This window comes from Herbiconiux sp. VKM Ac-2851 (assembly GCF_013205105.1).
GTDB classification, from domain to species: domain Bacteria; phylum Actinomycetota; class Actinomycetes; order Actinomycetales; family Microbacteriaceae; genus Herbiconiux; species Herbiconiux flava.
This window is the reverse complement of the sequence record NZ_JABMLJ010000001.1, coordinates 617839-675509: the sequence shown is the minus strand read 5'-3', so window position 1 is coordinate 675509 and position 57671 is coordinate 617839. Positions and strand designations below refer to the sequence as shown.

44 protein-coding genes and 1 tRNA gene (2 of these 45 only partly in view) are annotated in these 57671 nt (G+C 71.0%); 39 read left to right on the top strand and 6 right to left on the bottom strand.

Translation table 11 applies throughout. From position 1 onward, the window contains the following. The 20 genes from metK to HQQ85_RS03020 form a co-directional block, all read left to right on the top strand. Positions 1–1107, top strand: partial view of a methionine adenosyltransferase gene (gene metK / locus HQQ85_RS03115; protein WP_173181033.1) — the 3' portion only. 102 nt of this gene lie to the left of the window's left edge; 1107 of the gene's 1209 nt are visible here — the last part of the coding sequence; its start codon lies off the left edge, out of view; its stop codon occupies positions 1105–1107. Between the two features lie 2 nt (positions 1108–1109). After that, positions 1110–3290 carry a primosomal protein N' gene (locus HQQ85_RS03110; RefSeq protein ID WP_371741740.1) on the top strand — a complete coding sequence of 727 codons (2181 nt, stop codon included), beginning with the start codon at positions 1110–1112 and terminating at the stop codon, positions 3288–3290. After that, entirely contained in the window at positions 3287–4201 is a 915-nt protein-coding gene (fmt, locus tag HQQ85_RS03105) for a methionyl-tRNA formyltransferase (protein WP_173181032.1), read from the top strand. Before HQQ85_RS03110 ends, fmt begins: the two co-directional genes overlap by 4 nt. Next, a complete protein-coding gene (locus HQQ85_RS03100) occupies positions 4198–5988 on the top strand; it encodes an RsmB/NOP family class I SAM-dependent RNA methyltransferase (RefSeq protein WP_173181031.1) in 1791 nt (596 codons plus the stop codon). The genes fmt and HQQ85_RS03100 overlap by 4 nt, the downstream gene beginning before the upstream one ends. Before the next feature lie 37 nt (positions 5989–6025). Then, positions 6026–6607 (top strand): GNAT family N-acetyltransferase, encoded by a 582-nt coding sequence (locus tag HQQ85_RS03095; RefSeq protein WP_173181030.1) that lies wholly within the window; start codon positions 6026–6028, stop codon positions 6605–6607. Positions 6608–6616: 9 nt separating this feature from the next. Further along, a complete protein-coding gene (rpe, locus tag HQQ85_RS03090; protein ID WP_173181029.1) occupies positions 6617–7297 on the top strand; it encodes a ribulose-phosphate 3-epimerase in 681 nt (226 codons plus the stop codon). 9 nt (positions 7298–7306) lie between these two features. Next, on the top strand, positions 7307–7570 hold the full coding sequence (locus tag HQQ85_RS03085) for a phosphoribosyl-ATP diphosphatase (protein WP_173181028.1): 264 nt from the start codon (positions 7307–7309) through the stop codon (positions 7568–7570). A gap of 52 nt (positions 7571–7622) precedes the next feature. Continuing rightward, positions 7623–8462, top strand: coding sequence for an ATP phosphoribosyltransferase (gene hisG / locus HQQ85_RS03080; protein ID WP_173181027.1), 840 nt, complete (start codon positions 7623–7625; stop codon positions 8460–8462). Further along, positions 8462–9232, top strand: a complete 771-nt coding sequence (hisF, locus tag HQQ85_RS03075; RefSeq protein WP_173181026.1) for an imidazole glycerol phosphate synthase subunit HisF — start codon at positions 8462–8464, stop codon at positions 9230–9232. The genes hisG and hisF overlap by 1 nt, the downstream gene beginning before the upstream one ends. After that, complete coding sequence (hisI, locus tag HQQ85_RS03070; protein WP_173181025.1) at positions 9229–9594, top strand: phosphoribosyl-AMP cyclohydrolase; 366 nt, start codon at positions 9229–9231, stop codon at positions 9592–9594. Before hisF ends, hisI begins: the two co-directional genes overlap by 4 nt. Then, a complete protein-coding gene (locus tag HQQ85_RS03065) occupies positions 9591–11117 on the top strand; it encodes an anthranilate synthase component I (RefSeq protein ID WP_173181024.1) in 1527 nt (508 codons plus the stop codon). The genes hisI and HQQ85_RS03065 overlap by 4 nt, the downstream gene beginning before the upstream one ends. Continuing rightward, positions 11117–11872 (top strand): Trp biosynthesis-associated membrane protein, encoded by a 756-nt coding sequence (locus HQQ85_RS03060; RefSeq protein ID WP_173181023.1) that lies wholly within the window; start codon positions 11117–11119, stop codon positions 11870–11872. The genes HQQ85_RS03065 and HQQ85_RS03060 overlap by 1 nt, the downstream gene beginning before the upstream one ends. A 113-nt stretch (positions 11873–11985) precedes the next feature. Then, positions 11986–12216, top strand: coding sequence for a DUF6704 family protein (locus tag HQQ85_RS03055; RefSeq protein WP_173181022.1), 231 nt, complete (start codon positions 11986–11988; stop codon positions 12214–12216). A gap of 4 nt (positions 12217–12220) precedes the next feature. Next, positions 12221–12994 carry an indole-3-glycerol phosphate synthase TrpC gene (trpC, locus tag HQQ85_RS03050; RefSeq protein ID WP_173181021.1) on the top strand — a complete coding sequence of 258 codons (774 nt, stop codon included), beginning with the start codon at positions 12221–12223 and terminating at the stop codon, positions 12992–12994. Further along, positions 12991–14220: a tryptophan synthase subunit beta gene (gene trpB / locus HQQ85_RS03045; protein ID WP_173181020.1), complete on the top strand. Its 1230-nt coding sequence runs from the start codon at positions 12991–12993 to the stop codon at positions 14218–14220. Before trpC ends, trpB begins: the two co-directional genes overlap by 4 nt. After that, positions 14217–15014, top strand: coding sequence for a tryptophan synthase subunit alpha (trpA, locus tag HQQ85_RS03040; protein ID WP_173181019.1), 798 nt, complete (start codon positions 14217–14219; stop codon positions 15012–15014). Before trpB ends, trpA begins: the two co-directional genes overlap by 4 nt. Positions 15015–15303: 289 nt before the next feature. Beyond that, positions 15304–19902, top strand: a complete 4599-nt coding sequence (gene gltB, locus HQQ85_RS03035) for a glutamate synthase large subunit (RefSeq protein WP_173181018.1) — start codon at positions 15304–15306, stop codon at positions 19900–19902. Continuing rightward, positions 19895–21352: a glutamate synthase subunit beta gene (locus HQQ85_RS03030; RefSeq protein ID WP_173181017.1), complete on the top strand. Its 1458-nt coding sequence runs from the start codon at positions 19895–19897 to the stop codon at positions 21350–21352. The genes gltB and HQQ85_RS03030 overlap by 8 nt, the downstream gene beginning before the upstream one ends. A 97-nt stretch (positions 21353–21449) precedes the next feature. Next, a complete protein-coding gene (gene pyk, locus HQQ85_RS03025) occupies positions 21450–22895 on the top strand; it encodes a pyruvate kinase (protein WP_173181016.1) in 1446 nt (481 codons plus the stop codon). Positions 22896–23140: 245 nt separating this feature from the next. Further along, entirely contained in the window at positions 23141–23959 is an 819-nt protein-coding gene (locus tag HQQ85_RS03020; RefSeq protein WP_173181015.1) for a hypothetical protein, read from the top strand. A gap of 48 nt (positions 23960–24007) precedes the next feature. Here HQQ85_RS03020 and HQQ85_RS03015 read toward each other — a convergent pair. Further along, positions 24008–24090 (bottom strand) — tRNA-Leu (locus HQQ85_RS03015). A 39-nt stretch (positions 24091–24129) separates the two neighbouring features. On the opposite strand from HQQ85_RS03015, the gene HQQ85_RS03010 reads away from it, so the two are divergent. Beyond that, positions 24130–24735, top strand: a complete 606-nt coding sequence (locus tag HQQ85_RS03010) for an ANTAR domain-containing response regulator (RefSeq protein WP_092552903.1) — start codon at positions 24130–24132, stop codon at positions 24733–24735. Between the two features lie 48 nt (positions 24736–24783). On the opposite strand, the gene HQQ85_RS03005 is transcribed toward HQQ85_RS03010, so the two are convergent. Then, a complete protein-coding gene (locus HQQ85_RS03005) occupies positions 24784–25200 on the bottom strand; it encodes a PaaI family thioesterase (RefSeq protein WP_173181694.1) in 417 nt (138 codons plus the stop codon). 123 nt (positions 25201–25323) lie between these two features. Here HQQ85_RS03005 and polA point away from each other — a divergent pair, with 123 nt between their 5' ends. Further along, on the top strand, positions 25324–28026 hold the full coding sequence (polA, locus tag HQQ85_RS03000; protein ID WP_173181014.1) for a DNA polymerase I: 2703 nt from the start codon (positions 25324–25326) through the stop codon (positions 28024–28026). A 136-nt stretch (positions 28027–28162) separates the two neighbouring features. Here polA and HQQ85_RS02995 read toward each other — a convergent pair whose 3' ends face one another. From HQQ85_RS02995 to HQQ85_RS02985, 3 genes are all read right to left on the bottom strand, one after another. Then, the gene (locus tag HQQ85_RS02995) at positions 28163–31579 is read right to left on the bottom strand and encodes an error-prone DNA polymerase (RefSeq protein ID WP_173181013.1); all 3417 of its coding nucleotides are present in this window, start codon (positions 31577–31579) and stop codon (positions 28163–28165) included. A gap of 111 nt (positions 31580–31690) precedes the next feature. Next, positions 31691–33475, bottom strand: coding sequence for a DNA polymerase Y family protein (locus HQQ85_RS02990; RefSeq protein WP_173181012.1), 1785 nt, complete (start codon positions 33473–33475; stop codon positions 31691–31693). After that, positions 33472–34293, bottom strand: a complete 822-nt coding sequence (locus HQQ85_RS02985) for a hypothetical protein (protein ID WP_254069095.1) — start codon at positions 34291–34293, stop codon at positions 33472–33474. Before HQQ85_RS02985 ends, HQQ85_RS02990 begins: the two co-directional genes overlap by 4 nt. 121 nt (positions 34294–34414) lie before the next feature. On the opposite strand from HQQ85_RS02985, the gene HQQ85_RS02980 reads away from it, so the two are divergent. The 9 genes from HQQ85_RS02980 (at position 34415) to HQQ85_RS02940 (ending at position 45312) form a co-directional block, all read left to right on the top strand. Further along, positions 34415–36088, top strand: a complete 1674-nt coding sequence (locus tag HQQ85_RS02980) for a DUF885 domain-containing protein (protein WP_173181010.1) — start codon at positions 34415–34417, stop codon at positions 36086–36088. A gap of 2 nt (positions 36089–36090) precedes the next feature. Then, positions 36091–36873: a DUF4166 domain-containing protein gene (locus HQQ85_RS02975; protein WP_173181009.1), complete on the top strand. Its 783-nt coding sequence runs from the start codon at positions 36091–36093 to the stop codon at positions 36871–36873. Further along, positions 36870–37883, top strand: a complete 1014-nt coding sequence (locus tag HQQ85_RS02970) for an epimerase (RefSeq protein WP_173181008.1) — start codon at positions 36870–36872, stop codon at positions 37881–37883. Before HQQ85_RS02975 ends, HQQ85_RS02970 begins: the two co-directional genes overlap by 4 nt. Before the next feature lie 222 nt (positions 37884–38105). After that, entirely contained in the window at positions 38106–40703 is a 2598-nt protein-coding gene (locus HQQ85_RS02965) for a LuxR family transcriptional regulator (RefSeq protein WP_173181007.1), read from the top strand. Positions 40704–40817: 114 nt separating this feature from the next. Further along, positions 40818–42269 carry a 30S ribosomal protein S1 gene (gene rpsA, locus HQQ85_RS02960; protein ID WP_173181006.1) on the top strand — a complete coding sequence of 484 codons (1452 nt, stop codon included), beginning with the start codon at positions 40818–40820 and terminating at the stop codon, positions 42267–42269. Between the two features lie 93 nt (positions 42270–42362). Continuing rightward, complete coding sequence (coaE, locus tag HQQ85_RS02955) at positions 42363–42989, top strand: dephospho-CoA kinase (RefSeq protein WP_173181005.1); 627 nt, start codon at positions 42363–42365, stop codon at positions 42987–42989. A gap of 13 nt (positions 42990–43002) precedes the next feature. After that, a complete protein-coding gene (locus tag HQQ85_RS02950) occupies positions 43003–43767 on the top strand; it encodes a LamB/YcsF family protein (RefSeq protein ID WP_173181004.1) in 765 nt (254 codons plus the stop codon). After that, the gene (locus HQQ85_RS02945) at positions 43764–44423 is read left to right on the top strand and encodes an allophanate hydrolase subunit 1 (RefSeq protein ID WP_173181003.1); all 660 of its coding nucleotides are present in this window, start codon (positions 43764–43766) and stop codon (positions 44421–44423) included. Before HQQ85_RS02950 ends, HQQ85_RS02945 begins: the two co-directional genes overlap by 4 nt. Next, positions 44413–45312, top strand: a complete 900-nt coding sequence (locus HQQ85_RS02940; protein ID WP_173181002.1) for a biotin-dependent carboxyltransferase family protein — start codon at positions 44413–44415, stop codon at positions 45310–45312. Before HQQ85_RS02945 ends, HQQ85_RS02940 begins: the two co-directional genes overlap by 11 nt. Positions 45313–45392: 80 nt before the next feature. Here the strand turns inward: HQQ85_RS02940 and HQQ85_RS02935 are convergent, their stop codons facing one another. Then, positions 45393–46418, bottom strand: a complete 1026-nt coding sequence (locus HQQ85_RS02935) for a 6-phosphofructokinase (RefSeq protein WP_173181001.1) — start codon at positions 46416–46418, stop codon at positions 45393–45395. A 101-nt stretch (positions 46419–46519) separates the two neighbouring features. Here HQQ85_RS02935 and uvrB point away from each other — a divergent pair, with 101 nt between their 5' ends. The 8 genes from uvrB to pgk form a co-directional block, all read left to right on the top strand. Then, on the top strand, positions 46520–48589 hold the full coding sequence (gene uvrB / locus HQQ85_RS02930) for an excinuclease ABC subunit UvrB (protein WP_173181000.1): 2070 nt from the start codon (positions 46520–46522) through the stop codon (positions 48587–48589). 119 nt (positions 48590–48708) lie between these two features. After that, the gene (gene uvrA, locus HQQ85_RS02925; protein WP_173181693.1) at positions 48709–51696 is read left to right on the top strand and encodes an excinuclease ABC subunit UvrA; all 2988 of its coding nucleotides are present in this window, start codon (positions 48709–48711) and stop codon (positions 51694–51696) included. Between the two features lie 63 nt (positions 51697–51759). Beyond that, positions 51760–53682 (top strand): excinuclease ABC subunit UvrC, encoded by a 1923-nt coding sequence (uvrC, locus tag HQQ85_RS02920; protein WP_173180999.1) that lies wholly within the window; start codon positions 51760–51762, stop codon positions 53680–53682. A 43-nt stretch (positions 53683–53725) separates the two neighbouring features. After that, a complete protein-coding gene (gene rapZ / locus HQQ85_RS02915; RefSeq protein ID WP_173180998.1) occupies positions 53726–54601 on the top strand; it encodes an RNase adapter RapZ in 876 nt (291 codons plus the stop codon). A 26-nt stretch (positions 54602–54627) separates the two neighbouring features. Further along, the gene (whiA, locus tag HQQ85_RS02910) at positions 54628–55605 is read left to right on the top strand and encodes a DNA-binding protein WhiA (protein ID WP_173180997.1); all 978 of its coding nucleotides are present in this window, start codon (positions 54628–54630) and stop codon (positions 55603–55605) included. Between the two features lie 170 nt (positions 55606–55775). Then, positions 55776–56399, top strand: a complete 624-nt coding sequence (locus HQQ85_RS02905; RefSeq protein WP_173180996.1) for a superoxide dismutase — start codon at positions 55776–55778, stop codon at positions 56397–56399. Positions 56400–56502: 103 nt separating this feature from the next. Further along, positions 56503–57510, top strand: a complete 1008-nt coding sequence (gene gap / locus HQQ85_RS02900; protein WP_173180995.1) for a type I glyceraldehyde-3-phosphate dehydrogenase — start codon at positions 56503–56505, stop codon at positions 57508–57510. 73 nt (positions 57511–57583) lie between these two features. Next, a protein-coding gene (gene pgk, locus HQQ85_RS02895) for a phosphoglycerate kinase (RefSeq protein ID WP_173180994.1) crosses the window boundary here: on the top strand, positions 57584–57671 show its 5' portion. It continues 1127 nt past the right edge of the window; 88 of the gene's 1215 nt are visible here — the first part of the coding sequence; the start codon lies at positions 57584–57586; its stop codon lies off the right edge, out of view.

Below are 57671 nucleotides of genomic sequence, written 5' to 3'. Positions count from 1 at the left end.
GAGGACCCGCACTCGCGGGTCGCCGTCGAGACGCTCGTCACCACCGGGCTCGTGCACGTCGCGGGCGAGGTCACGACGAGCGGCTACGTCGAGATCCCGGCACTCGTGCGCGAGAAGATCTCCTCGATCGGCTACACCTCGAGCGACGTCTGGTTCGACGGGCGCTCGTGCGGTGTATCGGTCTCGATCGGCGGGCAGTCACCCGACATCGCGCAGGGCGTCGACAACGCCTTCGAGACCCGCGAGGGCTCCTCCACCGACGAGGCCGACCGGCAGGGCGCGGGCGACCAGGGCATCATGTTCGGCTACGCCACCACCGAGACGCCGCAGCTCATGCCGCTGCCGATCTGGCTGGCGCACCGGCTCTCGGCCCGGCTCGCGGCCGTGCGCAAGGAGGGCGTGCTCGACTACCTCCGCCCCGACGGCAAGACGCAGGTCACGGTCGGCTACGACGGGGTCGTGCCGAAGACCGTCGACACGGTCGTGCTGTCCACCCAGCACGCGCCGTCGGTCGGGCTCGACGAGCTGCGCCGCGAGGTCGAGGAGACGGTCATCCGACCCGTGCTGCTGCAGGCCGAGGCCGACGGGGTGTCGCTGTCCTCGCGTGAGGCGCGCATCCTGATCAACCCCACCGGCCGCTTCGAGATCGGCGGGCCGCAGGGCGACGCCGGGCTCACCGGCCGCAAGATCATCGTCGACACCTACGGCGGGGCCGCGCGCCACGGCGGCGGCGCCTTCAGCGGAAAAGACCCGTCGAAGGTCGACCGCTCGGCCGCCTACGCCATGCGCTGGGTCGCGAAGAACGCCGTGGCCGCGGGGCTCGCGTCGCGGCTCGAGGTGCAGATCGCCTATGCGATCGGCAAGTCGGCGCCCGTCGGCTTCTACGTCGAGACCTTCGGCACCGGTGTGGTGAGCGACGAGGTCATCACGGATGCGCTGCGGGAGGTGTTCGACCTGCGGCCGGCCGCGATCATCCGCGACCTCGACCTGCTGCGCCCCATCTACGCCCAGACGGCCGCCTACGGGCACTTCGGCCGCGAGCTCCCCGACTTCACCTGGGAGCGCCTCGACCGGGTCGACGAGATCCGGTCCGCCGCGGGGCTCTGAGGGTGGTGGGTGCCGCTCGGCCCGGCGCCCCGGCGACGGCGCCCGCGGGTGCCGGTGCGGAGGCTGGTGCCGCCGTGCTCCCCGTCTCGGCGCCCGAGGGTGAGGTCGAGACGTCGGGCGTCGTCGCGCGGGTGATGCTCGAGTCGCCGCTGCCGCAGCTCGACCGGCTGTTCGACTACCTCGTGCCGATGGCGCTGGTTCCGGATGCCCGTCCGGGCGTCCGGGTCAAGGTGCCTCTGCGCTCCGCCGGCCGCACGGCGCGGGGCTACATCGTCGAACTCGCGCCCCACGTGCCCGGAGAGCGCGCCCTGAGCGAGCTCGACGAGGTCGTGTCGCCGCTGCCGGTGCTGACCCCGGAGGTCTGGGCGCTCGCGCGGCGACTCGCCGACCGCGCGGCCGGCAGCGCCTGCGACATCGTGCGCCTCGCGATCCCGCCGCGCTTCGTGCGGGTGGAGAAGGCGTTCCTGGCCCGGCAGGCGGCGGCGGAGGCGACCCCCCGAGCAGACGCGGTGGCGCCGACGGCGCTCGCCCTGACGGGGTACTCGGCCTCCGATGGGGTGCATCTCGCCGAGGCCGGAGCGCGCAGCGCCATCGACGCGATCGCCACCGTGACGGCGGTGCGCGCATCCGGAGACCAGCAGGATGCGCAGGGGCAGGATGCGGCAGGGCAGCAGAGCGTCGGGCAGCACACGGTCGGGCAGCACACCGTGGGGCACTGGGCGCTGACCATCGCCGAGCTCGCCACCGCCGTGCACCGCGGCGGCGAGTCGGTGATCGTCGCCGTGCCCGACTACCGCGACCAGCTCGCCGTCGAGCAGGCCCTCGAGAGCCTCGATGCGGGCGACGCGATCGTGCGACTCGACGCACGGCAGGCGCGCAACGAGCGCTACGCGAACTTCCTGACGGCGCTCGACGGTGACCCGCACATCGTGGTCGGCAACCGCTCCAGCATCTACGCGCCGGTGTCGCGCCTCGGCCAGATCATCGTCTGGGACGAGGGCGACTCGCTCCAGTCCGAGCCGCTCACGCCCTACGTGCACCTCCGCGACGCCGCCCTCGTGCGCCAGGAGCAGTCGGGCTGCCGCCTCGCCTTCGTCTCGCACTCCCGCAGCACCGACATCGAGCGGCTCGTCGAGCTCGGCTTCCTGCACCCGGTGTTCCCGACCCCGCGCTACCTGCCCCGCGTGCTGCCGACCGCCGAGCAGGACGACGCGGATGCTCCGCAGAACGCCGCCCGCATCCCCACCGCCGCGTGGCAGGCCGCCCGCCGCGCCCTCGAGCAGGGGCCGGTGCTCGTGCAGGTCGCTCGCCCGGGCTACGCACCCGTGCTCGCCTGTCAGAGCTGCGGACATCCGGCCGCCTGCACCGTCTGCGGCGGACCGCTGCACGTGCACCGGGCGGGGGAGCGGCCATCGTGCACCCTCTGCGGGGCGATCGCGGCGAACTGGTCGTGCTCGCACTGCCACGGCACCACCTTCCGCTTCGCGTCGATCGGCGCGGGCCGCACGGCCGACGAGCTCGGCCGGGCGTTCCCGGGCACCCGGGTGATCGTCAGCGACGGCGAGCGCACGGTGCTGACGGTCGACGACAAGCCGGCCCTCGTGGTCGCCACCCGCGGCGCCGAACCGGTGGCCGAGGGCGGCTACCGCGCCGTGCTGCTGCTCGACGGCCCGCGGATGCTCGCCCGGGAGTCCCTGCGCGTGGCCGAGGACTGCCTGCGGTGGTGGTCGAACGCGATCGCGCTGTCGGCCCCGCGCGCCCCGAACGTGCTCGTGGGGGTGGGTGGCGACCTGGCCAAGGCGCTCGTGACGTGGCAGCAGGAGATGGTCGCCTCGGCCGAGCTGGCCGACCGGCGCGCCCTCCGCTTCCCGCCGGCCGTGCGGCTGGCGACCGTGACGGGGGCTGCCGACACGGTGGCGAACGCCCTCGCCGAGCTCGAGCGGCTCGTCACCGAGGCCGAATGGGCGAAGATGGATACCCTGGGCCCGGTGCCCACGGGTGACGGCATGGTGCGCGCCATCGTGCGCTTCGACTACGCGGTCGGCGCCTCGGTCGCCCGGCACCTGCGGGCGCTCGTGGTGAAGAACGCCACCACCCGGCGCTCGAAGACGGGCAGCGGCCCGGGCTTCCGGCCGCCGCCCACCCTGCGGGTTCGACTCGACGATTCGGAGATCATGGAATGAGACTCGTCTTCGCGGGCACCCCCGCCGTGGCCGTTCCCGCCCTGAAGGTGTTGGCCGCGCGGCACGAGGTGGCCGCCGTCGTCACCCGGATGGACGCACCCCTCGGGCGGAAGCGGGTGCTCACGCCGTCCCCGGTCGCCGCGGCCGCCGAGGAGCTCGGCATCGAGGTCATCAAGGCGAACCGGCTCGACGACGAGGCGACGGCGTGCATCGCCGCGGTCGGCGCCGAGCTCGGCGTCATCGTCGCCTACGGCGGTCTCGTGCGCGAGCCGCTGCTCGGCACGCCCACCCGGGGCTGGATCAACCTGCACTTCTCGCTGCTGCCGCGCTGGCGCGGAGCGGCGCCCGTGCAGTGGAGCATCATCGCGGGCGACACCGTCTCGGGGGCCACGGTCTTCCAGCTGGTGCCCGGGCTCGACGCCGGCCCGGTCTTCACGATGCGCTCGACCCCGATCGCCGCGCACGAGACCGCGGGCGGCCTGCTGGCCCGCCTTGCCGACTCGGGCGCCGCGCAGCTCGCCGACACCGTCGACGGCATCGCCGACGGCAGCCTCACCGCCGCCCCGCAGGCGGGCGAGGTCACCCTGGCCCCCAAACTCGGCCTCGAGGATGCTCGGCTCGACTTCACCCGCGACCTCGAAACGGTCTATGCCCGGCTGCGCGGCGTGACGCCCGAGCCCGGCGCCTGGTTCGACCTCGACGGGATGCGCGTGAAGGTGCTGGAGGCGTCGCCGGCGCGCGACCGCCCGCGCCTGGACCCCGGCGCCCTAGACGGCTCCGGACGCACCCTGCACGTGGGCACCGCGTCGGCGCCCCTGGAACTCCTGACGGTGCAGCCGGCGGGCAAGAAGCCCATGGCGGCCGCCGACTGGTGGCGCGGTGCGGGCGCGGAAGGACTGGTGGCACGATGAGCGACGAGCGACGACAGGGCGGCGGCGGATCGAGCCGTGGCGGCGGCTCCGGCGGTACGGGTCGCGGCGGCTCCGGGCAGGGCGGATCCGGACAGGGCGGGTCCGGCGGCTCGGGCGGATCGGGACGGCGCGGCCACGACGGCCGGCGCACGGGCGGGGGCGGGGGCGGGCCGCAGCGCGGCCCCGAGCGGCGGAAGCCCGCGACGCCGGCGCCGTCGAAGCCCGGCGCGGTGCAGCCCGCGCGGCGGGTGGCGCTCGACGTGATCGCGGCCGTGCGTGCCGACGACGCCTACGCGAACCTCCTCCTCCCCATGCGGATCGCCGACGCCCGTCTCTCGCCCGCCGATGCCGGTCTCGCGACGGAGCTCACCTACGGCACGCTCCGCCGTCGCGGCTACTACGACCGCGTGATCGAGCTGGCGTCCGGTCGTCCGATCGACGAGATCGACGGCGCCGTGCGCGACGTGCTGGAGCTCGGCGCCCATCAGCTGCTGTCGATGCGCGTCGCCCAGCACGCCGCCGTGAACGAGTCGGTGGAGCTGGCCCGCGCGGTCGCCTCCCGCTCGGCGACCGGCTTCGTCAACGGCGTGCTGCGCGCCATCACCCGCACCCCCGCCGAGGAGTGGCTCGGGCGCGTCACCGACTCGGCCGAGTCGGACGACGACCGGCTCGCGCTGACCTCCTCGCACCCGGCCTGGATCGTCCGTGCCTTCCGCCGCGCGCTCGTCGCCGACGGCGTGCCCGAGGCCGAGGTGTCCGCCGAGCTCGACGCGCTGCTCGAGGCCGACAACACCCCGGCCCGGCTCAGCCTCGTCGCCCTCCCGGGTCTGGCCGACCGCGAGGCACTCCAACGCGATGCGACCGCGGCGGCGCCCGGTGACGGGTCCGGTGACGCGCCGGGCGAGCATCCGGATGCCCTGGAAGCGGTTCTGGCCGGCGCGAGCGACCCCGCCGACGACGACGGCACGGGATTCGACCCGGCTCCCTCCGCCTCGGGCACCGCGGTCGGAGACGGGGAGCGCCGGGTGCCCGCCGCGTTCGAGCCGGCCCCGCTGTCGCCCATCGGGCTGGTGGCGCCGACCGGCGACCCGGCGTCGATCCCGGCCGTGCGCGCCGGCACCGTGCGCGTGCAGGACGAGGGTTCGCAGCTCGCAGCCCTCGCCCTCACCCGCGCCCGCCCGATCACGGCGGGGGAGCGCTGGCTCGACCTGTGCGCCGGCCCCGGCGGCAAGACGGCCGTGCTCGCCGCCGAGGCCGGGATCGCCGGTGCGACCGTGACCGCGAACGAGCCGATCGCCGCCCGCGCCGGCCTGGTGCGCCGCGCCGTCGCCGCCCTGCCCGAGCCGCCGGTCGTCTGGGAGCGCGACGGCACCCGGCTCGGCCGCGAGAACGACGAGGGCTTCGACCGCATCCTCGTCGACGCGCCCTGCACCGGCCTCGGAGCGCTCCGGCGCCGGCCCGAGGCGCGCTGGCGCAAGACCCCGGCCGACGTGGCCGAGCTCGTCGCGCTGCAGCAGCAGCTGATCGACGCCGCGGTGGCAGCGCTGAAGCCCGGCGGGCTGCTCGCCTACGTCACCTGCTCACCGCACGTCGCCGAGACGCGCGGACAGGTGCAGGGCGCCCTGCGCCGCTGGCCGGATGCCCTGCGGCAGCTCGACGCCCAGGACGTGCTGCGGCAGCTCACCGACGGCGCCGTCGAGCTCGGTGGCGCCGACCTCGCGGTGCAGCTCTGGCCCCACCGCAACACCACCGACGCGATGTTCATAGCCCTGTTCGAGAAGCGCTGAGCGCGACACCCCCAAGCCCCGACCCGGAGACCCCGCTGTGCCGCACCATCCTTACGCCGACATCCTCCCGCTCGATCTGGGCGACGGGCTGCACCTCGAGCTGCGAACGCGTGCCGGGGCGCCCGAAGCGCACGAGCTCACGATGCGGAATCTCGACCGCCTGCGGGAGTGGGAGCCCTGGGCCCAGCCGGCGCAGAGCCTCACGGCCACCCGCACCTTCACCGACTTCGTGCTGGCGCTGTACGAGCAGGGCAAGACCGTGCCCGCGCTGATCGTGCGGGACGGGCATCCGATCGGAAGCGTCTCGCTGAAGCTCGACCCCGGCACCGCGATCGGGGAGCTCGGCTACTGGATCGACGGAGCCCACGAGGGCCGGGGGATCGTCACGCGAGCGGCCGCTGCCCTGCGCGACGCGGGCTTCGCGCGCGGCCTAGCCCGGATCGAGATCCGCGCCGCGGCCGGCAACACGCGCAGCCGGGCGGTCGCCGAACGGCTCGGCTTCCGGCTCGAGGGCGTGCTGCGGGAGGCGCTGCCTGTCGGCGATCGACGGCACGATCTCGCGGTCTACGGGCAGCTGGCCGCCGAGCGGCCGACGCCGTCCGAACGGGCACCCGGGTAAAGTCGGGACGTGGCCCTTCGCATCAACCCCAGCATCCTCGCCTCCGACTTCGCCAACCTCGAGAGCGAGCTCGGGCGCATCCGGAACGCCGACCTCGCGCACGTCGACGTGATGGACAACCACTTCGTGCCGAACCTCACCCTCGGCCTGCCGGTCGTCGAGCGCCTGCAGCAGGTCTCGCCCATTCCGCTCGACGTGCACCTGATGATCGACGCCCCCGAGCGCTGGGCCCCGCAGTACGCCGAGCTCGGCGCCTACTCGGTCACCTTCCACGCCGAGGCCGTCGGCCGCGACTCCGACCCGGTCGCCGTCGCCCGGAGCCTCCGCGAGCGCGGCGCCCGCGCCGGTCTCGCGCTGAAGCCCGGAACCGACGCCGAACCGTTCCTCGAGCTGCTGCCCGAGTTCGACATGGTGCTCGTCATGACGGTCGAGCCCGGTTTCGGCGGCCAGTCCTTCATGCCCGAGACCATGCCGAAGCTCCGCACGCTGTCGCAGGCGGTGCGCGACTCCGGTCTCGACGTCTGGTTGCAGGTCGACGGCGGCATCAACGACGACACCATCGGCATCGCGGCCGAGGCCGGGGCCACCGTCTTCGTCGCGGGCTCCAGCGTGTTCGGTGCCGAGAACGCCGGCGCCCAGGTCGACCACCTGCGCGAGCTCGCGGCCGGTCACCGCCACGGACACCGGTAGCCTTGATCCGTGAAGACTTTCGACGAGCTGTTCCTCGAGCTCTCCGCCAAGGCCACCGAGCGCCCTGAGGGCTCCGGCACCGTGCGCGAGCTCGACGCCGGCGTGCACCAGATCGGCAAGAAGATCGTCGAGGAGGCCGCCGAGGTGTGGATGGCGGCGGAGTACGAGTCCGACGAGAACACGGCCGAGGAGATCTCGCAGCTGCTCTACCACCTGCAGGTGCTGATGCTGGCCAAGGGCCTGTCCCCGGCCGACGTCTACCGACATCTGTGATCTGAGCACGTCGCACCCGAATCACACCTCCCACCGAAAGCACCCTCACCCCATGCTCAAGATCGCGGTGCCCAACAAGGGCTCCCTCTCCGAAACCGCCGCCCAGATGCTCGCCGAGGCGGGCTACAACGGCCGGCGCGACTCCCGCGAGCTCGTCATCGCCGACCCGCGCAACGATGTCGAGTTCTTCTACCTCCGCCCCCGCGACATCGCGACCTACGTCGGCTCGGGCGCACTCGACGTCGGCATCACCGGCCGTGACCTCCTGCTCGACTCCGAGTCGCCGGCCACCGAGACGGCCTCGCTCGACTTCGGCGAGTCGACCTTCCGCTTCGCCCGCCCCGAGGGCACGTCGATCGAGCTGGCCGACCTGAACGGTGCCCGCGTCGCCACCAGCTACCCGGGCCTCGTCGGTGCGTTCCTCGCGACCCACGGCATCACCGCCCAGCTGATCCGCCTCGACGGGGCGGTCGAGTCGGCCGTGCGCCTCGGTGTGGCGGATGCGGTGGCCGACGTCGTCAGCACCGGCTCCACCCTGCGCAAGGCGGGCCTGGAGATCTTCGGCCCGGTCATCCTCGAATCGAGCGCCGTGCTGATCAGCTCGGGCACCACCCACCGCGGTGCCGAGACGCTGCTGCGCCGCCTGCAGGGCGTGCTCGTGGCACGCCAGTACGTGCTGATGGACTACGACGTGCCGGTCACCCAGCTCGACGACGCCTGCGCGCTCACCCCCGGCATCGAGTCGCCGACGATCTCCCCGCTGCACGACCCCGAGTGGGTGGCCGTCCGCAGCATGGTGCCCCGCCGGGACACCAACCAGGTGATGGACGACCTGTACGCCGTCGGCGCGCGCGCCATCCTGGTCAGTCCGATCCACGCGGCGCGCATCTGATGTCGCTCGCCGTTCGCGTCATCCCCTGCCTGGACGTGGCCGCGGGCCGCGTCGTGAAGGGCGTCAACTTCGAGAACCTGCGCGACGCGGGCGACCCCGTCGAGCTCGCCGCCCTGTACGCCGCGCAGGGCGCCGACGAGCTGACCTTCCTCGACGTCACGGCCACCGTCGACGACCGGGCGACGGTCTACGAGATGGTGCAGAAGACGGCCGAGCAGGTCTTCATCCCGCTCACGGTCGGCGGGGGAGTGCGCTCCGCCGACGACGTGGCCAAGCTGCTCGCCTCCGGAGCCGACAAGGTGGGCGTCAACAGCGCCGCCATCGCCCGCCCGCCGCTGCTGAATGAGATCGCCGACCGCTTCGGCGCCCAGGTGCTCGTGCTCTCGCTCGACGTCAAGCGCACGGCGGTACCCGGCCGCACGCCCTCCGGGTTCGTCGTCACCACGCACGGCGGCCGGCGCGAGACCGAGCTCGACGCCCTCGAGTGGGCCCGCGAGGCCATCGAGCGCGGTGCGGGCGAGCTGCTGGTCAACTCCATCGACGCCGACGGCACGAAGGACGGCTTCGACCTCGAGCTCGTGGGCCTCATGCGCGAGCTCAGCACCGTTCCCGTCATCGCCTCGGGCGGGGCCGGGAAGGTCGAGCACTTCGGCCAGGCCATCGCGGCCGGCGCCGACGCGGTGCTCGCCGCCAGCGTGTTCCACCTCCGCGAGATGACGGTGGGCGACGTGAAGGACGAACTGCGACGAGAAGGGGTGGACGTGCGATGAGCACCGTCACCGAGACCGACGAGATCCTCAGCCGGGTGCACTTCGACGACAAGGGCCTGCTGCCGGCGATCATCCAGCAGCACGACACCCTCGAGGTGCTGATGCTCGGCTACATGGACGCCGAGGCGCTCCGCCGCACCCTCACCGAGGGCCGGGTCACCTTCTGGTCGCGCTCCCGGCAGGAGTACTGGCGGAAGGGCGACACCTCCGGCCACGTGCAGTACGTCAAGACCGCGGCGCTCGACTGCGACGACGACACCCTGCTCGTGCAGGTCGACCAGATCGGCGCGGCCTGCCACACCGGCGCCCGCCGCTGCTTCGACGTCGACCCCCTGAACCCCGAGGTGCTCGAACGATCATGACGACCACAGCCACCACCACCCGGGCCGAGTTCGACGAGCTGAGTGGCTCGCACCGGGTGCTGCCGGTCATCCGCGAGCTCTTCGCCGACGGCGAGACCCCCGTCGGCATCTACCGCAAGCTCGCCGACGGCCGCCCGGGCACCTTCCTCCTCGAATCGGCCGAGCAGGGCGGCATCTGGTCGCGCTTCTCGTTCATCGGCGTCTCCAGCTTCGGCCTGCTCACCGAGGCGGATGACCGTGCCGTCTGGCTCGACCTCGGCCTCCCGGCCGACCGCGTCTTCCCGGCCGGCCTGCCCTCCGGGCCCCTCGAGGCCGTCTCGGCGCTCTACGAGCACTGGAAGACGGCGGCCGTGCCCGAGCATCCGCCCCTCACCGGCGGACTCGTCGGCTTCATCGGCTGGGAGACCGTGCGCCAGCTGGAGCGCCTGCCGAACCGACCGCCGCGGGAGTACCGCATGCCGAGCCAGGGCCTGTCGTTCGTCTCGGAGATGGTGGTCGTCGATCACCTCCAGGGCACCGTGCAGCTGCTCGTGAACGTGTTGACCGACGGCGACACGCCCGTCGACGAGCTCTGGGTCGACGCCCAGGCGCGGCTCGACGAGCTGCAGCGCGGCCTCGGCGGCCCGTCCGAGGCGTGGCTCGCGGAGGCCGACTTCGGCGTCGTGGGGGAGCCCCGGCACCGCACCGAGCGCGCCGACTTCCTGGCCGCGATCGAGGTGGCGAAGGAGCACATCCGCGAGGGCGACATCTTCCAGGTCGTCATCTCGCAGCGGTTCGAGCTGGACTGCCCCGCGCATCCGCTCGACGTGTACCGGGTGCTGCGCACGCTGAACCCGAGCCCGTACATGTACCTGCTGACGCTCGTCGACTCAGGCGGTGAGCCGTACCAGATCGTCGGCTCGAGCCCCGAGGCTCTCGTCAAGGTCGAGAAGGGGCGGGCGCACACGCACCCGATCGCGGGCTCGAAGCCCCGCGGCACCACCCCGCACCACGACCTGGAGCTCGAGCAGGAGCTGCTCGGCGACGACAAGGAGCGTGCGGAGCACCTGATGCTCGTCGACCTCGCCCGGAACGACCTGCTCAAGGTCTGCGAGGCCGCGAGCGTCGAGGTGACCGAGTTCATGCGGGTCGAGCGGTTCAGCCATATCATGCACATCGTCTCCTCGGTCGAGGGGCAGCTGCGCGACGGCGTCGACGCGATCGACGTGTTCCGGGCGACGTTCCCGGCCGGAACGCTCTCGGGGGCGCCGAAGCCGCGCGCGCTCGAGATCATCGACGAGCTGGAGCCCGCCCAGCGCGGCCTCTACGGCGGTGTCGTGGGGTACTTCGGCTTCGGCGGCGACGCCGACCTCGCGATCGCGATCCGCACGGCGACCATCGTCGACGGCGTGGCGCGCGTGCAGGCGGGCGGCGGCCTCGTGGCCGACTCCGACCCGGCGAGCGAGTTCCAGGAGTCGCAGAACAAGGCGGCGGCGCCGCTGCGGGCCGTGGCGATCGCGAACGCCATGACGCGGGTGCGCTGATGAGCGACGCCTCGGCCCCGGCTGCGCCCTCGGAGACACCGGCCCCGGCCGGCACGGGCCGCCGTCTGAAGTCGGGCACCATCCTCCTGGTGCTCGCCCTCAGCGCGCTGACCTTCCTCGCCTGGTCGCAGTCCTGGGGCACGCTCGAACTCGTCGGCGGCACCGTCACCGACGGCACCCTCGAGGTGCCCGGCTCGGTCGCCGCGCCCGCCCTCTCGGCGCTCGGTCTCGCCGGCATCGCCCTCGCCGGCGCGCTCGCCATCGCGGGGCCGATCGTGCGGATCGTGCTCGGCGCCCTCGAGGTGCTGCTCGGTGTGAGCGTCATCTGGTCGGGCGTGCTCGCGCTCACCGACCCGGTCGCGGCCGGGGCGTCCGTCGTCACCACGAGCACGGGGGTCGCCGGCACCTCGTCGATCCGCGAGCTGGTGACGGTCGGGGCGAGCAGCCCGTGGCCGGCGCTCACGGTGGTGCTGGGCGTCCTGATGGTGCTCGCCGGGCTCGCCGTGATCGTCACCGTGCGGCGCTGGCCCGCCTCGAGCCGCAGGTACCAGGCGGTCGCCTTCGAGGCGGCCGACGGCCGGCGGAGCGCGAACCCGGCCGAGCTGTTCGACGACGAGCCGCTCGACGCGCCCGCGACCACGGCGACGGCCGGGGCGACGGATGCACGACCCGTCCGCCGCCCGGCCGAGAACGCCCGCGACGCCGCCGTCGACAGCTGGGACGACCTCAGCCGCGGCACCGACCCGACCCGCTAGCCGCGCATCCGCTCGCCCGCTGGGCACGGCGGACGGCCCCGCCCGACCCGGCGGCCCCGGACCGACCGGGTAGACTCGACACGACCCGATCGATTGAGACAGGAAGAGGATCGATGAGCCACGAAGAAGACGAAATGGGCGAAGGCCACTCGCTCGCCGCCTGGACCGGCGTGATCATCGCGCTCGTCGGCATCGCCATCGGCACGGTCGCCTTCTTCTTCGACGTGCAGTGGCTCGTCTGGGCCGCCGCCGGCGTCACGCTCATCGGCTTCCTGGCCGGCTTCATCCTGTCGCGCCTGGGCTACGGCGTGCGCGGAGCCAAGACGCTCCAGAAGGAGCACTGACCCGGTGCTCGCCGATCTCGTAGCCGGAGCGCTCGAGGACGCCGAGGAGCGCCGCACGACGCGCAGCCTCGCCGACGTCGAGGCCGCGGCCACGGCCCGCCCGGCGGCGCTGGACGCCCTGGCGTTCCTGGCACCCGCCGAGCGAGTGAAGATCATCGCCGAGGTCAAGCGCGCGAGCCCCTCGCGCGGCGCCCTGGCGTCGATCCCCGACCCGGCGCTGCTCGCGGCCTCCTACGCCGAGGGCGGGGCGAGCGCCATCAGCGTGCTCACCGAGGGCCGCAAGTTCAAGGGCTCGCTCGCCGACCTCGAGGCCGTGCGCGCCCGCGTCGACGTGCCGGTGCTCCGCAAGGACTTCATCGCCACCGAGTACCAGGTGCTCGAGGCGCGCGCCGCCGGCGCCGACCTCGTGCTGCTCATCGTGGCGGCGCTCGACCAGCCCACGCTGCAGCGGCTGCACGACTTCGTCACCGAGCTCGGCATGACGCCGCTGGTCGAGACCCACGACGCCGTCGAGGTCTCGCGCGCCGTCGACCTCGGTGCCCGTCTGGTGGGCGTGAACGCGCGCAACCTCAGCACCTTCGAGCTCGACGCCGACCTGTTCGGCCGGCTCGTCGACCGCATCCCGGCCGGCACGATCACGGTGGCCGAATCCGCCGTGCTCGAAGCCGCCGACGTCGCCCACTACCGTTCGGCCGGTGCCGACGCGGTGCTGGTCGGCGAAGCCCTCGTCACGGGGCCCGATCCCGTGGCGACACTGAAGGAGTTCCTCTCCGTATGACCGACACACGCACCTCCCTCCGCGCCGAGACCGGCCCCTTCTTCGGGGAGTTCGGCGGGCGCTTCATGCCCGAGTCGCTGATCGCGGCCCTCGACGAGCTCGACGAGGCCTACCAGCTCGCCAAGCTCGACCCCGAGTTCCACCGCGAGCTCGCCGAGCTCGGCCGCACGTACACCGGCCGGCCGTCGATCCTCACCGAGGTGCCGCGCTTCGCGAAGCACGCCGGCGGGGCGCGCATCATCCTGAAGCGCGAAGACCTCAACCACACGGGCTCGCACAAGATCAACAACGTGCTCGGCCAGGCCCTGCTCGCCAAGCGCATCGGCAAGCACCGCCTGATCGCCGAGACCGGCGCCGGCCAGCACGGCGTCGCCACGGCGACCGCCGCCGCCCTGTTCGGCATGGAGTGCGTCGTCTACATGGGCGAGGTCGACACCGAGCGCCAGGCGCTGAACGTCGCGCGCATGCGCCTGCTCGGCGCCGAGGTCATCCCGGTCACGAGCGGCACCCGCACGCTGAAGGACGCCCTGAACGAGGCCTTCCGCGACTGGGTCGCCAACGTCGAGTCGACGCACTACCTGCTCGGCACGGTAGCCGGACCGCACCCCTTCCCGGCCATGGTGCGCGACTTCGTCAAGGTCATCGGCGAAGAGGCGCGTCAGCAGGTGCTCGATCTCACCGGAGCGCTGCCCGACGCGGTCACCGCCTGCGTCGGCGGCGGCTCCAACGCCATCGGCATCTTCCACGCCTTCCTCGACGACACCTCGGTCGGTCTCTACGGCTACGAGGCCGCGGGCGACGGCGTCGACACCCTGCGCCACGCGGCGACGATCACCAAGGGCCGCCCCGGTGTGCTGCACGGCTCGCGCAGCTTCATGCTGCAGGACGAGGACGGCCAGACGCTCGACTCGCACTCCATCTCGGCCGGGCTCGACTACCCGGGCGTCGGCCCCGAGCACGCCTGGCTGTCCTCGATCGGGCGCGCGAACTACCGCCCGGTCACCGACAAGGCCGCCATGGAGGCCTTCCGCATCCTGTGCGTCACCGAGGGCATCATCCCCGCCATCGAGTCGGCGCACGCCCTGGCCGGCACGATCGAGCTCGGCCGTGAGCTCGGCCCCGACGCGACCATCCTCGTCTCGCTCTCCGGACGCGGCGACAAGGACGTCGAGACCGCAGGCCGGTACTTCGACGTGCTCGACGAGAACGGGAACGCCCGGGTATGAGCGACACCATCGTGAGCCCGGTCGCCTCGACGATCGCGGCCGCCAAGACCGAGCGGGCGGGCGCCCTCGTCGGCTATCTGCCGGTCGGCTTCCCCAGCCTCGACGCGAGCGTCGACGCGGCGGTCGCCCTGGTCGAGAACGGCGTCGACGTGCTCGAGCTCGGGCTGCCCTACTCCGACCCGGTGATGGACGGCCCGGTCATCCAGGCCGCGACGGTCGCCGCGCTCGAGGCGGGCGTGCGGCTCCGCGACGCCTTCACGGCGGTGGAGCGCATCCGCTCCCGTGTCGACGCCCCCGTGCTCGTCATGACCTACTGGAACCCCGTGCTGCAGTACGGCGTCGACCGCTTCGCCGACGACCTCGTCTCGGCGGGCGGCGCCGGTCTGATCACCCCCGACCTCACGGTCGACTCGGGTGCCGACTGGCTCGCCACGAGCGACCGCACCGGCCTCGACCGGGTGTTCCTCGCCGCGCCCACCTCCACCGACGAGCGCCTGCGCCTCGCCGTCGACTCGAGCCGCGGCTTCGTCTACACGGTCTCGACCATGGGCATCACGGGCGCCCGCGCCGACCTCGGCACCGCCGCCCGTGCCCTCGTGGCGCGACTGCGCGAGCAGGGCGCCGAGAGCCTCGCCGTCGGCATCGGCGTCTCGACGCCCGAGCAGATCGCCGAGATCCTGGGCTACGCCGACGGCGCCATCGTCGGCTCGGCCCTGGTCAAGGCGCTGGCCGACGGGGGAGTGCCCGCCGTCGCCCGGCTCGCCGCCCAGCTGGCCGAGGGCACCCGCCGCTGAGCCGGGCTGCTGAGCCGATGAGCGGTCTTCGCCCCAGCCTGGGTTAGAATCGAGCCGACACGTGATCGGGACACGGGCTGAAGGGCGAGGAAGCCCCCGGGCTCTCCGAGAACGAGGCAGTCGACCCGAGCGCCACAAGTGAAATCGGAGCGAAGCCGTCCCGCGCAACCACCACAGCACCAGGCGCGGGAGGCGACACCTCGTCGGCTTGAACGCTACGAGGAATCCCTGATATCCATGGGCCATAGGCGTCCCAGTTCCCTAAGAATGACGTAGAGGACGGTTCTCTATGGCCGATCAGCCCGCACACCAGTCCCGCTCCCAGGCGGTGCCGTTCAGCGCGCTCCCGATGGCCCAGGGTCTGTACGACCCTGCCGACGAGAAGGACGCGTGCGGTCTCGCCATGGTCGCCACGCTCCGTGGCACCGCGGGCCATGACATCATCGACACGGCGCTCGACGCCCTGCGCAACCTTGAGCACCGCGGTGCCGTCGGCTCCGACGCCGGCACCGGCGACGGCGCGGGCATCCTGACCCAGATCCCCGACGCGTTCCTGCGCGCCGTGGCCCCCGTCGAGCTGCCCCCGGTGGGCCGTTACGCCGTCGGCAACGCGTTCCTGCCCCTGCACGCCCGCGAGCGCCAGGAGATCATGGACCGCATCCGCGAGCTCGCCGCCGAGGAAGACCTGGCGGTGCTCGGCTGGCGCGAGGTGCCGGTGCGGCCCGACGAGCTCGGCCGTCTCGCCCGCGAGGCCATGCCCTCGATCTGGCAGCTCTACCTGCAGTCGACCCGCACCACCGAGTCGGGCGCGACCCTCTCGGGCATCGCGCTCGACCGCCAGGCCTACCGGCTGCGCAAGCGCATCGAGCTGCAGCACGAGGTCTACTTCATGTCGCTCTCCTGCCGCACCATCACCTACAAGGGCATGGTGACGACGCTCCAGCTCGAGCCGTTCTACCCCGACCTCTCCGACGAGCGCTTCGCCTCGAAGCTCGCGCTCGTGCACTCGCGCTACTCCACCAACACCTTCCCGTCGTGGCCGCTCGCGCAGCCGCTGCGCATGATGGCGCACAACGGCGAGATCAACACGGTGCAGGGCAACCGCAACTGGATGCGCGCGCGGCAGTCCCAGCTCGAGTCCGAGCTGCTCGGCGACCTGTCGCCCCTGTACCCGATCGTCACGCCCGGGCTGTCCGACTCCGGCTCGTTCGACGAGGTCGTGGAGCTGCTCACCCTCGCCGGCCGCTCGCTGCCGCACGCGATCATGATGATGGTGCCCGAGGCGTGGGAGAACCAGGCCGACTTCGAAGACGCCCGCCGCGCCTTCTACGAGTACCACTCCATGCTGATGGAGCCGTGGGACGGCCCCGCCGCCCTCATCTTCACCGACGGCACGCTCGCGGGCGCCACGCTCGACCGCAACGGGCTGCGCCCCGGCCGCTACCTCATCACCGACGACGGCCTCGTCGTGCTCGCCAGCGAGATCGGCGTCTTCCCCGACGTCGACCCCTCCCGCGTGGTGCGCAAGGGGCGGCTGCGCCCCGGCAAGATGTTCCTCGTCGACACGGCTGCCGGCCGCATCATCGAGGACGACGAGATCAAGTCGGGCCTCGCCTCCGCCGAGCCCTACGGCGAGTGGCTCGACGAGGGCCGCATCAACCTGCGCGACCTGCCCGAGCGCGAGCACATCGTGCACACCCCGGCCTCGGTCACGCGCCGCCAGCGCATCTTCGGCTACACGCAGGAGGAGGTGCGCATCCTGCTCGCCCCGATGGCGAAGAACGCTGCGGAGCCCCTCGGTGCGATGGGCTCCGACACCCCCATCGCGGTGCTGAGCGACCGCCCGCGCCTGCTCTTCGACTACTTCACCCAGCAGTTCGCGCAGGTCACGAACCCGCCGCTCGACTCCATCCGCGAGGAGGTCGTGACGAGCCTCCGCCTCGGTCTCGGCCCGGAGCGCAACCTGCTCGACGCGACGCCCGAGCACACCCGCCAGGTCGTGCTCGACTTCCCGGTGATCGACAACGACGAGCTCGCGAAGATCCAGCACATCGACCCCTCCTCGGGCAGCCGTCTCACGACGACCCTGCGCGGGCTGTTCCGGGTGGACGAGGGCCCCAAGGCCATGCAGAACCGCATCGCGGCGATGTGCGCCGAGGCCGACGAGGCGATCGAGAACGGCGCGCAGTTCATCGTGCTGAGCGACCGCGACTCGAACAAGGACTTCGCTCCGGTGCCGTCGCTGCTCATGCTCGCGGGCGTTCACCACCACCTCATCCGCAAGCAGACCCGCATGAAGGTCGGCCTGATCGTCGAGGCCGGCGACGTGCGCGAAGTGCACCACGTGGCCCTCTTGATCGGCTACGGCGCCTCGGCGGTCAACCCGTACCTCGCCATGGAGACCTGCGAGAACCTGGTGCGCTCCGGCAGCCTCTCGGGCATCACCCCCGAGAAGGCCGTCAAGAACGTGATCAAGGCGCTCGGCAAGGGCGTGCTCAAGATCATGTCGAAGATGGGCATCTCCACCGTGTCCTCCTACGCCGGCGCCCAGACCTTCGAGGCGGTCGGACTCGCCCCCGAGTTCGTCAAGGAGTACTTCACCGGCACCTCCTCCAAGCTCGGCGGCGTCGGCATCGACGTCATCGCGGCCGAGAGCGCCGCGCGGCACCGCCAGGCCTACCCGGAGGACGTGGCGATCGTCGCCCACGAGCCCCTCGCGGTCGGCGGCGAGTACCAGTGGCGCCGCGAGGGCCCGCCGCACCTGTTCAACCCCGACACGGTGTTCCGTCTGCAGCACGCCACCCGCGCCCGCCGGTACGACATCTTCCGCGAGTACACCAAGCTCGTCGACGACCAGGCCGAGAACCTGATGACCCTGCGCGGCCTGTTCAAGCTGAGAACGGATGCACGGCCCTCGGTCCCGATCGACGAGGTCGAGTCGGTCGCATCGATCGTCAAGCGCTTCTCGACGGGCGCGATGAGCTACGGCTCCATCTCCCAGGAGGCGCACGAGACCCTGGCGATCGCCATGAACCGGCTCGGCGGCAAGTCGAACACCGGTGAGGGCGGCGAGGACGTCGACCGGCTGCTCGACCCCGAGCGACGCAGCGCCATCAAGCAGGTGGCCTCCGGCCGGTTCGGCGTGACGAGCATGTATCTCACGCACGCCACCGACATCCAGATCAAGATGGCGCAGGGTGCGAAGCCCGGCGAGGGCGGCCAGCTGCCCCCGACCAAGGTCTACCCCTGGGTCGCGCGCACCCGGCACGCCACGGCGGGTGTCGGCCTCATCTCGCCGCCGCCGCACCACGACATCTACTCGATCGAAGACCTCAAGCAGCTCATCTTCGATGTCAAGCGCGCCAACCCCGAGGCCCGCGTGCACGTCAAGCTGGTCTCGCAGAACGGCATCGGCGCGGTCGCGGCCGGCGTCACCAAGGCCCTGGCCGACGTGGTGCTCGTCTCGGGCCACGACGGCGGAACGGGCGCCAGCCCGCTGAACTCGCTGAAGCACGCCGGCACCCCGTGGGAGATCGGCCTCGCCGAGACCCAGCAGACGCTGATGCTGAACGGCATGCGCGACCGGGTCGTGGTGCAGGTCGACGGCCAGATGAAGACCGGCCGCGACGTGATCGTCGGCGCCCTGCTCGGAGCCGAGGAATTCGGCTTCGCCACCGCTCCTCTGGTGGTCGAGGGCTGCATCCTGATGCGGGTCTGCCACCTCGACACCTGCCCGGTGGGCGTCGCGACGCAGAACCCCGAGCTGCGGGCGCGCTTCTCGGGCAAGCCCGAGTTCGTGGTGAACTTCTTCGAGTTCCTCGCCCAGGAGGTGCGCGAGTACCTCGCCGAGCTCGGCTTCCGCTCGCTCGAGGAGGCTGTGGGTCACCACGAGCTGCTCGACGTCAACGGGGCGATCGAGCACTGGAAGACCGACGGCCTCGACCTCAGCCCCGTGCTGGTCGGCCCGGCCTTCGCCCCCGACGAGCCCCGCAGCAACCACCGCAAGCAGGAGCACGAGCTCGAGAAGCACTTCGACAACCGGCTCATCCACGAGGCGGCCGCGGCCCTCGATCACGGCGAGCCCGTGGCGATCACGCTGCCCATCCGCAACACGGAGCGCGCGGTCGGCACGATGCTCGGCCACGAGGTCACCAAGCGGCACGGTGAGCAGGGTCTGCCCGACGGCACGATCCAGATCACGCTGCTGGGCTCCGCCGGTCAGTCGCTCGGTGCGTTCCTGCCCTCGGGTATCACCCTGCGCCTCGAGGGCGACTCGAACGACTACGTCGGCAAGGGCCTCTCGGGCGGTCAGATCATCCTGCGCCCCGACCGCAGGTCGGTGTTCCCCGCCGAGCGCAACGTGATCGCCGGCAACGTCATCGGCTACGGCGCCACCCAGGGCAGCATGTTCCTCCGCGGCATCGTGGGGGAGCGGTTCCTGGTGCGCAACTCGGGTGCGACCGCCGTCGTGGAGGGCGTGGGCGACCACGCGCTGGAGTACATGACGGGCGGGCTCGCGCTCATCCTCGGCTCGACCGGGCGCAACCTCGGCGCCGGCATGTCGGGCGGCACCGCCTACATCTACGAGCTCAACCCCGACCGGGTGAACGCCGACTCGCTGGCCTCCGGGGAGCTGCAGCTGCTGCCGCTCGGCGGAGCCGACGTCGAGATCGTCCGCGACCTGCTCGAGCGCCACGAATCGGAGACCGGCTCGCCCCTCGCGGCCCGCCTGCTCGCCGACTTCGACGGCACCGTCGCGAAGTTCGTGAAGGTGCTTCCCCGTGACTACGCCGCCGTCCTCGCCACCCGGCAGACGGCGGTCGAAGAAGGTCTTGACCCCGACGGAGACGTCGTCTGGGGCCGTATTTTGGAGGTGACAGGTGGCTGATCCCAAGGGCTTCCTGAAGACGCAGGAGCGCGAGCTCCCCAAGCGCCGCCCGGTCTCGGTGCGGCTGATGGACTGGAAAGAGGTCTACGAGCAGGGCGACGCCGCGACCACGCGCCGTCAGGCCGGACGCTGCATGGACTGCGGCATCCCGTTCTGCCACCACGGCTGCCCGCTCGGCAACCTGATCCCGGAGTGGAACGACCTCACCTGGCGCGACGAGGGCCGCGCGGCCATCGAGCGCCTGCACGCCACGAACAACTTCCCCGAGTTCACGGGCCGGCTCTGCCCGGCCCCGTGCGAGTCGGCGTGCGTGCTCGGCATCAACCAGCCCCCGGTGACCATCAAGCAGGTCGAGGTCTCGATCATCGACCAGGCCTTCGCGAACGGCTGGGTGCAGCCGCACCCGCCCGAGCGCCTGACCGGCAAGACGGTCGCCGTCGTGGGCTCCGGCCCCGCCGGCCTCGCCGCGGCCCAGCAGCTCACCCGCGCCGGCCACACGGTCGCCGTCTACGAGCGGGACGACCGCATCGGCGGGCTGCTGCGGTACGGCATCCCCGACTTCAAGATGGAGAAGAAGCACCTCGAGGCGCGGCTGACCCAGATGATGGCCGAGGGCACCCGCTTCCGCGCCGGCATCGAGATCGGCAAGGACATCAGCTGGAGCGACCTCCGCGCGCGCTACGACGCCGTGATCGTCTGCACCGGCGCGACCGTGCCGCGCGACCTCCCCATCCCGGGCCGCGACCTCGACGGCGTGCACTTCGCCATGGAGTACCTCGTCCAGCAGAACAAGGTGGGCGCCGGAGACGACATCCCCGGCCAGATCGACGCCGAGGGCAAGCACGTCGTCGTGCTCGGTGGCGGTGACACCGGGGCCGACTGCATCGGCACCGCGCACCGCCAGGGCGCCCTGTCGGTGACCAACCTGGCCATCGGCAAGCAGCCGCCGGCCGAGCGACCCGAGGACCAGCCCTGGCCCATGTCGCCGCAGCTGTTCGAGGTCGCGAGCGCCCACGAGGAGGGCGGGGAGCGCAAGTTCCTGGCCTCCACGATCGAGTTCCTCGCCAACGACTCGGGCGAGGTGCGCGCCATCCGGGTCGCCGAGACCGAGTACGTCGACGGCCGCCGCGTTCCCAAGGCGGGCACCGAGCACGAGATCCCCGCCGACCTCGTGCTGCTTGCGCTCGGCTTCACCGGCGCCGAGGACGAGCACCTCGACGGCCAGCTCGGCACGCGCTTCGACGGCCGCGGCAACATCGAGCGGGCCGGCGACTACCAGAGCACCCACCCCGGCGTGTTCGTCGCCGGCGACGCCGGCCGCGGCCAGTCGCTGATCGTCTGGGCGATCGCCGAGGGCCGCGCCGCGGCCTCCGCCGTCGACCGCTACCTCGAGGGCGACACCGAGCTGCCCTTCCCCGTCAAGCCGACCGACCGCGCCATCGCGGTCTGATAGCCTCCACCGGGACTTCCTCCCGGGTCCCCACGACCTCCACCTCCACCACCACCACTTGCGCCCCCGGGCGCAGAACACGGAGCAGTTGACACAGATGAGACGCGCGAAGATCGTCGCAACACTCGGGCCGGCGACGTCGACCTACGAAACCATCAGGGCCATCATCGACGCGGGCGTCGACATGGCCCGCATGAACCTGAGCCACGGCAGCTACGACGTGCACGAGTCCGTGTACAAGAACGTGCGCCAGGCGGCCGACGACTCCGGCCGTGCGGTCGCGGTGCTGGTCGACCTGCAGGGTCCGAAGATCCGTCTGGGCAAGTTCGAGAACGGCCCGTACGACCTCGCCGAGGGCGACATCTTCAAGATCACCATCGAGGACATCATCGGCAACAAGGAGATCTCCTCCACGACGTTCAAGGGCCTGCCCGACGACGTCAAGCCGGGCGACCCCCTCCTGATCGACGACGGCAAGGTCACGCTGCGCGTGCTCGAGACCGACGGCACCGTGGTCACCACGGTCGTCGAGGTGCCGGGCGCCGTGTCGAACAACAAGGGCATCAACCTGCCCGGCGTCGCGGTCAACGTCCCCGCCATGTCCGAGAAGGACATCGCCGACCTGCGCTGGGGCCTCAAGCTCGGCGCCGACTACATCGCGCTGTCCTTCGTGCGCGACGCCGCCGACGTGGTCGAGGTGCACCGCATCATGGACGAGGAGGGCCGCCGGGTCCCCGTCATCGCCAAGATCGAGAAGCCCCAGGCCGTCGACAACCTCGAGGAGATCATCGACGCCTTCGACGGCATCATGGTCGCCCGTGGCGACCTCGGCGTCGAGCTCCCGCTGGAGGCCGTGCCGATCGTGCAGAAGCGCGCCGTCGAGCTCTCCCGCCGCATGGCGAAGCCCGTCATCGTCGCCACCCAGGTGCTCGAGTCGATGATCTCCTCCCCGCGCCCCACGCGCGCCGAGGCGTCCGACTGCGCCAACGCGGTGCTCGACGGCACCGACGCGGTCATGCTCTCGGGCGAGACCAGCGTCGGCGAGTTCCCCGTCATCACCGTGCAGACCATGGCGCGCATCATCGAGTCGACGGAAGACCACGGCCTCGAGCGCATCCCCGCGCTCGGCACGAAGCCCCGCACCCAGGGCGGTGCGGTCACCCTCGCCGCCGCCGAGGTCGGCGACTTCGTGGGCGCCAAGTTCCTCTGCGTGTTCACCGAGTCGGGCGACTCCGTGCGGCGCATGACGCGGCTCCGCTCGAGCATCCCCATCCTCGGCTTCACGCCGGAGCCGGGCATCCGCAACCGCATGGCGCTGAGCTGGGGCGTGCAGTCCTACCTCGTCGACCGCGTGACGCACACCGACGAGCTGATGGGCCAGGTCGACGACGTGCTACTCGGCCTCGGCCGCGCCCAGATCGGCGACAAGGTCATCGTCATCTCCGGTTCCCCTCCCGGAGTGGCGGGCACCACCAACGACATGCGCGTGCACGTCATCGGCTCGGCGCACAACCCGCTGGTGCCCGAGAAGTTCGACAACTAGCACTCGTCGCGGCACCTGAGGGCCTACCTCAGGATTCGGCCAGGATTCGATCAGTCTTCGATCGGTTCCTGGCCGATCGCTGTCTCCGGGCGCTTCCGGGGCGATAGATTTCGGATGCCCTGCAGCACTCGTGCGGGGGCTGCACCCTTGCACCCGTGGCAGCCCCCGCATCCTGCACTCCCGTTCTCCGCGACGGGGGCCGGGCATCCGTCGACCGTGCGACCTCGCGACCGAAAGAACATCTCATGCCCCGTCAGACCCTCGTCCTCCGCTCGGCCGGCGTCGCCGCCGCGCTCGCGACCGTCGTCGCCCTCTCGGGCTGCTCGACGATCATGCCGTTCTTCGGCATCCAGCCCACCGCCCCCGGTGCGGCCGGAGCCGCGGGCTCCGCCGGAGCCGGAGCGGGCGCCGGCACGACCGCCGACTCGACGACCGCCGACCTCGGGGCCAACACCACCGACGGCTCGCTGCAGTTCGCCTCGGTCTTCACCGACATGGGCTCGGTGCACCCCACGGTCGACATCGCCGACCAGCTGCAGCTGAAGCTCGACGTCTGGACCGAGCAGAAGACCCACGACTGGACGCCGATGGCCGACAAGCGCTTCTCGTTCGTGATCGGCGTCTACGACAACAAGGTGCCCGCCGAGGCGCCCTTCGACCAGAAGCGCCGCGTCTACATGTCGAACATCACGGTGACCGCGAAGACGACCACCGTCTCGGGCGCCGTCGAGACCGCGTACAACCTCAACAACGACCCACTGAAGATCACCCTCGACCCCGAGGCGCTGCGCTCCGAGCAGGGGCTCGGCCTGCTGATCACCTCGCCGAAGGGCGGCTTCCAGCTGGAGTCGCAGCAGATCGGTGTCGTCTCGGACGACACCCTCGGGATGATGCTCGACTTCGCGTTCCAGGTGTCGTACGAGACCGCGCCGCTGGCGAACACCTACATGACGCAGGTCGTGCACCAGTACGTGCCGGTGGCGATCTTCTCGGAGGCCGACGCGGTGGCGGCGAAGGCCACGCCGACGCCGACCGCGACGCCGACGCCCATCCCCGCGGGCTGAGGACGATTCGCGCGGGCGAGGCCCGTGCGTGCCGCCTCCTTCAGGCGGTACCGGTGGTGGGACTCGAACCCACACGCCCTTTCGGACAGCGCATTTTGAGTGCGCAGCGTCTGCCATTCCGCCACACCGGCCTGCTACGAGCGAGCTCAAGAATACCGTAGGGTTGAAACGTGACTGACCAAGAACCGACGACAGCAGTGCCCCGCCGTGTAGTGGTGGCCGAAGACGAATCCCTGATCCGCCTCGACATCGTCGAGATCCTGCGTGACAACGGGTTCGACGTCGTCGGCGAGGCCGGAGACGGCGAGACCGCTGTGGCCCTGGCCACCGAGCTCCGCCCCGACCTCGTGATCATGGATGTCAAGATGCCCCAGCTCGACGGCATCTCCGCGGCCGAGCGCCTGTCGAAGGACCACATCGCGCCCGTCGTGCTGCTCACCGCCTTCAGCCAGAAGGAGCTCGTGGAGCGGGCCACCGAGGCCGGCGCGCTGGCCTACGTCGTGAAGCCGTTCACGCCCAACGACCTGCTGCCCGCGATCGAGATCGCCCTCTCGCGCTACGCCCAGATCATCACGCTCGAATCCGAGGTCGCCGACCTCGTCGAGCGCTTCGAGACCCGCAAGCTCGTCGACCGGGCCAAGGGCCTGCTGAACGAGAAGATGGGGCTCACCGAGCCCGAGGCCTTCCGCTGGATCCAGAAGGCGTCGATGGACCGCCGGCTGACCATGCACGACGTGGCGCAGGCCATCATCGAGCAGTTGTCGCCGAAGAAGTAGTCGCGGTCTTCTCCGGCTCGGTCTCTCCGGCTGCTCGCGCTGTCGGGGCTACTTCGGCTCGAAGACCTGCTGGGGCCGCCGGTCCTTGATGATGTTCGTGATGCGAACCGTCGAGAGCCGGCGGCCCTTCTCGTCGTCGATCTCGATCTGATGCGTCGCGAGGCTCTTGCCGAGGTGGATGGCCGTGCAGGTGCCGATCACCCAGCCGCTCGTGGCCGAGGCCGAGTGGCTGGCGTTGATCTCGATGCCCATGGCCACCTTGGTGGGGCCCGCGTGCAGGTTCGCGGCGGTCGATCCGAGGCTCTCGGCCAAGACGACGTAAGCCCCGCCGTGCACGAGACCGAGCGGTTGCGTGTTGCCCTCGACGGGCATCCGCGCCACCGAGCGCTCGGCGCTCAGCTCGAGGAACTCGATGCCCATCTTCTCGGCGAGGGTGCCGATGCCGCGGTAGCCGAAGACCGACATGACGTCGATCGGGAGGGCCTCCGCGGTCGTCGCGGGCTCGCTGCGGGTGTCGGATTCTGGCTGCGTCATCGGTGTGGAATCCTGTCTCGAATGACTGTCGGAGGCCCTGTGTAGGCTTGCCTCGTGCCGGACAAAGAACAGCCTACCCTCCTCGTCATCGACGGTCATTCGCTCGCGTTCCGGGCGTTCTATGCCCTTCCGGTCGACAGCTTCCAGACCCGTGACGGGCAGCACACCAATGCCATTCACGGCTTCCTGGCGATGCTCATCAACCTCCTCAAGGCCGAGAAGCCCACCCACCTCGCGGTGGCGTTCGACATCTCGCGCCACTCCTTCCGCACCCGCGAGTACCCCGACTACAAGGGCACCCGCGGCGAGACGCCGTCGGAGTTCATCGGGCAGGTGCCGCTGCTGCAGGAGTGCCTGCACGCCCTGGGCATCACCACCATCGAGAAAGAAGACTTCGAGGCCGACGACATCCTGGCCACCCTCGCGCGCCAGGGCGTCGAAGAGGGCTTCAAGGTCTACGTCGTCTCGGGCGACCGGGATGCGATCCAGCTCGTCAACGACAAGGTCACGCTGCTCTACCCCTCGCGGCAGGGCGTCTCCGACCTCACCCGCTACGACGAGGCGAAGGTGCGGGAGCGCTACGGCATCCGCCCCGAGCAGTACCCCGACATCGCGGCCCTCGTCGGCGAGACGAGCGACAACCTGCCCGGTGTGCCGAAGGTCGGCGAGAAGACCGCGGTGAAGTGGCTGAACCAGTTCGGCACGCTCGACGCCATCCTCGAGCACCGCGACGAGATCCCGGGCGTCGTCGGCAACAACCTGCGCGAGCACGTCGACAACGTGGTGCGCAACCGCAAGCTGAACCGCCTGCTCACCAACGTGGAGCTCCCGGTCGGCCCCGCCGACCTGCTGCGCGCCCCCGCCGACGAGCAGCAGGTGCGCGACGTGTTCGCGCGCCTGGAGTTCCGCACGCTGCTCGACCGGGTGCTGAAGCTCGAGGGCATCGCGGGTGACTCCGAGGTCGGCCAGGCCGCAGCCGCCGAGGCCGCCGCGAAGGCCGAGAACGCCCCGGTGCCGGTGACCCTGCTCGACGAGGAGCTCGCGGGCTGGCTCGCGCGGCACACCGCCACGGCCGCCGAAGCCCCAGCCGACATCACCAAGGCGGTCTCGGTGCAGGTCGAGACCATCGACGGCTACCCGGTGGCCGTCGGCCTCGCCACGCTGCACGAGACGATCTTCCTGCCGTGGACGCAGGGCAGCCGCGACTACGCTCCCTTCGAGGCCTGGCTCGCGAGCGACGCCCCGAAGACCTTCTTCGACGCCAAGCGCCAGATCAAGGCGCTCCGCACCGCCGGGCTCGCCGTCTCGGGGCTGGCGTTCGACCCGGTCATCGCGGCCTGGCTGCTGAAGCCCGACTCCAGCGCCGACCGCTCGCTCGAGAAGCTCGTCGACCGGCACCTGCTCGAGATCCTGCCGAAATCCGACCCCAACCAGCTGGTGCCCGAGGACGACACGGTCGTCGGCCCGGCCGGCGAGGCCTGGTACGCACTGCGGGTCGCCCGTGCCCTCACCGCCCAGCTCGACGAGCGCACACTGCGCGTGCTCACCGAGATCGAACTGCCGACCCTGATGGTGCTCGCCGAGATGGAGCTCACGGGCGTCACCGTCAGCCACCCCGAGCTCACCGCCCTCTCCGACGAGCTGGGCGCCTCGGCCACCGCGATCGCCACCGAGGCCTTCGGCATCATCGGGCGCGAGGTCAACCTCGGCTCGCCGAAGCAGATCCAGGAGGTGCTCTTCGACCAGCTCGACATGCCGAAGACGCGTGCCACCAAGACGGGCTACTCGACGGATGCGGGGGCACTCGCCGATCTCCAGGCCTCCAACCCGCATCCGTTCCTGGGGCTCCTCCTCGCGCACCGCGACGCCACGAAGCTGCGGCAGATCATCGAGAGCGTCGACAAGGCGATCGCCGGCGACGGGCGGGTGCACACCACCTACGTGCAGACCGGATCGTCCACCGGGCGCATCTCCTCGACCGACCCGAACCTGCAGAACATCCCCGTCCGCACCGAGGAGGGCCGGCGCATCCGCCACGCCTTCCGCGTCGGGGAGGGCTACGAGTGCCTGCTCACCGCCGACTACTCGCAGATCGAGATGCGCATCATGGCGCACCTCTCGGGCGACCAGGGCCTGATCGACGCCTTCCACTCGGGCGAAGACCTGCACCGCTTCGTCGGCTCGCGCATCTTCTCGGTCGACCCCGCCGACGTCACGCCGAACATGCGCACCAAGGTGAAGGCCATGTCGTACGGCCTCGCCTACGGCCTCTCGGCGTTCGGCCTGTCGAAGCAGCTGCGCATCGAGACCGCCGAGGCGAAGCAGCTCATGACCGACTACTTCGAGCGCTTCGGCGGCGTGCGCGACTACCTCCGCAACGTCGTCGTGCAGGCCAAGGTGGACGGCTACACCGAGACCATCTTCGGCCGCCGCCGCCCCTTCGCGAACCTGAACAGCGCCAACCGCGTGCTGCGCGACAACGACGAGCGCGCCGCCCTGAACGCCCCCATCCAGGGGACCGCGGCCGACATCATCAAGATCGCGATGATCGACATCGCCGCCGACCTCGCCGCCCAGGGCCTCACCTCGAAGCTGCTGCTCCAGGTGCACGACGAACTGGTCTTCGACGTCGCGCCGGGGGAGTGGGATGCCCTGGCGGCCCTCGTCACGGCCCGCATGTCGACGGCGGCCACCCTCTCGGTGCCCCTCGAGGTGCAGATCGGCCGCGGCGAGAACTGGAACGAGGCGGCGCACTAGCTCGCCCCGCTGCGCGTGCTCCCCACCTCGCTCCTTCGCGAGTGGTCACTTTTGACGCGAAACACAGTGTTTTGCGGCCAAAAGTGACCACTCGCGAACTGCAGCAGGTGGGCGCGGGGTCGCGGGGTGTGCGGGGTCAGCGGAAGTCGCGGGAGGAGGTCTTGGCCGCCAGGGTGAGGGGCTCGAGCTGGTCGGCCACGAGGTTCGTGATGCCCTCGTCGGTGCGCTCCAGGATGCCGCGCACCACGAGCGCCGGCGAGTCGCGCGCGATGCGCCGGTAGCGCTTCCACACGCCGACCCCGCAGATCACGTTCAGGATGCCCGTCTCGTCCTCGATGTTCATGAACGTGATGCCGCTCGCCGTCGCCGGACGCTGCCGGTGCGTCACCACCCCGCCCACCTCGATGCGCCGCCCGTTCTCCGCCGTCGCCAGGTCTGCCACCGAGAGCGCCCCGCGCCGCCGCAGCTCGGCCCGCGCGTGCGCCAGCGGATGGTCGTCGGGCGAGATGCCCGTCGCCCACAGGTCGTAGACCACCTGCTCCTCGGCCGAGAGCATCGGCAAGAGCGGAGGCTGCACCGACACGAAGGTGCCCGGCAGGTACTCCGCCTTCTCCTGCGCGGCGTTGCCCGCCTCCCACAGCGCCTCCCGCTTGGTCAGCCCGAGGCTCTCGAACGCGCCGGCGGTGGCGAGCGCCTCCAGCTGCGGAGTGGTCAGCCCGACCCGCCGCGCCAGATCGGCCATGCTCAGGTAGAGCCCGTTCTCGTCGCGCTCCGCCACGATCTTCTCGGCCAGCGTGGTGCCGATCGAGGTCACCTCGTCGAGTCCCAGCCGCACCGCCACGTTCCCGTCGCGGCGGTGCTCCGCCGTGCGGTCGGGCTTCGAGCGGTCGAACACCTTGGGCACCGGATGCGGTCGGCCGAGGCACTCGTCGAGCCCGGTCTCGGCGACCACGGCCCCGGGCTCGGCCGAGAGCAGCACCGGTTCGAGCCCGGCCTGCACGCCCGAGCGCTGGATGTCGGGGCGTCGCACCTCGACACCGTGCCGCCGCGCATCCGCCGTGAGGGTCTGGGGTGAGTAGAAGCCCATCGGCTGCGCGCGCAGCAGCCCGGCGAGGAACGCGGCGGGGTAGTGCAGCTTGATCCAGGAGCTCGCGTAGACCAGCAGGGCGAAGCTCGTGGAGTGGCTCTCGGCGAAGCCGAAGTTCGCGAACGCCTCGATCTTCGTGTAGATCACGTCGGAGTCGGCGGCATTGATGCCGTTGTTCGCCATGCCCTCGTAGAGCTTCTCGCGCAGGCTCGAGATCTTCTCGAGGCCGCGCTTGGAGCCCATCGCCCGGCGGAGCAGATCGGCGTCCTCTGCGGAGCAGTCGCCGACGGCCATGGCCATCTGCATCAACTGCTCCTGGAACAGCGGCACCCCGAGCGTGCGCTCGAGCACCGGCTTGAGCTTCGGGTGCAGGTAGGTCACCGGCTCCTGCCCGAGCTTGCGCCTGATGTACGGATGCACGGCCCCGCCCTGGATCGGCCCGGGACGGATCAGCGCGATCTCGACCACCAGGTCGTAGAAGGCGCGCGGCTGCAGGCGGGGGAGCGTGCCCATCTGCGCCCGGCTCTCGACCTGGAAGACGCCGATCGAGTCGGCGCGGCAGAGCATGTCGTAGACCGCCTCCTCCTCCTTGGGGAGGCTGTCGAGGTTCCAGAGCCGGCCGGTGGACTCGTTCACGAGATCGAAGCAGTACTGCAGCGCCGAGAGCATGCCGAGGCCGAGCAGGTCGAACTTCACGAGGCCCATCCAGGCGCAGTCGTCCTTGTCCCACTGGAGCACCGTGCGGTTCTCCATGCGGCCGTTCTCGATCGGGCAGACCTCGCCGACCGGGCGGTCGGTGAGCACCATGCCGCCGGAGTGGATGCCGAGGTGCCGCGGGAACTTCAGCACCTCGGTGGCGAGTGCGATCACCTCGTCGGGGATGTCGTGGTCGTCGCTCTCGACCGCCGGGCCCCAGCGCTCGATCTGCTTGGACCAGGCATCCTGCTGACCGGGGCTGTGACCGAGCGCCTTCGCCATGTCGCGCACCGCGAACTTGGGGCGGTACTGGATGACGTTCGCCACCTGGGCGGCGTTGCGGCGGCCGTACTTCTCGTAGACGTACTGGATGACCTCCTCGCGCCGCTCCGAGTCGAAGTCGACGTCGATGTCGGGCTCCTCGTCGCGCATGCTCGACAGGAAGCGCTCGAAGGGCAGCTCGCGGGCGATCGCGTCGACCGCGGTGATGTCGAGCAGGTAGCAGACGGCGGAGTTCGCGGCCGAGCCGCGGCCCTGACAGAGGATGCCGCGGCTGCGGGCCTCGCGCACGATGTCGTAGACGATGAGGAAGTAGCCCGGGAAGTCCTTCATCTCGATCACCGCGAGCTCGCGGTCGATGCGCGCGAGGTCGTCGTCGCTCGCATCGGGGTACTTGCGCGGGATCGCGTCGAGCACGAGCTGCCGCAGCCATGACATGGGGGTGTGCCCCTCGGGCACCTTCTGCCGGGGGAGCCGCGGCTTCGCCATGCGCAGTTGGAAGGACAGGTCGGCCGCGACCTCGACGGTGCGCTCGACGGCGCCGGGGTAGCGGGCGAAGCGCCGGGCCATCTCGGCGCCGGAGCGCAGGTGCGCCGTGGGGGCGGCGGGCAGCCAGCCGTCGAGCTCGTCGAGACTGCGGCGGGCGCGCACCGCGGCCAGCGCCTGGGAGAGGCGGTGCTGCTTCGTGGTGGCGTAGTGCACGTTGCCGGTGGCGACCGTGCCGAGGCCCTGCTGCTCGGCGATGGCGGCCAGGGCGTCGTTGCGGGTGCTGTCGAGCGGATCTCCGCGGTCGGTGAGCTCGACCAGCACGTTCTCGCGCCCGAACAGGGCGACGAGGCGGTCGACCTCGCGGGCGGCGCCGTCGGCCCCCTCGAACTCGAGCGCCTGGCGCACGGGGCCCTTGCGGCAGCCGGTGAGCACCATCCAGTCGCCGTGGGCCTGGGCGGCGAGCTCGTCGAGGTCGTAGAGGGGGCGGCCCTTCTCGGCCTGCGGGGCGAGCTGGGCGGAGGTGATGGCGCCGGCGAGGCGGTGGTAGCCCTCCTTCCGGCGGGCGAGCACGAGCAGGTGGGAGCCCTCGGGGTCGGCGACGCCGTTCTGCGGCTTGCTGAGGTCGAGCGAGAGCTCGGCGCCGAAGACCGTGGCGACGTCGTGCTTCTCGGCGGCCTCGGCGAAGCGGACGATGCCGTAGAAGCCGTCGTGATCGGTGAGGGCGAGGGCGTTCAGGCGCAGGCGGGCCGCCTCCTCGATCAGGGTCTCGGGGGAGGACGCTCCATCGAGGAAGCTGAAGTTGGAGTGCGCGTGGAGCTCGGCGTAGGGCACCGCCGGCTCGACGGGCTCCTTCGGCTGGGCGCTCTCGGCGGCCTCGGGATCGTACGGTGCCCGCTTGGCCGACTCGGTCACCCCGTCGCCGGGCGGTGGCCCGGGTCGCGTGCGGTCGGACAGCGTGCGCTCGAGCTCCGACCACGGGATCGCGGGATTGTTGAAGCCCATCAGCACCCCCTCGCTCGAGCCCGGCGGGCGGGCGGGCTGAAGCGGCAGGCCGGTGCCCGGCGGGCGGGCGGGTTGACGTGGCGGGCCGGTGCCCGGCGGATGGGGATGCGATCAGTCATAGCGGGCCTCCGCCCACCAGAGGTGGCGGTCGAGGGCGAGGAGCCAGGCGACGCCGTCGGCATCGACCAGCTGGAGGCGGTCGACGCGGCGGGCCTTGCGGCTGTCCCACCAGCGCTCGGACACCGGCCACGGCCCGGCCCAGGCCTGCACCGGCCGGAGCGACCGGCCGGAGACGTCCGGGGAGAAGCGGGCGGGCACCCCGACGAGCTCACCGGAGTCGTCGACGTCGACCAGCTCGTTCCGGCCCGTCACGAGCAGCACCTGGCGGCGGTGCTCGAACACCGTGGTGGGCAGCGGCGGGGGGAGGCTGCCCGGCCAGGGCGCCACCTCGGCTCCCGCCGAGCTCTTCGGCCCCCGCCGCCGCCCGCCGGCCGACGCCGGCCTGACCGAAGCAGACCTGCCCGTCGCGCCGGTGGAACCAGCGGTGCCGGTGGTGCCGGGCGCGGGGAATCCGATCATGGCCTCGGCTCCGGCCAGTGCCAGGCGGGTGCTGGGTGCCGCCACCGCCGCGGGCGCGGTGCGGGGCATGGTGGGCGCGGTACGTCCAGGGGCGGCTGGAGTCGCCGGGCGGTCGCCCCACGGGACGAGCAGCTGCCGCTCGCGCGGGGAACGACCGCCGCCGATGGAGGCGGTGAGCACCCCCTCGTGGCCGACGATGCTCTGCACGCGGGAGAGGCCGTGGTGGATGCGCTCCTCGGAGCCCGTGCCCCACAGTCCGGTCTCGTGGCGCGCGCTGTCGTCGACCGTCTCGGCGGTGAGCCGCACCCGCACGACGGGGGCCGAGAGCGTGCTCTCGATCGTGCTGCCGCCCTGCAGCTGCCAGCGCACCCGGTCGACCACGTCGCTCGCGCCGAACCAGCGCGGATGCAGCCAGGTGCGCTCCCGCACCTCGCCCCGCTCGGTGGCGATCTCGATGCGCAGCTCGGTGCAGACCAGGCGCGCGGCGGCGAGGTCGCCGACGAAGCGGTCGGCCTCGGCCCGGATGCTGAAGGTGATCTGGTCGATGCGCTCGAGCGGCGGCTCGAAGGCGTTGACGCTCTCCCGAACCTCGGGCGGGACGCGCGGGATCACCCGCCGCGGGTCGGTGCCGCTCGCCCGCTCGTGCGCCCGCGCCCCCGGCTCGCCGAAACGGGACCGCACGTCTTCGGCCGGCAGCCGCGCGAAGTCGCCCAGCGTGCGGATGCCGAGGCGCCAGAGCAGGGCGCAGAGTTCCTCCTCGGCCAGCAGCTGCAGCGGCAGGCGGGCCAGGAACTCGGGGGAGGCGCCCTCGGGCACGATGCGGATGAGGTCGACCCCCGGCAGCCGGGCCGCCTGCTCGGCCGCGAACAGCCCGTCGGCCACGCCGACCCTGGCCTCCGTGACCCCGAGCTCGGCGAAGCGCTCGAGGAAGGCGAGGGCCGCCGCGTGCTCGCTGCCGTAGAACCGCTTCGGGCCGCGGGCGCGCAGGGCACAGCTGCCGGCGCGCATGACCTGCACGTTCGGGCTCATCTCCTCGAGGGCGCTGATCAGCGGCTCGAAGGCACGGTTGACGTGCACCGGGTCGTAGGGGAAGTCACGCAGCCGGGGGCTCCGCGCCTGCGCCTCCCGCAGCCGCAGTCCGCGGCGCACCCCGTCGGCCCGCGCCCCCTCGGAGCAGGCGTACACCAGCCCCTTCTCGATCACCGCGATCGGGTCGTCGAGCGTCAGCCCCTCGACCTCGGCCGTCGCCGCCACCGGCCAGTCGGGGCACCACAGCACCATCGTGCGCACGGCCCCGGCGGCCGCTCCCGCGCTCACCCGTTCACCTCGCGGAGCAGCCAGAGGGGCGAGGAAGTGCCGGACGCAGGGGTCGGAACAGCAGAGCCGGCCGGAAAAGCAGAGACGGCCGGAACAGCCGCAACGGACGGAACGCCCGCGCCAGGCGGCACAGCCGCCATCCCCGGCAGCTCCATCACGGGCCGGAACAGCTCGTCGCCGTCGGGCAGCCACAGCCGCCCCCGCCGCGGCCGCCCGTTGCCGGTGCGGGCCGTGACCGACACCATCACCTGCCGCCCCGCCAGGTAGCCGTGCCCCGAGCCGATGCCCGTCCACGAGCTCTCGGTGATGCGCAGCGTCGCCTCGCTCTGCGGCCAGTCGCCGAGCACGATCAGCGTGGCCTCCCGCTGCCGGATGCGCGCCTGCAGCCGCGCCATGGCGGCGTCGGGCACGCGGCCGGGCGCCTGCGTGACGACGACCCCGACCACGTCGGCCATGGCCGCGGTGACGGTGAGCCACTCGTCTCCCGGATGCGGCACCAGCGCCAGCCGCTCCAGGTCGACCCCGAACCGCGCCGCCGCCTCGACCCCGAAGTCGGGCATGCCCACCACACCGCACCAGACGCCGTCGGCCGAGGGCCCCGCCATCAGCGCCATGACGAGCGCGGTCGAGCCCTCGACCGAGTAGGCGGCACCGGCGCGCAGCGAACCGCCGGGCAGTAGCGGCGCGATCGCCGGATGGGTGCGCACCGCCCTCGTGTCGAGCTTGGTGGCCTGCATCTGGCTGATGCGCGACTGCAGCGCCCGGATCTCCTCGCCCGCCGAAGCGGGGGAGGAGACGTCGAGTGCGGCATCGGTCATGGCCCCATGTTCGAACATATGTTCGAAGAAGTCAATCGGGCCGAAGAGGCTGTGAAGAGCATCCTGGAGCCTGTGAAGAACCCTCAGCGCCGGTGTCGGTGGGGTGCCCTAGGGTCGTTGCATGAGCAGTTCGACAGTACGTCCCGCAACCGACATCGACCGCATCGCCGAGCGCTGGGTCGACACCGTGGTGGAGCTCGAGCCGGTGCTCGGCACCTACATCGGCCGCACCGAGGCGAACGACCGCTTCGGCGATCTCTCGCCCGCCGGGCACGAGCGCTATGTCGCCGCCGTCACGTCCGTGCTCGCCGAGCTCGACGGCGCCACCCCGGCCGACGAGGTCGACGAGGTCACCAAGACCGACCTGTCGAACGAGCTGCGGCTCAGCCTGGCGAGCAGCGAGGCCGGTCTGCACCTGCGCGACCTGAACGTGATCGACTCGCCCAGCCAGCACATCCGCGAGGTCTTCGACCTCATGCCCACCGAGACCGAAGACGACTGGGCGGTCGTCTCGAAGCGCCTCTCGGCCGTCAAGGAGGCGGTGAACGGCTACATCGTCACCCTGCGCGAGGGCATGCGCCAGGGCGTCGTGCCCGCTCGCCGGCAGGTGCTCGAGGTGCTCGCCCAGGCCCGCACCAACTCGGGCCCCGACAGCTTCTTCACCACCTTCGCCACGAGCGCCGAGGCCACCGCCCGCGTGGGCGAGGCTCTGCACCGCGACCTCGGGCGCGCCGCCGAGACCGCGTCCGAGGCCTACACGAAGCTCGCCCAGTTCCTCGAGAACGAGCTGGCGCCGGTCGCCGGTGAGCAGGATGCGGTGGGCCGCGAGCTCTACGCCCTCCAGTCCCGCCGCTTCCTGGGCGCCACGATCGACCTCGACGAGACCTACGAGTGGGGCATCGAGGAGCTCGGGCGCATGGTGCGCGAGCAGGATGCGATCGCCGAGGAGATCAAGCCGGGGGCGTCCGTTCTCGAGGCCATCGCCTTCCTCGACGAAGACCCTTCCCGCAAGCTCCACGGCACCGAGGCGCTGCGGGTCTGGATGCAGGAGACCAGCGACCGCGCCGTGGCCGAGCTCGGCGCGACCCACTTCGACATCCCCGAGGAGGTGCGGGCGATCGAGTGCATGATCGCACCCACCCACGAGGGCGGCATCTACTACACCGGCCCCACCGACGACTTCTCGCGCCCCGGCCGCATGTGGTGGTCGGTGCCCGAGGGCGTCACCGAGTTCGACACCTGGCGCGAGCTCACCACCGTCTACCACGAGGGCGTGCCCGGCCATCACCTGCAGATCGGCCAGGCCGTCGTCAACCGCGCGAAGCTCAACACCTGGCGCCGCCAGCTCGCCGGCACGAGCGGCCACGCCGAGGGCTGGGCGCTCTACGCCGAGCGGCTGATGGAGGAGCTCGGCTACCTCGACGACCCGGCCGACCGCCTCGGCATGCTCGACGGGCAGCGCATGCGGGCGGCCCGCGTCGTGCTCGACATCGGCGTGCACCTGCAGAAGCCGCGCCTCGACGGGCAGGGCGTCTGGGATGCCGGGTACGCCCTGGAGTTCATGCGCCAGAACGTGAACATGGACGACGCCTTCATCCGCTTCGAGGTGAACCGCTACCTCGGCTGGCCCGGCCAGGCCCCCTCCTACAAGGTGGGCCAGCGCATCTGGGAGGAGGTGCGCGACACCCTCCGTGCCCGCGAGAAGGAGGCCTTCTCCTCGAAGGAGTTCCACCGCCGCGCCCTCGACCTCGGCGGCGTCGGCCTCGACACCCTGCGCACCGCGCTCCTCGGCTGATCGTGGCGGCCCGCGCGCGTTCCCCCTACGAGCTGACCTCCGGCTCGGCCCTCGACGACCTGCATCCGGTGGTGCGCCGCTACGTCGGGGGCATAAAGCCCGGCTTCCGCGGCTACGGCAGCGGGGTGTTCGAGCAGATCGGCACCCCGAGGCGCTGGCTCTGGCCGGTGCTCAGGATGCTGGCCCCGCAGGGCATCCTGTTCCCCGCCTGGGAGCACAACGTGCCCTTCAGCATCGTCAACGCCCCGCTCGTCGACCGCGACGGGCGCACGGGTGTCGTCGCGGTGCGCCGCTTCCACTTCCTCAGCGGCGCGCAGGCCATGGTCGACGCGATCACCGCCGAGAACCCGGGCGCCGACGGACTGGTCGACCATCTCGGCCTCGACCGGCGCTTCCGGGTGCGGCTCGCGACCCGGGTCGTGCGGGGCGAGCTGCACCTCACGTCGACCGCGCTCGAGCTGCGGGTCGGGCGGCACTTCGTGCGGCTGCCGGCGGCGCTGTCGCCGCGGGTCACCGTGGTCGAGCGCTTCGACGACGCCGCGAACGCGGGGGAGGGTGCGCAGCGCGTGACCGCCGTGGTCGAGGCGCCGGTCGTGGGGCGGGTGTACGAGTACACGGGCACGTTCCAGTACGAGATCCGGCCCGAGCCGCTGCGGGCACGGGTGCGGGCGGATGCGGCGGGAAGCGCCGGGTCGAGCGCCGCCGCCGATCCCGCAGCCGCACGCCCGTCCTCGTCCGACGGGGCCTCGACGCCCCAGGGTAACCACCCGGGCGGCACCGAATGACGTCGCCGGAGGCCACGCCGACACGGCGGGTCGTGCTCGCCGGAGCATCCGGCTTCATCGGCACCGCCCTCGCGCAGTCGTTCCGAGACGAGGGTGCCGAGGTGCTGCTCATCGGTCGTCGGGGGCCGGGTGCGCGCTGGGGTGATCCCGCGGCGATCGCCGCCGCCGTCGACGGCGCCGACCTCCTGATCAACATGGCCGGCAAGAGCGTGAACTGCCGGTACGACGCGGCGAACCGCGCCGAGATCTTCCGCTCGCGGCTCGACACCACGCGGGCGCTGCACGAGGCCGTGGCCGCCGCCGCGCATCCGCCCCGCCTGTGGATCAACTCGTCAACCGCGACCATCTACCGCCACGCCGACGACCGGCCGATGACCGAGTCGACGGGCGAGATCGGCGAGGGCTTCTCGGTGAACGTCGCCACGAGCTGGGAGGCCGAGTTCTTCCGCGGCGAGCTGCCCTTGACGCGCCGGGTCGCGCTGCGCACGGCGATCGTGCTCGGCGACGGCAGTGCGCTGGCGCCCATCATGATGCTCGCGCGCGTCGGCCTCGGCGGCCCGCAGTTCGACGGGCACTGGCCCGCGACGCGCGCCGGGGTCGCCGCGGGCACCTACCACCGCTACCGCCCGAACTCCCGGTGCGGCCGGCAGCGCTTCAGCTGGGTGCACCTCGACGACGTCGTGGGCGTCGTGCACTTCGTCGACGAGACCCCCTCGATCGACGGCGTCGTCAACGTCTCGTCGCCGAACCCCACCGACAACCGCACCTTCATGGCCTCGGTGCGCCGGGCGGTCGGCGCACGCGTCGGCATCCCCACCTGGCGGTGGATGCTCGAGCTCGGCTCGATCGCCATCCGCACCGAGACCGAGCTGGTGCTGAAGAGCCGCTGGGTGCTGCCCGAGCGCCTCGAGGCGGCGGGCTACCCCTTCCGCTACCGCGACCACGACGCGGCCCTCGCCGCGATCGTCGCCGAGCGCCGCGCGACCCGCCGGGGTACTGACCACCGTTGATCTGCACGTCCGGGACGTGGTCTGAACCTCCGGGAGGTGATCTGCACCTCCGTGAGGCGGGACCCGTACCGCCCGACAGGCGGCCGACACTACTGGCTTCGCCACTGATCCGGCGCCATTCATCTGGTGGAGTCCGGCGCAGTACGCCACAATGATGGCCCGGACCAACAGCTCCGGTGACATGCCGGCAGTCGGCGCACGACATCGATTCCTGGGGGCGCGATGACACACGATCGCGAGCGGGAGAGCCAGCTTGAGGCGGCTCGGAGCAGCCTGATCGGCGGTCGCGGCGTGATGATCTTCGGATCGCCGGGTTCGGGGCGATCCTTCTTCCTGCGGAGGCTGGTCGAGCAGGTCGACGAGCCGACCCGCCTCCGCCTGTGGATCGGGGACGACCTGGATCGCGTCGACGACGTCCAGCTGGAACGGCTCGTGAGGTCCATCGGGGAGGGGTCGGTGCTGCCCGTCCTCACCGCTGTACGGGGGCGCCTGCTGCGCGAGCCCCTCGAACGGCTGTGGCGGGAAGGCTTGGTCGACCGGATCGACCTGACACCGCTGGAAGGCAGCGCGACGCTGGAGATCGTCGAGGAGTTCCTCGGCGGGCGGCTCGACCCCGACGCGGTTCCCGCCCTGGTGCCGCGTCGACCGGGCGGAGATCTGGTCGTGCTCCACGACGTCGTCCGGGAGTCACGGACGAATGGTGCGCTGACCTCTCGGGACGGGGTCTGGCGGCTGAACGGCGATCTGCTGCCGTCACCCGAGGTCCGGAGGCTGATCCACAGCAGAATCGGCACCAGCGTTCCGGTGACTCCCGCGGTGGAGACCCTGCTCGACCTGATCTCCCTGGCACCCGAACTCTCGCTCTCCCGCCTCGAACGCGTCATGACGACGCTCGAGGGAGGACATCCCGGTGACAAGGAGGAGGCCGGACAGGCCTTCGAAGCGCTCGACGGCTTCGGGATCATCGACACGATCGACAGCAGGGGGACCATCCGGCTTCGCGTGCACGATCCGGTGATCGAGCTCCTGCTGCCCGCGATGATCGGCCGCTTGCGCCGGCGCCGTCTGTCGGCGGCGATCGTCGATCTCCTGTCGGCGGGGAGCACGGCCGTAGGCGAGTCCGGGGGCGCGCTTCAGGACACGACCGCACTGAGCGCGGGGGAGCCCATCGCCCTGGCCCGGCTGTCGCTCTGGCTCGGACGGGATGTCGATCCGGCCGCCCTCACGCGGTCGGGTGAGCTCGCATTGAGATCGGCGCGGCCACAGCTGGCGGCGCAGCTGGCCCTCGCGGCCATTGAACGAGATGGTGACGTCGACGCCTCCCTCGTCCTGGCCGCAGCCGAGGCGCAACTGGGTCGCTGGGATTCGGCACTGAGTCGACTGGCTGCGATACGAGGAGACGTGACCGGTGACCCCGACCGGATGCGAGGGGTCGACGAGCTCATCGAGGCCGTCCGCTCGAGGTCTGATGCGTCGCTGCCCCGGTGGGGGTCGGCGTCGGGCACGTCGGCACCCGCGCCCGTCCTCGATCTGTCCGCCGTCCTCCGTCTGAACGTCATCGAGCTCGGAGACGGTGCATCGGATTCCCTGTCAGGGGACAGCAGAGCCGCGCTGCTCCGCAGCGAGCAGCTGGCGGTCGCCGCCTCCGTGGCGACCCTCCGAGGTGAACGGTCACGGGCCCTGGAGCTCATCGACGAGGGCGAGAAGCTGCTCGACGGAATCAACGCCGACACCTTCAGGATGCGGTTCGGCCGCGCCATCGCCGATGTCTACGACCGGCCGATACCCGAATCGATCGTCCTGTTCCGCGCCCTGCACGACGAAGCCGCCGCAGCCGGACAATCCGTGCAGCAGGGCCTGGCCGACGAGCTCTGGGGCGCGACACAGGTCGTCGCCGGCAAGGCTGCGCTGGCCCTGCCGGTCCTGGCACGGGCCACAGAGTATCTCGAGGCGGCCGGGGTCGTGGAGTCAGCCCTGCTCGCGCGGATCGCCTGGGCGATGGCCTCGGCCGCGGTGGGCGACATCGACGCCGCCGTCGAGCAGATCGAGTCCGTCCTGCCCCGCTCGGTGGGCGTGCCGTACATGGAGGGCTGGGCGCTTCAAGGACTCGGGGTCGTCCAGGCCTGCCAGGGTTCCGTCGACCAGGCGGCCGCCAGTTTCGTCCGTGCCGCGGAGTCGCACGAGGCGCACGGACTCCCGCAGGCACGCATCATCGCGCTGACCGAATCGGCCCGCGCGGGAAACGCGACGAGCGTGCTGGCCCAGATCGAGGAGCTCTCGCCCCAGGTGGAGGGCGCCTGCATCGCCGTCACCGTGAAGCACTCGAGAGCCCTCGCCGCCCTGGAGAACCTGGACGGCGACCTGGGCGGCGCGGGTGGGCTCGCGGGGGAGTTCGACGCCGTCGGCCAGGCCGCTTCCCGTCTCGGTCTACACACCTACGCCGCCGAGTCCTACTCCCATGCCTCGGCGCTGCACGCCGCAGGCGGCGACGACCGGCGTGCGTCGGCGTCGGCCCGCCTGTGCGAAGAGCAGATCGCGGCCTGCGGTGGGTTCCGCCCGCCGCTCATGCCCCATCACTCCAGGAACCCCCTGTCAGGGAGGGAGCAGGAGATCGCGCGCATGGCTGCCGAGGGCCGGTCGAATCGGGAGATCGCCGAGACGCTCGTGCTGTCCGTCCGCACGGTCGAGACGCACCTGCTGCGGGTCTACCGCAAGCTCGGGGTGCGCGGCCGCAGCGAGCTGGCGAGCGCGCTGGCCGGCTCCGGCATCGGAATACCCGGTGCTCCGAAGGCGTTGCAGGACAGTGAGCTGAATAGCTAGACTAGAGCGTCACTTCTGTGACTTCTATCCGCCTGCCAGTCGCGGAAAACCTGGACTTCGAATGAGATCCCGCGCGACCGGCCTGAATCATGTCCACAACGGAGCAACCACTACATGACAATCGCAACGACCGAAAAGGCAACCAAGCAGGTCGCCATCAATGACATCGGATCTGCTGAAGACTTCCTCGCCGCGGTCGAAAAGACTCTGAAATTCTTCAACGACGGAGACCTCATCGAGGGCACCGTCGTGAAGATCGACCGCGACGAGGTCCTCCTCGACGTCGGTTACAAGACGGAGGGCGTCATCCCTTCGCGTGAACTCTCGATCAAGCACGATGTCGACCCGACCGAGGTCGTTCAGGTCGGTGACCTGGTCGAGGCCCTCGTCCTCCAGAAGGAGGACAAGGAAGGCCGCCTCATCCTGTCGAAGAAGCGCGCCCAGTACGAGCGCGCATGGGGCGACGTCGAGAAGATCAAGGACGCCGACGGCGTGGTGACCGGTTCGGTCATCGAGGTCGTCAAGGGCGGTCTGATCGTCGACATCGGCCTCCGCGGCTTCCTCCCCGCCTCGCTGATCGAGCTCCGCCGCGTTCGCGACCTGACCCCGTACCTGGGCCAGGAGATCGAGGCGAAGATCCTCGAGCTCGACAAGAACCGCAACAACGTCGTGCTGTCGCGCCGCGCCCTGCTCGAGCAGACGCAGTCCGAGAGCCGCACCACCTTCCTCAACAACCTCCAGAAGGGGCAGGTCCGCAAGGGCGTCGTCTCGTCGATCGTCAACTTCGGTGCGTTCGTCGACCTGGGCGGCGTCGACGGTCTGGTCCACGTCTCCGAGCTCTCCTGGAAGCACATCGAGCACGCCTCCGAGGTCGTCGAGGTGGGCCAGGAGGTCACCGTCGAGATCCTCGAGGTCGACCTCGACCGCGAGCGCGTCTCCCTGTCGCTCAAGGCGACGCAGGAAGACCCGTGGCAGGTGTTCGCCCGTACCCACGCCATCGGCCAGGTCGCGCCCGGAAAGGTCACCAAGCTGGTGCCGTTCGGTGCGTTCGTCCGCGTCGCCGAGGGCATCGAGGGCCTGGTGCACATCTCCGAGCTCTCCGGCAAGCACGTCGAGCTCGCCGAGCAGGTCGTGTCGGTCGGCGACGAGGTCTTCGTCAAGGTCATCGACATCGACCTCGAGCGTCGCCGCATCAGCCTCTCGCTGAAGCAGGCGAACGAGGGCGTCGACCCCGAGGGCACCGAGTTCGACCCGGCGCTCTACGGCATGCTCACCGAGTACGACGACCAGGGGAACTACAAGTACCCCGAGGGCTTCGACCCGGAGACCAACGAGTGGAAAGAGGGCTTCGAGGCCCAGCGCGAGAAGTGGGAGCAGGACTACGCCGAGGCGCAGGCCCGCTGGGAGGCCCACAAGAAGCAGGTCGCGACGTCGGCCGCCGAGGCGCTCAACAGCGACATCCCCTCGGGCTCGAACTCGTTCTCGAGCGAGTCGACCGGCGCGGGCACCCTCGCCGACGACGAGACCCTCGCCGCACTGCGCGAGAAGCTCAGCTCGAACAACTAGTCACACCAGCAGTACCGGATGGCCGTCCCTCTCGAGGGGCGGCCATCCGCCGTTTCCCGGCCGGCGTCCGGGTCGCCCGCTAGCATGGGCAGCGTGTTCGTGATCGCACTCACCGGAGGCATCGCCGCCGGCAAATCCACCGTCGCCCGCCGCTTCGCCGAGCACGGGGCCGTCGTGATCGACGCCGACCGGCTCGCCCGGGAGGCCGTCGAGCCGGGCACCCCCGGTCTCGCCGCGATCGCCGAGCGCTTCGGCCCCGGGGTCATCGACGGTGACGGTCGGCTCGACCGTCCGGCGCTCGGTGCCATCGTCTTCGCCGACGAGGAGGCGCGGCTCGACCTGAACGGCATCACCCATCCGGCCGTCGCCGCGCTGCTGAAGGAGCGCCTGGCCGAGACCGCGCAGGCCGACCCTGACGCGATCGTCGTCTACGACGTGCCGCTGCTGGCCGAGTCGGGCGGGCGCCGCGACGGGCTGTTCCGCTTCGTGGTGGTGGTCGAGGCTCCGGCCGAGGTGCGGGTGCAGCGCCTCATCGAGCTGCGCGGGATGGCCGCCGACGAGGCCGAGCGGAGGGTGGCGTCGCAGGCCAGCGACGAGGAGCGCCGCGCCCTCGCCGACATCATTATCGACACGGGTGGCACTCTCGACGAGACGGTGCAGCAGACAGACGCCGCATGGTCGCGGGTGCGCGACGCCGCCGCGCGAGCATCCGCTGGGTGATGACGACCCCACCATGACCTCCATCGACCTCAACGCCGACCTCGGCGAGTCGTACGGCGCCTGGACCCTCGGCGACGACCGCTCCATGCTCGAGCTCGTCACCAGTGCGAACGTCGCGTGCGGCTTCCACGCCGGCGACCCGTCCGGCCTGCTCGCCACGGTGCGCCAGGCCGCCGCGCACCGGGTGAGCATCGGCGCGCAGGTCTCGTACCCCGACCTCCGCGGCTTCGGCCGCCGCGACCTCGACCTGCCGCCCGCCGACCTGATGGCCGACGTGATCTATCAGCTGGGGGCCCTGCAGGGGCTGGCCACCGCATCCGGAACCCGCGTCGCGTACCTCAAGCCGCACGGCGCCCTCTACAACCGCGTCGTGCACGACGAGCTGCAGGCCGCGGCCGTGGTCGAGGCGGTGCTGGCGGTCGACGCGTCGCTGCCCATCGTCGGCCTGCCCGACTCCGAGATCGGCCGGCTCGCCGAGGCGGAGGGCCTGCGATTCGTGCCCGAGGCCTTCGCCGATCGCGGCTATCGGCCCGACGGCACCCTGGTTCCGCGCACCGAGCCCGGGGCGGTGCTGCACGATCCCGACGAGATCGGCGAGCGGATGCGCCGCCTGGCCGCCGAGGGCGTCATCACCGCCGTCGACGGCACCGAGCTGCCCCTCTCGGCCGAGACGATCTGCGTGCACGGCGACACCCCGGGCGCCGTGCGCATCGCCCGAACGGTGCGCGACGCGCTGGAAGCCTCGGGGCTCACGGTCGCGCCCTTCGCGGTGCGATGACGGTGCCGCCGGGTGCCCTGGTCCTGCGCGCGGTGGGCGGGTCGGCGCTGCTGGCCGAGGTTCCGGATGCCCGTTCCGCCCTCGCCCTCTACTCCCGACTGAGGGCGCAACCGTCGGCGCCGCCCGCGCTCGACGGGGTGATCGACGTGGTGCCGGCCGAACGCACGGTGCTCGTCACCTTCGACCCCGCACTCACCGACGCCGCCCGCGTGCGGCGCTGGCTGCAGGAGGCGGCGGCCGCCCCCGAGACCCCGGGCGCCGGGCGCGCGCAGCAACGGGTGGAGATCCCGGTGACCTACGACGGATCCGATCTCGACGACGTCGCGCGCGCACTCGGGCTAACCGTCGGCGAACTGATCGCGCTGCACACCACCACCCGTTGGACCGCGGCGTTCATCGGCTTCGCGCCCGGCTTCGCCTACCTGACGGGCGACGACGACGGGCGGCTGACGCTGCCGCGCCGGGCGACGCCCCGGCCGGCGGTGCCGCCGGGATCGGTCGCGCTGGCGGCGGGGTACTGCGGCGTGTACCCGCGGGAGTCGCCCGGCGGCTGGCACCTGATCGGGCGCACCGACGCGCTGCTCTGGGACGCCCGACGCGACGACCCGGCCCTGATCGCCCCGGGCACCGACGTGAGGTTCGTCGATGCCGGTTGAGCACGCGGTCGAGGTGCTGGCGACCGGCCCGCTGGCAGTGGTGCAGGATGCGGGCCGGCCCGGCTTCGCCCACCTCGGCGTGACCGGGTCGGGTGCCGCCGACCAGGGTGCGTACCGGGCCGCCAACCGGCTGGTCGGGAACGCGGCGGGGGAGGCGGTGCTCGAGTCCGTGCTCGGCGGGATCGCGCTGCGCGCCCGGGGCGCGCTGCTCGTTGCCGTGACGGGGGCGACGGGGTCGGTCGTGGTGGAGCGGACCGGCGGGAGGGCGGCGGTCGAGCATCCGGTGGGCTGTTCGTTCACCATCGGCGACGGCGACCTCGTGCGGGTCGGGACGCCGTCGGTCGGCCTCCGCACGATGCTCGCCGTACGCGGCGGGTTCGCCGTGCCGCCGACGCTCGGCAGCCGGTCGAGCGACGTGCTGAGCGGGCTCGGTCCGGCTCCGCTGCGGGCGGGCGACGTGCTGCCGGTGGGCGATTCCGCGGGGGAGTGGCCCGAGGCGACGCTGCTGCCGTCGGCGATCGGATGGCGACCGGGGCGGATGCTCGCGGTGACGCCGGGGCCGCGCGCCGACCTCGTGGGCGCCGCCGGCTGGCCGCGCCTGCTCGCCACAGAGTGGACCGTGTCGCCCGCGTCGAACCGGGTCGGCGTGCGGCTCGTCGGCCCGCAATCGGCCCCCGGATCAGGGGGCCACGCACTCACTCTGCCCAGCGAGGGCATGGTCGTCGGCGCGGTGCAGCTGCCGCCGAGCGGAGAGCCGGTGGTGTTCCTGCGCGACCACCCGGTGACGGGCGGCTACCCGGTGATCGCGGTGCTCACGCCGGACGCCGTGGACGTCGCGGCACAGCTGAGGCCGGGCGATGCCGTCGGGTTCGAGGCGGTGCGGGGCTAGCCGCACGGATGCGGACCGCCGACCGCATTGAAGGGTCGACGGCCCGCATGCGTGCGCGAGCAGCGCGAGCTGATCGGGGATCAGCCGAAGAGCATCGCCGCTTCGTCGTAGCGGTGCTGCGGCACCGTCTTGAGCTTGCCGAGCGCCTCCTCGAAGCCGACCGTCTCGATCTCGGTGCCGCGGAGGGCCACCATTCGGCCCCACGAGCCGTCCTGCACGATGTCGCTCGCGGCCATGCCGAGGCGGGTGGCGAGCACCCGGTCGTAGGCCGTCGGCACTCCGCCGCGCTGGATGTGGCCGAGGGTGGTGGCCCGGGTCTCGATGCCGGTGATCTCCTCGATCATCGGGGCGAGACGCTCGCCGATGCCGCCGAGCCGCGGGCGACCGAAGGCGTCGAGGCCGCGCTCGGAGTGGGCGTCGTCGGCGTGGTCGGGAGTGAAGCCCTCGGCGACGACCACGAGCGGCGCGCGGCCGCGATCGGCGGCGCTGCGCACCCATGCGGCGACCTGCTCCAGGCTCGTCTTCTGCTCGGGGATGAGGATTGCGTGGGCGCCGGCGGCCATGCCGGAGTGCAGCGCGATCCAGCCGACGTGCCGGCCCATCACCTCGGCGACCATGCAGCGGCTGTGCGAGTCGCCCGTGGTGCGCAGCCGGTCCATCGCCTCGGTGGCGATCTCGACCGCGGTGTCGAAGCCGAAGGTGTAGTCGGTCGCGTCGAGGTCGTTGTCGACGGTCTTCGGCACACCCACGATCTTCAGCCCCGCATCCGTCAGCCGCTTGGCCGCCGCGAGGGTGCCCTCGCCGCCGATGGCGATGATCGCGTCGATGCCGAGACGGTCGAGGGTCTCCTGGATGCGCTCGGGCCCGCCGTTGCCCTCGAAGGGGTTGGTGCGGGAGGTGCCGAGGATGGTGCCGCCCTGCTTGGCGATGCCGCGCACGTCGCTGCGCTCGAGGGGGCGGATGTCGCCCGCGACGACGCCGCGCCAGCCGTCCTTGAAGCCGACGAACTCCTGGTCGTTGATCTCCGTGCCCTTGAGCACGGCGCCGCGGATGACGGCGTTCAGGCCGGGGCAGTCGCCGCCGCTGGTGAGGATTCCGATTCGCATGGTGATGTCTGCCTCGTGGTGGTGGTGGTGAGGTAACGCTCGGCATGACGCTCTGAGCGAGCACCGACGCTGATGTCGGTGGCTCTCCCTAAACTTAACGCATGGAACCCACTCGCTCCGTGCACCCCTTTGAAGTCATCTCTGAATACACGCCGAGTGGAGACCAGCCCGCCGCCATCGCCGAGCTCGCTGGCCGCATCAACGCGGGTGAGACCGACATCGTGCTGCTCGGCGCCACCGGTACCGGCAAGTCGGCGACGACCGCCTGGCTGATCGAGCAGGTGCAGCGCCCGACGCTGGTGCTCGCGCACAACAAGACCCTGGCGGCGCAGCTGGCGAACGAGTTCCGCGAGCTGATGCCCAACAACGCCGTCGAGTACTTCGTCTCGTACTACGACTACTACCAGCCCGAGGCCTACGTGCCCCAGACCGACACCTTCATCGAGAAGGACAGCTCGGTCAACGCCGAGGTCGAGCGCCTGCGCCACTCCACCACCAACTCGCTGCTGTCCCGCCGCGACGTCGTGGTGGTCTCGACCGTGTCGTGCATCTACGGCCTCGGCAAGCCGGAGCAGTACCTGAACGCCATGATGGCGCTCCAGGTCGGGCAGCGCATCGACCGCGACCACCTGATCCGCCGCTTCGTGTCGATGCAGTACCAGCGCAACGACGTCGACTTCTCGCGCGGCAACTTCCGCGTGCGGGGCGACACCATCGAGATCATCCCGATGTACGAAGAACTGGCCATCCGCATCGAGATGTTCGGCGACGAGATCGAGGGCCTCTACAGCCTGCACCCGCTCACCGGCGACATCGTGCAGAAGCTCGAGAGCGTCTCGGTCTTCCCCGGCTCCCACTACGTGGCCGACACGAACGTGATGCACCGCGCCATCGAGACCATCCAGACCGAGCTGCACGACCGGCTGGCCCAGCTCGAGCGCGAGGGCAAGCTGCTCGAAGCCCAGAGGCTCCGGATGCGCACGACCTTCGACCTCGAGATGATGCAGCAGATCGGCTTCTGCTCGGGTATCGAGAACTACTCGAGGCACATCGACGGCCGCAACCCGGGCGAGGCGCCGCACTGCCTGATCGACTACTTCCCCGACGACTTCCTCGTCGTCATCGACGAGTCGCACGTCACGGTGCCGCAGATCGGGGCGATGTACGAGGGCGACTCCTCGCGCAAGCGCACGCTGGTCGACCACGGCTTCCGGCTGCCGAGCGCGCTCGACAACCGTCCGCTGAAGTGGAACGAGTTCAAGGAGCGCGTCGGCCAGACCGTCTACCTCTCCGCGACGCCCGGCCGGTACGAGATGGGCATCGCCGACGGCGTGGTGGAGCAGATCATCCGCCCCACCGGGCTGATCGACCCGACGCTCATCGTGAAGCCGTCGAAGGGGCAGATCGATGACCTGCTCGAGGAGATCCGCATCCGCGCGGGGCGCGACGAGCGGGTGCTCGTCACCACCCTCACGAAGAAGATGGCCGAGGAGCTCACCGACTTCCTCACCGAGGCGGGGGTGCGGGTGCGCTACCTGCACTCGGATGTCGACACGCTCCGACGGGTCGAGCTCCTGACCGAGCTCCGGCAGGGCGTCTACGACGTGCTCATCGGCATCAACCTGTTGCGCGAGGGCCTCGACCTGCCCGAGGTGTCGCTCGTGGCGATCCTCGACGCCGACAAGGAGGGGTTCCTGCGCTCGTCGACCTCGCTCATCCAGACCATCGGCCGCGCGGCCCGCAACGTCTCCGGCGAGGTGCACCTCTACGCCGACAAGATGACCGACTCGATGCGGCTCGCCATCGACGAGACCGACCGCCGGCGCGAGAAGCAGGTGGCCTACAACACGCTGCACGGCATCGACCCGCAGCCGTTGCGCAAGAAGATCGCCGACATCACCGAGGCGCTGGCCCGTGAGGGCGCCGACACCGCCGACCTGCTGAAGGAGCGCGCCGGACGCGGCAAGAAGAGCCCCACGCCGAACCTGCGCCGTGAGGGCATCGCGGCCCAGGGAGCGAACGACCTCGAGTCGATCATCGCCGACCTGAACAGCCAGATGCTCGAGGCGGCGGCCGAGCTGAAGTTCGAGCTGGCCGGTCGCCTCCGCGACGAGGTCTCGGAGCTCAAGCGCGAACTGCGGCAGATGGAGAAGGCCGGGCACATCGCGTAGGCAGGGTGTCGCGCCGCGGAGACGACGCGTCTCGGCGGCTCGATCAGCGCTGCGCGGTGTCGCTCGAAGCGAACGCGGACGCCAGTGTCGGTGGCTCCACGTACAGTTGAAGGGTGTCGATTTCGAACGTAGAGAACGTTGATTCCCTTGCCGTCAAACCCTTCAATTCCCTCGGGAAGCTGACGGTCAAGGGTGCCCGAGTGCACAACCTGCGCGACGTCGACATCGAGATCCCGCGCGACTCGCTGGTCGTGTTCACGGGCCTGTCGGGCTCGGGCAAGTCGAGCCTCGCGTTCGACACCATCTTCGCCGAGGGCCAGCGCCGCTACGTCGAGAGCCTGAGCGCCTACGCCCGCCAGTTCCTCGGCCAGGTCGACCGGCCCGACGTCGACTTCATCGAGGGTCTCAGCCCCGCGGTCTCGATCGACCAGAAGTCCACCAACCGCAACCCGCGCTCCACGGTCGGCACGATCACCGAGATCTACGACTACATGCGCCTGCTCTGGGCGCGCATCGGCATCGCCCACTGCCCCATCTGCGGGGAGCGCATCTCGGCGCAGACCGTGCAGCAGATCGCCGACCAGCTGATGGAGCTCGAGCCGGGCATCCGCTACCAGGTGCTCAGCCCGGTCGTCTCGCAGAAGAAGGGCGAGTTCGTCGACCTCTTCAAGGAGCTCAGCGCCAGCGGCTACTCGCGCGCCATCGTCGACGGCGAGATGATCCAGCTGTCCGAAGCCCCCAAGCTCAAGAAGCAGTTCAAGCACGACATCTCGGTCGTCGTCGACCGGCTGGTGGCCGGCCCCGAGATCCTCGGGCGCCTCACCGACTCGCTCGAGACGGCACTCCGCCTCACCGACGGCCTGGTGCAGATCAACTACGTCGACGAGAACGGGCCCGACGCCTGGGCGACCTTCTCCGAGAAGCTCAGCTGCCCGAACCAGCACCCCATCCAGCTCTCCGAGATCGAGCCGCGCACCTTCTCGTTCAACGCGCCCTTCGGCGCCTGCCCCGAGTGCTCCGGCCTCGGCACGCGCATGTCGGTCGATCAAGACCTGCTGCTCGGCGACGAAGACCTCAGCATCAACGACGGCGTCATCATCCCGTGGACCACGCAGGGCAAGGGCCTGTTCCAGTACTACGAGAAGCTGCTCGACGGTCTCGCCCGCGACCTCAAGTTCTCGCTGAACACCCCGTGGAAGAAGCTCACCCCCGAGGTGCGCGAGGCGATCCTGCGCGGCGACAACTTCGAGGTCAAGGTCAAGTGGAAGAACCGCTACGGCCGTGAGATGAGCTACACCTCCGGCTTCGAGGGTGTCATGCCCTACATCGAGCGCCAGTTCCTGCAGGCCGAGAGCGACTCGCAGCGCCAGCGCTGGGGGGAGTACCTCCGCGAGGTGCCGTGCCCCGTCTGCAACGGCAAGCGCCTGAAGCCCGAGGTGCTCGCGGTCACGGTCAACGACCACAGCATCGCCGACGTCGCCGAGCTGAGCCTCAGCGACGCCCAGCAGTTCATGGGCACCCTCACCCTCACCGACCGCGAGGCGATGATCGGCGCGCAGGTGCTGCGCGAGATCCGCGCGCGGCTCGACTTCCTGATCGAGGTCGGCTTGAGCTACCTCGACCTGGCTCGCGCCGCGGGGTCGCTCTCGGGCGGCGAGGCCCAGCGCATCCGTCTGGCCACCCAGATCGGCTCGGGCCTGACCGGCGTGCTCTACGTGCTCGACGAGCCGTCGATCGGCCTGCACCAGCGCGACAACCGCCGCCTCATCGACACCCTCGTGAAGCTGAAGAACCTCGGCAACACGCTCATCGTGGTCGAGCACGATGAGGACACCATCCGCACCGCGGACTGGATCGTCGACATCGGGCCCGGCGCCGGCGTGAACGGCGGCACCGTCGTGCACTCGGGTCACTACGACGAGCTGCTCGCGAACACCGAGTCGCTCACCGGCGACTACCTCTCCGGCCGCAAGGCCATCGAGGTGCCGACGAAGCGCCGCCCGATCGACAAGAAGCGCATGATCACCGTCGTGGGCGCCGAGGCGAACAACCTCAAGAACGTCACGGCCGACTTCCCGCTCGGCACCCTCACCGCCGTCACCGGCGTGAGCGGCTCGGGCAAGTCGAGCCTCGTGAACGACATCCTCTACCGGGTGCTCGCCAACAAGCTGAACGGGGCGCGCAAGCTCCCCGGCAAGCACAAGCGCGTCACCGGGCTCGAGAACCTCGACAAGGTCGTGCACGTCGACCAGGCACCGATCGGCCGCACCCCGCGGTCGAATCCGGCGACGTACACGGGCGTGTTCGACCGCATCCGCAACCTCTTCTCCGAGACCGCCGAGGCGAAGGCGCGCGGCTACCTGCCCGGCCGCTTCAGCTTCAACGTCAAGGGAGGCCGCTGCGAGGCCTGCGCGGGTGACGGCACCATCAAGATCGAGATGAACTTCCTGCCCGACGTCTACGTCGCGTGCGAGGTCTGCGGCGGGGCGCGGTACAACCGCGACACCCTGAGCGTGCACTACAAGGGCAAGAACATCGCCGAGGTGCTCGACATGCCGATCTCCGAGGCGGCCGAGTTCTTCGAGCCCATCTCGGCGATCCACCGCTTCCTGAAGACGCTCGTCGAGGTCGGCCTCGGCTACGTGCGACTCGGCCAGAGCGCCACCACACTCTCGGGCGGTGAGGCGCAGCGCGTGAAGCTGGCCACCGAGCTGCAGCGCCGCTCGAACGGGCGCAGCATCTACGTGCTCGACGAGCCGACCACCGGTCTGCACTTCGAAGACGTGCGCAAGCTGCTGATGGTGCTGAACGGGCTCGTCGACAAGGGCAACTCGGTGATCGTGATCGAGCACAACCTCGACGTCATCAAGTCGGCCGACTGGCTGATCGACCTCGGCCCCGAGGGCGGTTCCGGCGGGGGCACCATCATCGCCTCGGGCACCCCCGAGGCACTGGCGAAGGTCGAGGCGAGCCACACCGGGCACTTCCTGGCCGAGGTGCTGCCGGCGCCGCGCACGGCGGCCGACAGGGCCCCGGCCCGGCGCCCGCGCAAGACGGCGTCAGACAAGGCAGACAAAGCCGAGAAGCAGCCCGCCCTGACGAAGTAGGCATCCGCCCGACCGACAGACCCGCACCGAAGCAGCAAGCCCGCACCGAATCAGCAAGGACCCATGGCAGACACCGTCTCGTACCGCCCCAAGGCGGGGGAGATCCCCACCCAGCCCGGCGTCTACCGCTTCAAGGACGCCTCCGGCCGGGTGCTCTACGTCGGCAAGGCGAAGAACCTCCGCGCCCGCCTCAGCAACTACTTCGCCCCGCTCCGAAGCCTGCACGAGCGCACCCGGCGCATGGTGCTGAGCGCGGCGGGCGTGGAGTGGACGGTCGTGGCGACCGACATCGAGTCGCTGCAGCTCGAGTACACCTGGATCAAGGAGTTCGACCCGCCCTTCAACGTCAAGTTCCGAGACGACAAGACGTACCCGTTCATGGCGGTCACGCTCGGCGACGAGGCGCCCCGGGTGATGGTGACGCGCAACCACCGCATCAAGGGCGCGAAGTACTTCGGGCCCTACCCGAAGATCTGGGCGGTGCGCGACACGATCGACCTGATGATCAAGGCGTTCCCCATCCGAACCTGTTCCGATTCGAGCTACAAGCACGCCATGCAGACCGGCCGGCCCTGCTTCCCGGGCCAGATCGGGCGCTGCGGCGGGCCCTGCTCGGGCAAGGTCACGATCGAGGAGCACCGCACGGTCGTCGACGACTTCGTGGCGTTCATGGCCGGCGGTGACAAGCGCTTCGTCACCCAGGCCACCAAGAACATGAAGGCGGCGGCTGAGCGGCAGGACTACGAGGCCGCCGCGAAGTACCGCGACCAGCTGCAGGCGCTCGAGGCCGTGCTCGCCAAGAGCGCGGTGGTGCTGCGCGACAAGGTCGACGCCGACCTGTTCGGCATCGAGCACGACGAGCTGGCCGCCAGCGTGCAGCAGTTCATCGTGCGCGGCGGTCGCATCCGGGGTGAGCGCTCGTGGACGGTCGACAAGGAGATCGACATCGACACGGGCGAGCTGGTCGACACGATCCTGCTGCAGGCCTACGAGAACGAGGTGCCGCCGAAGGAGATCATCGTGCCGGCGCTGCCCGACGACACCGACGAGCTCGAGGCGTGGCTCGGTGGGCGGCGCGGGCGCGGCCAGGTGCACCTCCGCACCGCCCAGCGCGGCGAGAAGGCGGCCCTGATGTCGACCGCCACGATGAACGCGAAGAACAACCTGATGCTCTACAAGACCCGGCGCTCGTCCGACTTCGTGGCCCGCTCCCAGGCACTCACCGACATCCAGGAGGCGCTCGGCATGACCGACGCCCCGCTGCGCATGGAGTGCTACGACGTCTCGCACCTGCAGGGCACCAACATCGTCGCCTCCATGGTGGTGTTCGAAGACGGTCTGGCCAGAAAAGACCAGTACCGCCGCTTCTCGATCGCCGATTCGACGGATGACACGGAGTCGATCTACCAGGTCATCACCCGGCGTCTCGCCTACCTGAAGACCGATGAGAGCCCCGAGGCGGTGGCCGCCGAGGCCAAGGCCGCCCTCGAGGCGCAGACGCAGGTCTTCGCCGAGGGGGAGGGGCCGGTCGAGCCCGAGCGCAAGAAGAGGTTCGCCTATCCGCCGAACCTGCTGATCGTCGACGGCGGCCAGCCGCAGGTGAACGCGGCCGCCCGCGCCCTCGAGGAGTCCGGCGTGCAGGGCATCTTCCTCGCGGGCATCGCCAAGCGCCTCGAAGAGATCTGGCTGCCCGACAGCGACTACCCGGTCATCCTGCCCCGCGGCAGCGAGGCGCTGTTCATGATCCAGCGCATCCGCGACGAGGCCCACCGCTTCGCCATCACCCACCAGCGTTCGCGCCGCAAGCGCGACATCACCAGCGTGCTCACCGAGGTGCCCGGCCTCGGCCCGTCCCGGGTGCGCGAGCTGCTGCGGCACTTCGGCTCCGTCGCCGAGCTGAAGAAGGCCGACGTCGAGGCCATCTCCGAGGTCAAGGGCATCGGTCCGGTGCTCGCCGAGCAGATCCGCACCACCCTGCACCGGTAGGCTGGATGCCGTCCCGTCCCGATCCCCCGAGCGAAAGCGTGTGATGTCCGACTCCCCTCAGCAGCAGGAAGTGCTGATCGTCACGGGCATGTCGGGGGCGGGCCGCTCCACCGTGGCCAACGCCCTCGAAGACCTCGGCTGGTACGTCGTCGACAACCTGCCGCCGCAGATGCTGCGGCCGCTCGTCGATCTCGCCGAGCACGCCGGATCGACCCTGCCGCGCATCGCCGCGGTCGTCGACGTGCGCGGGCGCGATTTCTTCGCCGATCTGCAGGACATGATCCAGGCGCTCCGCAGCGGCACCCAGCTGCGCGTGGTGTTCCTCGAGGCGACCGATCAGGCGCTGGTTCGGCGCTTCGAGCAGGTGCGGCGTCCGCATCCGCTCCAGGGCAACGGCACCCTGCTCGACGGCATCGGGGCCGAGCGCTCGCGCCTGAGCCCCATCCGGGAGTCGAGCGACATCATCATCGACACCTCCGACCTGAACATCCACCAGCTCGCCACCGTCGTGCAGGAGAAGTTCTCGCACGCCGACACCGCGGGCGTGCAGGTCACGGTGATGAGCTTCGGCTTCAAGTACGGGGCACCGACCGACGCCGACGGCATCGCCGACGCCCGTTTCCTGCCCAACCCGTTCTGGGTGCCCGAACTGAGGGCCCACACCGGGCTCGACCCCGAGGTGAGCGAGTACGTGCTCGGCCAGTCGGGGGCGCGCGAGTTCGTCGAGGCGTACGCCAAGGCCCTCGAGCCGGTGCTCGCCGGCTACCAGCGCGAGAACAAGCGCCACGCGACCATCGCGATCGGCTGCACGGGCGGCAAGCACCGCTCCGTCGCCATCGCCCGCGAGCTCTCCGAGCTGATCGGCGCCTTCCCCGGCGTGGTGGTCAACGTCAAGCACCGCGACCTCGGTCGCGAGTGACCAGCAACAGAAGAAGGTTCTGAATAGTGGCTCTCACAGCCGATGTGAAAGACGAGCTCGCCCGCGTCGTCGTCAGCAAGACGACCGTCAGGGCAGCCGAGCTCGCGACCGTCCTCCGCTTCGCCGGAGGACTCCACCTCATCTCCTCCCGCATCGCCATCGAGGCCGAGCTCGACACCGCCGACATCGTCAAGCGCGTCCTCCGCGACCTGGCCGAGCTCTACGGCGTGAAGGGTGACGTCTCGAAGGTGGCGCCCTCTGGCGTCCGCCGCGAGGGCTTCTTCCTCGTGCGCGTCATCGACGGGGGAGAGACCCTCGCCCGTCAGACCGGGCTGCTGGATGCGCGGCGGCGCCCCATCCGCGGCCTCCCCAACCGGCTCACCACGGGCGGGCGAGACGACCTGGCCGCCGTCTGGCGCGGTGCGTTCCTCGCCGCCGGCTCGCTCACCGACCCCGGACGGTCGGCGGCCCTCGAGGTCACCTGCCCCGGCAACGAGGCCGCCATGGCGCTCGTCGGCGCCGCGAGCCGCCTCGGCATCGCCACCAAGGCACGCGAGGTGCGCGGCGTGCACCGCGTCGTCATCCGCGACGGCGAGGCCATCGCCGCGATGCTCTCCGTGATGGGGGCGGCCAAGACCGTCACCACCTGGGAGGAGATGCGCCAGCGCCGCGAGGTGCGCGCCACCGCGAACCGCCTTGTGAACTTCGACGACGCCAACCTCCGCCGCTCGGCGCAGGCCGCCGTCGCCGCCTGCGCCCGCGTCGAGCGCGCGATGGAGATCCTCGGCCCCGAGATCCCCGACCACCTCAAGTACGCCGGCGAGCTCCGCCTCGCCCACCGCGACTCCAGCCTCGACGAGCTCGGCCACCACGCCGACCCGCCCATGACGAAGGACGCGATCGCCGGCCGCATCCGCCGCCTCCTCGCGATGGCCGACAAGCAGGCCGCCGACCAGGGCATCCCGGGCACGGAGGCCAACCTCCCGCCCGACCTCGACGACTGATCCGACTCATCCGGCTGATCCGGCTGTGCCGAGGCGACGCCCCGACGCCCCCCCCAGGTGAACGATCGCTGGGTGCCGCCACCGCGACCGGCGGAGCAGGAATAGACTGATCAGGTCACTCACAGCCGCCGCTCATCTGGTCGGCGGCCTCTATCACGAGGAGATCATCAATGGCTGAGTACACTCTGCCTGAGCTGCCGTACGACTACGCTGCGCTCGAGCCCCACATCAGCGGCAAGATCATGCAGCTCCACCACGACAAGCACCACGCGACCTACGTGGCCGGCGCCAACACCGCCCTCGCCGCGCTGGCCGAGGCCCGCGCATCCGACAACCTGGCGAACGTCAACAAGCTGGAGAAGGACCTCGCCTTCAACCTGGGCGGTCACGTCAACCACACGGTGTTCTGGACGAACCTGACCCCCGACACCCAGACCCCCGAGGGCGAGCTCGCCGCGGCGATCGACGACACCTTCGGCTCGTTCGAGAAGTTCCAGGCCCACTTCACCGCCGTCGCGCTCGGCGTGCAGGGCTCCGGCTGGGCCGTGCTCGGCTGGGACGTCATCGGCCAGCAGCTCACCGTCTTCCAGCTGTTCGACCAGCAGGGCAACGTGCCGTTCGGCGTCGTGCCGCTGTTCATGCTCGACGTCTGGGAGCACGCCTACTACCTCGACTACCTCAACGTCCGCGCCGACTACATCAAGGCGGTGTGGAACATCGCCAACTGGTCGAACGTCGCCGCACGCTTCGAGGCGGCCCGCACGAAGACCGAAGGCCTGCTGGTACTGTCATAGCGACGCCGGATGCCGGGGCCGACCTTCATGGTCGCCCCGGCATCCTTCTCCACGGCTACCCACCACCACATGCCCGACAGGGCCCCAGCAACAGGAGCAATCTGTGTCCGTAAAGATCGGCATCAACGGCTTCGGCCGTATCGGCCGTAACTTCTTCCGCGCCGCCCTCGCCAAGGGCAGCGACATCGAGATCGTCGCCGTCAACGACCTGACCGACAACAAGGCGCTCGCGCACCTTCTCAAGTACGACTCCATCACCGGCCGTCTCGACGCCAAGGTGGAGCTCGACGGCGACAAGATCGTCGTCAACGGCAAGCCGATCATCGTGCTCGCCGAGCGCGACCCCGCCGACCTCCCCTGGGGCGAGCTGGGTGTCGACATCGTCATCGAGTCGACCGGCCGCTTCACCAAGAGCGACGACGCGCGCAAGCACATCGCCGCGGGCGCCAAGAAGGTCATCGTCTCGGCTCCGGCCACCGGCGACGACGTCGCGACCCTGGTGCTGGGCGTCAACGAGGGCACCTACGACCCCCAGGTGCACGACATCATCTCGAACGCCTCCTGCACGACGAACTGCCTCGCGCCGCTCGCCAAGGTGCTGCTCGACAACTTCGGCATCGAGCGCGGCCTGATGACGACGGTGCACGCGTACACCGCCGACCAGAACCTGCAGGACGGCCCGCACAGCGACCTGCGTCGCGCCCGAGCCGCCGCGCTGAACATCATCCCCACCTCGACCGGTGCGGCGAAGGCCCTCGGCCTCGTCATCCCCGAGCTCGTGGGCAAGCTCGACGGCTACGCCCTGCGCGTTCCGGTCCCGACCGGTTCGATCACCGACCTCACCGTCGAGCTGACCAACCCGGCCACGGTCGAGCAGATCAACGAGGCGTACAAGAACGCCGCCGAGGGCGACCTCAAGGGCATCCTGAGCTACACCGAAGACCCGATCGTCTCGAGCGACATCGTGTCCGACCCGCACTCCTCGATCTTCGACGCCGGCCTGACCAAGGTCATCGGCAACCAGGTCAAGGTCGCCTCGTGGTACGACAACGAGTGGGGCTACTCGAACCGACTCGTCGACATCGCCGAGTTCGTCGCCGCCAAGCTGTAGCAACCCCTCAGCCGGTGGTGCCTCCTCGCTTCGCGCGAGGGGGTACCACCGGCTCCTGACTGAAAGCGATCCCGTGACGCTCCGCACTCTCGACTCCCTCGGATCGCTCGCCGGCAAGCGTGTCGTCGTCCGCTGCGACCTCAACGTCCCTGTCAAGGACG

Excerpts from the sequence above, each read along its gene's own strand:
- trpA (WP_173181019.1), top strand. The coding sequence starts at position 14,217 with ATGAGCGACACCATCGTGAGCCCGGTCGCCTCGACGATCGCGGCCGCC.
- HQQ85_RS03005 (WP_173181694.1), bottom strand. The coding sequence starts at position 25,200 with ATGTCGGTCTTCGGCTACCGCGGCATCGGCACCCTCGCCGAGAAGATG.
- HQQ85_RS03065 (WP_173181024.1), top strand. The coding sequence starts at position 9,591 with ATGACGACCACAGCCACCACCACCCGGGCCGAGTTCGACGAGCTGAGT.
- pyk (WP_173181016.1), top strand. The coding sequence starts at position 21,450 with ATGAGACGCGCGAAGATCGTCGCAACACTCGGGCCGGCGACGTCGACC.
- hisI (WP_173181025.1), top strand. The coding sequence starts at position 9,229 with ATGAGCACCGTCACCGAGACCGACGAGATCCTCAGCCGGGTGCACTTC.
- hisG (WP_173181027.1), top strand. The coding sequence starts at position 7,623 with ATGCTCAAGATCGCGGTGCCCAACAAGGGCTCCCTCTCCGAAACCGCC.
- HQQ85_RS02980 (WP_173181010.1), top strand. The coding sequence starts at position 34,415 with ATGAGCAGTTCGACAGTACGTCCCGCAACCGACATCGACCGCATCGCC.
- uvrC (WP_173180999.1), top strand. The coding sequence starts at position 51,760 with ATGGCAGACACCGTCTCGTACCGCCCCAAGGCGGGGGAGATCCCCACC.
- HQQ85_RS02985 (WP_254069095.1), bottom strand. The coding sequence starts at position 34,293 with ATGACCGATGCCGCACTCGACGTCTCCTCCCCCGCTTCGGCGGGCGAG.
- fmt (WP_173181032.1), top strand. The coding sequence starts at position 3,287 with ATGAGACTCGTCTTCGCGGGCACCCCCGCCGTGGCCGTTCCCGCCCTG.
- rapZ (WP_173180998.1), top strand. The coding sequence starts at position 53,726 with ATGTCCGACTCCCCTCAGCAGCAGGAAGTGCTGATCGTCACGGGCATG.
- trpB (WP_173181020.1), top strand. The coding sequence starts at position 12,991 with ATGACCGACACACGCACCTCCCTCCGCGCCGAGACCGGCCCCTTCTTC.
- HQQ85_RS02965 (WP_173181007.1), top strand. The coding sequence starts at position 38,106 with ATGACACACGATCGCGAGCGGGAGAGCCAGCTTGAGGCGGCTCGGAGC.
- HQQ85_RS02945 (WP_173181003.1), top strand. The coding sequence starts at position 43,764 with ATGACGGTGCCGCCGGGTGCCCTGGTCCTGCGCGCGGTGGGCGGGTCG.
- HQQ85_RS02970 (WP_173181008.1), top strand. The coding sequence starts at position 36,870 with ATGACGTCGCCGGAGGCCACGCCGACACGGCGGGTCGTGCTCGCCGGA.
- gltB (WP_173181018.1), top strand. The coding sequence starts at position 15,304 with ATGGCCGATCAGCCCGCACACCAGTCCCGCTCCCAGGCGGTGCCGTTC.
- uvrB (WP_173181000.1), top strand. The coding sequence starts at position 46,520 with ATGGAACCCACTCGCTCCGTGCACCCCTTTGAAGTCATCTCTGAATAC.
- rpsA (WP_173181006.1), top strand. The coding sequence starts at position 40,818 with ATGACAATCGCAACGACCGAAAAGGCAACCAAGCAGGTCGCCATCAAT.
- HQQ85_RS03060 (WP_173181023.1), top strand. The coding sequence starts at position 11,117 with ATGAGCGACGCCTCGGCCCCGGCTGCGCCCTCGGAGACACCGGCCCCG.
- HQQ85_RS02940 (WP_173181002.1), top strand. The coding sequence starts at position 44,413 with ATGCCGGTTGAGCACGCGGTCGAGGTGCTGGCGACCGGCCCGCTGGCA.
- HQQ85_RS02995 (WP_173181013.1), bottom strand. The coding sequence starts at position 31,579 with ATGGGCTTCAACAATCCCGCGATCCCGTGGTCGGAGCTCGAGCGCACG.
- HQQ85_RS03020 (WP_173181015.1), top strand. The coding sequence starts at position 23,141 with ATGCCCCGTCAGACCCTCGTCCTCCGCTCGGCCGGCGTCGCCGCCGCG.
- HQQ85_RS02905 (WP_173180996.1), top strand. The coding sequence starts at position 55,776 with ATGGCTGAGTACACTCTGCCTGAGCTGCCGTACGACTACGCTGCGCTC.
- HQQ85_RS02950 (WP_173181004.1), top strand. The coding sequence starts at position 43,003 with ATGACCTCCATCGACCTCAACGCCGACCTCGGCGAGTCGTACGGCGCC.
- HQQ85_RS02935 (WP_173181001.1), bottom strand. The coding sequence starts at position 46,418 with ATGCGAATCGGAATCCTCACCAGCGGCGGCGACTGCCCCGGCCTGAAC.
- HQQ85_RS03100 (WP_173181031.1), top strand. The coding sequence starts at position 4,198 with ATGAGCGACGAGCGACGACAGGGCGGCGGCGGATCGAGCCGTGGCGGC.
- hisF (WP_173181026.1), top strand. The coding sequence starts at position 8,462 with ATGTCGCTCGCCGTTCGCGTCATCCCCTGCCTGGACGTGGCCGCGGGC.
- HQQ85_RS03055 (WP_173181022.1), top strand. The coding sequence starts at position 11,986 with ATGAGCCACGAAGAAGACGAAATGGGCGAAGGCCACTCGCTCGCCGCC.